This window comes from Gordonia sp. 852002-50395_SCH5434458 (assembly GCF_001665905.1).
Lineage (GTDB): Bacteria > Actinomycetota > Actinomycetes > Mycobacteriales > Mycobacteriaceae > Gordonia > Gordonia jacobaea.
The window spans coordinates 1-57,671 of record NZ_LZTC01000096.1 but is presented as its reverse complement, the minus strand read 5'-3'; the positions used below and the strand labels follow the sequence as shown (position 1 = coordinate 57,671).

Below are 57,671 nucleotides of genomic sequence, written 5' to 3'. Positions count from 1 at the left end.
ATCTTTTTTGCGGTCGTGGATGCCGCCTGTGCAGCCCGGTCAACTTCAACCATGCATGCCTGGGTGGAATCGGCCAGATAGATCGCCGAGAACAGCGAGGCGGGGTTCCACCTGCCGCCGAATCGCCGCGCCCCCTCGCCGGATAAAGGGTCGCGGTGGGCGGTGGTGTAGCGGTAGCACGTTCCTGACCACGCGACGGTGCCGCGCGAATCAATGCGCTGCACCAGGCCCTCGTCGAGCCCGTTGTTCACACGAAGACCCCTTCAGCCATCGCGTCGATGAGCGCCAAGACGCGTTGGTACTCACCGTCGCGGACCAGATCGGCCGGTTTGGCATGGGCCAGAAGCCTGTTCGGGGAGAACATCCATACGTTGGCTTGATCGCGCGGAAGTACTTCGGCCAATGCGTCGGCGACGTAGGACAGCTCTATGAGTCGCTGTTTGTTGAGACGTTGCGGGACGACCTGACCGGAGGTCCAGCGCGCCACCGAACGCGCGGAGGCATCGACGATGCCGCCGACCTCCTCGTAGGTCAATCCCAAGCGCTCGATCGCACTCGACACGGTCGAGGCGAGTGCGTTAACTCCCATATTTGTCCGCCTGTCTTCCTTTTGTCATTCACTATGTCATGTATTCTGTCACGAGACGAGGCCCGCAGGCGAGAGGACGTTCCACACCATGGGGATTCAGTTTCGGCTTGGACCCAACGACCACAAACCGGTCGAAGACTTCCTGTCCCGCGATCACACCGGCACCGCCGCGATCACCCTCGACACCAAGGCTGTGCGTCATCAAAAAGATGCTGCCGCTGCCGCCGTCGAAGCAGGGTTGTCCGTGTACTGGGAACCGGCGGCCGAGCGCCTTGCTGCACGTGGATATGACCTGGAAAAGCTGCCCCTCTGGACAGGTCGGCCCTACGACATCGACTCTCTGTCTGGCAACCTTGCAGAACGCGCCGCCCTGGTCGGGTTGACCATCGACAAGCACCCCGAACTGAGCACCCACATCACCGCGCCCCACTTCTATGTCACCGACGAGCGCACCGCGCGCCTGAATGTCGACCTCGCCGAACGCACCCGGATCGCCGTCGGCCAGGACAAGCCCACCCGGGCTGTCGTCACCCTGGCGACCACGGCCATCACCCGCCTGGGCATTGATCTGGCCGCTGAATACGCAGGCGCCGGGATCGGTGACATCGAGATCCGGTTTTCTCCGCTCGGTGGCGACGAAGAAGGCATCCGCAAGATCCGCACCGCCTTCGGAGTGCTCGATCAGTTCCGGGAACACGGCATGACCGTCACCTTGGGCCTGTCGGGGAACATCGGCCGCGCCGCGCTGGCCATGGGGCATGCCGATGCGTACTCGGTCGGCCTGGGGATGCTCGAAAAGGTCAACCACGCCCAAACGATGTCGCGCTACCGCAAGGCCCCCGACCCGGAGAAAGGCCAGGGCGGCGGTGCTGCTGCCGGAATTTACCTGCCCGCCCTCGGGGCTACCGTGTCGTCCAAAGCTGCTCGACAGTTGTTGAGCCACACCGATATACGCACCCGTGTCGGATGCCGTATCGGATCGTGCCGCAACAGTGTGACCGGGCCCCTTGATGACCGTCGCGCGCACTACCTGCACGCCCGATCGGGCGAGGTAGCCGAGACGCTTCGCCGTCCCGCGCCCTGGCGTGGCGCGATGGAGGTCGACCGCCTCACCGAAGCCATCGCTCTGCGCGATCGTGTCAACGAGCACTACCTCAGTGAGGACGTCCGCAAGCTCGGGACACGCACCCTGCGCAGTCTCATCGACGAGATTGAACACGAACAACAACAAGCCTCATGAGGCAACGGTCGATGTCGTACCGCGATAGTAGCTTGATCAGCAAGAATTATACGAGCGGATAGGTACAGCAACATGGCTGACTCCGACGTGCAATACGACAAGACCTCAAGAGATTGGAGCGCCAAACGCGCAGGCGCCGACCGCGCTGCCGGCCGTTACGAAACCCAAGCCGAAGCCCACGGTGCCGCACGCGGATTCGCACAACGCAGCGGTGGCGGTGAAGTCCGCGATCACCGCAAACACAACAACCAGATCCGCAACACCGGCACGGTGGGCAAAGCGGACCCTAACCCACCTAATGGATAAGAATCCACGGCTAGTGAAGGATCGAATGATGTGGGTGTCAGCGTCGGCGACGCTGGGTGTTGTCACGGCCGTGGCTCTGACTTTTGCTGGTATTTTCCTGACTAGTCCCAACGAAGCGCTCGAACTGCTGATCAGCGCGGTTCGCGCGCGCAATCCGGCCGATGGGCGACTCACTCAGGCTCCGCAGGTCACGCTGCGTCTAGGACCACTTACCGCTCGCGTTGCAGATCGTTGCCGCACTCCTGGCCGATGAAACCGACAGGCCGATCGCCGAGCTGGCCGAGGAGCTAGCCGGCGAGGAGGACAGGCTCAACAGCCTCGACTACGGCACAGACCTCTCCGTGCACGCCGCGTTAGCGTTGTCGGCCATCACCGGCGGCATCTGCTTGGCAGTGACCTTCGCCCCGACGTTGCGAATGAGAAGTGCACTCGGCACCGCTGCCACGCTGTGCCGGTGAACTGCTCTGCGACAGCCCGTTTGAGGCCAGCATGCGCGTCGGAGGTAAACCAGGTGCACCCCGCCCAGGCCGCGGGCCTTGAGCGAGCGGAGGAACTCGGACCAGAACTCATACGATTCGCCGTCGCCGACCGCGGTGCCGAGCACCTCGCGGGTGCCTTCCATCGACACCCCGATCGCGACCACCAGGGCCTGCGAGACGACGTGCGCCGATCCGCACCTTGCAAAAGGTGGCGTCCCAAACACGTACGGGAAGCTGATGTGCGTGTGCGTCCGCTTCCGGAACCGGGCGATCTCGCCGTCGAGCCCCTGGCAGATGCGGGAGACCTCCGATTTGGAGATGCCGGTGTCCACGCCGAGGGCTTTGACCAGTTCATCGACACTGCGGGTGGACACGCCGTGCACGTAAGCCTCCATGATCACCGCGTGCAGTCCTGGTCGATCCGCCGGGGCGTTCGATCAGGCACGGGAAGAACGAACTCGCCCGCAGCTTCGGGATCTGCACCTGCACATCCCCGGCCGGGGTCGACACCGTCTTGCCGCGGTGCCCGTTACGGTGCGTGGTCCGCTCGTCGGTGCGCTGGCGGCGCCCCGCCCTGACGGTGGCGGTCAGCTGCTTCGATCAGCTCCTGCAACCCGGCACGCAGCAGCTCGGTGAACATCGCTTGCGGATCGGCGGCCTTGAGCTCATCGAGACGGGCGCGCACGGCAGAATGATCCTGGGCCATCGTGTGGAGTGTCCTTACTGTGAGTCACGGTGGTAGGTAACTCATTGACCACTACACGATGGCCCGCCCTGGAAGCGACACGCCGGAGCCTCCGGCTACCCCGGCCGCTGCCCGAAACCACACCAGCCCAAGGGACTTACCCAGCGGCGGCGGTTCCAGACCTGCATCCGCCTGCGGGCTGAAGCCCACTCCATTCTCGTGCACCGCTGAGCCACCCGCCTGACTGCGATGAAGTCTCAGGGTGTCGATCCGAGCGAGTTCGATGCCCGTGGTTTCTCATCTGCACGGCGACCACTTCGGCAGGCTGCCGTTCTTGGTACTCGACCGTCAGTTTGCCGTCGGAGCAGACCACTGACCATGTTCGCGTGTATCGGGACGGCCGATCGGGTCACGGCCGCCATGGAGATGCTCTACCCCGGAGCAGCGTGGCCGTCGGTTCGAGGCGGATGTGGTTGAACTCGATCCCCCGAGGGTCCTGTTGGCCGTGGGCTGATGGCCGTGCAGGCATGGGGGGCCGGCCACGCTAGCGGTGCCCCCGACTCGGCCCCTTCGGATTGGGCTGGATGGGTCCAGCTCTGCCTACTCCGGAGACATCGCATGGACGCCTTCGCTAGTGCGTGCCGCGGAAGGCGCAGGCGTGTTCGCCATCAGGTCTTGACGTTGTGGGCGGGGAAGCGTACTTGGGACCGGGCCGGAGTGTCGGCGTCAGTCGAACCAGGGTGGCTCGGGCAGCAGGATGACGTCACTGCCGTTGGCCCGGATCCTCGTGATCGTGCGGCTCACGTAGGTGAGCTGGACGTCGAGCACGCGGCGCGCCCGCGGTCCGCGGAACACCATCAGGGTCGGGTCCGCGACCCGCACGTGTCGTACGAGCTCAGGCAGCAGGAGGTCCTCGTCGCCGAGGAGCAGGGCCGCTCCCTCTCCCGAGCCACAGGCCATCCGCACCGCCGCGGCCACCCGACGTCCCTCGCTGCCGGCGCCGAACTCGAGCTGGCGCAGCATCGGCTCGATGGTCGCCTCGGTGTTAGGCATGAGGGGCTCACCGGCAACGCGGACGATCAGCTCCCACTGCCGCCACGCGAAACCCTCGTGGGCATGGCGCTGCTCCAGCCAGTAGCGCATTAGCGCCTCGACGTGCAGGCTCCGCAGCGCCCGGCGGCCCAGCGACGCAAGCACCTCGGACGCGAGGTTCTCCCACCGCTGTTGCGACGAGCGCAGCACCTCCTCGTCCTCGGTGCCGCTGTCGTCCAGGAGGGCGGCGGTGGGTGCCGTGGCAGCGGACAGGAGCAGGTGCACGGCGAGGAGCGCCGGCAGCAGGTCGACCTCGTCGTCCGGCGTCAGACCGCGCCACCAGTCGGCGGCATAGGATGCCGCGACCGCCGAGACGCGACCACCGTCGACCGCGGTATACGACCGCGCGACCCGCTCCTCCACCGCGACAGACCCGAGGGTGGTGAGGTCGGTCGGCGCCGGCTCGTCGAGGAGGTCGAGCAGCCGCGCGAAGGCCGCGCGGCGCTCCCCCACGGGTGGGACGTGGGCGACCAGCCGTCGCGGCAGGACCAGCGTCAACCGGCGCTCGCCGACCGGCACGGCGACGACGGACCGACCGCCCTGCTCGATCGAGAGCACCTCTACGTTGAGCTGCTGGCCCACCTCGATAGTGTCGGGCTCGAGGCAGCGCAACTCGATCAGGGTGCCTTCTCGGGTCGCGGCGACGATCCGCCGACCACTCTCACGGTCGGTCACGCTGCGCACCGTCACCCCGAGGCCGAGCCCCCGGCGGAGCCCCGACCGCTCCGTGACCACCGCCGGCACGTCGAGGAGCGACGCGACCGGGGTCTGCGTCACGGACGGGTCGCTCGCCACCATGGCCGCGGTGAACGGGATCGCGTCCTCGGTGAGCCACAGGGCGCGTCGGTCCTCCCGATCGAGCGCCGTGAGGGCCAGCGCCGATCCCGGGACCCACGCCAGGCCGTTCGTCACCACGTCCCGGGCGACGATGCCGGTCACTCCGTCGACGTCGACGTCCGTCTCGGCGAGGAACCGGTCACCGGCCGGCGCTCCCGCCGGCGCCGGGCATGAGAGGTCCCGGCCGTCGCAGGACAGCCAGACCGGGGTGCCCGCGTCGCGGAGCGCGGTGGCCACGGCGACCACCGCGTCGATTGGCACGCCGGAGACAAGCCGGTCCGCCCGGAGCCGGACGATGGCCGAGGCCAAACGGACGAGGAGGAATCGGCTCTCGCTGCCGACGACCTGACCCACCATCGGGCGGCCGTCCGCGAGTGGCGCGAACTGGCGGCGGAAGGAGAACAGCAGTGCGGACCGCTTCTCTTTGAAGTGCTCGACCGTGACCGCCATGGCTCCGCCGGCGCCGAGCACCTCGTTCTTGAGGCGGGGTGCGATGAAGCGCCCGTCCCGGAATAGGTGCCGGTGCCACCGGTCCTCGGTCCAGATGTCCTCCCTGGTGTACGGCTGGACGCCCGGCAGCCCCGCTACCGCGAGCTTGCCGTCCTCGACGACCAGCAGCATCGAGTCACCAGTCACCGGAGGGCCAGTCACCTCGTCGATCGCGTTGTCCGCGGTGAGGCCGACAGACGCGGCGGTCGGCTGCCGCCATGTCGGGAGGTGCACGTGCACTTGGCCGGCTCCGAGCCGTAGCAACCCGGTCTCGTCGTCAAAGTGCTCGACCGGAAGCAGCAGCCGCGGGCACTCGGTGCCCGCCAGCCCGCGACCGCTCGTCACCCAACGCACGACGTGCACGCTGTCGACGGACCGGCCGGCGTCGCGGCGCACGACTACGTCGAGCTGGTCACCCACCCCGAACGAGCCCATCGAGACCTCGTCGAGCGCGGCGACCCGCCCCCCGGCGAGTCGGATGCCCAGCAGCGCACCGAGGACGAGGCAGACCACTCCCGGCGCGACCTCGAGGTAGAGCCCGTCCGGACGGCCGTCGACGGCCCGGCTGATTCCCGCCACCGCCGCCCGAACGGCTGCATCCTCGCTGCGCACGCCCTGGCTCAGGAAGGCACTCGAATAGGCCCACCGGTCGAGGTCGGTCGTGTAGCGCAGCCGCTCCCCGCGCTCGAAGAACACCGGGCCACCGTCGACGACCGAGTGCGCCTCGAGGGGCTGCCGCAGGACGGTGCCGTCCGGCTCCCAGGACCCGGTGCTGTCGTCGTGGAACCGCCACGAGATCGCTCGCGCCCGCTCCCGGAGGTCGGTGGCCGCGATGTCGGCAAAGGTGAGCACGGCCGGGTCGACCGCGACGTGCGTGCCGTCGACGACGGCGGTGACTCGACCGTCGCGGCCGAAGGAGAGCGCGCCGGCACCGGTGGTGCGACCGGCCGGTGCCGCACTGAGCCGGCCGCCCCGGAGGCCGAACAGCGCGACCTTCGGGTGCGGTGCCCCCATCAGGGCGGTGAGCTCCCGGGGCTTGCCGCCACCCCAGCCCGTCGGCTCGGCGTACGACGCGGGTGCGGCCATCTCACCGGGCAGACCACCGGCGATGAAGGCGATCCCGGCCCGTCCGTGGCCCCAGTAGCCGTCGGCGCGCGAGTCGGCGGGCGCGGTCTTCGCGAGCAGCCGGTTGGCCGGGAGCGCCACCATCGGGCGGGGGGTGGTCTCGAAGAACCGCCGGTCACTGGGGCTGCAGCGCGTTAGCGTGAACAGCCCCGACTCCCGCGACACGGTCAGCCGGACGACGTCCTGCCGGACCAGGTTGCCGGGCTCGGACTCGATCTCGCCGAACCGTACGCTGAAGTAGATGCCGTGGCGGTACTCCAGCCGAATCGTCCTCTCGTCTCGGTCGCGGCCCAGCTCGTCGACGAGGAGGAATGCGCCGTCCTGCGCGAGCGCTAGGTCGCGCAGCGACCGGGTCGACCGAGACGGGATGGTCGGGCCACAGAGCCGCACCTCGACGCCGGCCCGCTGCGCCGCCTCCTCGCGCACCCACCCGACGAGGAGGGAGCCCGCCAAGGCCCGCTCCCCCTCAAAGTCCTGGAGCCGAGGCAGCTGGTTGACGTCGACCGAGAAGTTGCGGCGAATGACCCGTGCCGAGCCGTCGAGGTCGCTCGCCCGGTCGCTGGCCGAGCGGACCGCGAGCAGCACCTCGTTGCCGAACCGCTTGATCCGGCCGCCCTTGACGAAAGTGACGACACCGTGGCCGATCGCCGCGAGCCCCTCCGCCGTGAGCGTGCGGTGGTGGAAGACCACCTGCAGCCCGGCCGAGTCGAGAAACCGCTTGGTGTCGAGCTCGCCATAGATCAGCCGGCTTGCGCCGTCGGTGACATCGAGGTCCTCCGCGCCCGTGTCCAGGACGGCGAGCGCGACCTGCGGGCCGAGGAACGATCTGCTCTCGTCAGTCCTCGCGCGGCTGAACCCCTCGATCTGCCGGACCCGCAGGGCGCCGCCCTCGCGTTCCACGCGGAGCAGGTGCAGGAACTTGAGCTCGGCGGCCTGGCGGTAGAGCGTCGTACCAGCGGACGCGGTGATCCAGGCCTCGCGGATCACCATCACCGTCTCCCCCTCGACGCGGGTGAACACGACGCCGCCGACCTGGTCGCCGTGGAAGAGCACCCGCTTGACCTCGTCGAAGGGCTGGTCGTCGAAGCGTAGCTGTGCGCCCTCCGCGCTGGCCCGAAGGCCGAAGCCGAACTCGAACACGTGCCGGCCGTTGTGCTCCATCGCGTACAGCAGCCGACGCGGGCGCACCTCCTCTCCGTACGGCGCGCCGAGGTGGGCCGCCAGCGCCTCGAGGTCGAGGTCGGGAACCTCCCGGAATGAGATCCCGTAGCTGTCGGCGCCGGTCGCGACGAGCCGCCCCAGCCCCGCCGTCTCGTAGTCCACAGCCGAGATCAGCACGGGCTCGGCGTCGACGACCGCCAGCGCCGCCTCGCTGCGCCGGCAACCCAGTTGGACGAGCTCGGTGACGTGCGCGCGATCGAGGTCCTGGGGCTCGACCTCGACCTCGACGGGCTCGCCGCGGGAGGCGAGCCGGTCGAGCTCGGCGGCGATGTCCGGGACCGACGCGACATCGACCGGCGTCCTGGGCCGGCGCAACGGCGAGCTCGTGGTCCGCTGCATGCGCACGTTGACCACGTCGAGCTCCCGCCCGAGGACCACCTGACCCAGCCGGCGGCGCACGACGATCCGGGCCCGGCGCACGGCGGCGGGTCCCACGGCCAGCTCGCGGGTGACGACTCCGCCGATGGCGCCTGCGTCGCCGGAGATCAGCACCCACTGCGTGCGCCCGCCGTCCGCTCCCCGCTCCACTCGGCACGAAGACTCCCACTGCCGGCGCGGCGGGCGCCACTGCCCCCCTTGGCGGACCGAGAACAGCGGAACGTCGCTCGGTACGTCCGCGGTCAGGACGGCGCCGCCGGAAGTCTGGACCACGCCTGTGGTCGTGCCGGCGGCGGCCGTGTGGCCGACGTACACGCAGCCGTCGACGGGCTCGCCGGGGGCTAGGTCGGGGAAGAGCAGGTCACCGATCCGGAATGTGCTGGCCACCGACACCTCGACGCCCCCGAACTCCGACGCGGCCCGAACCGCGACGATGGAGCCGGCGCGCACGCTCCGGACGCCGAGGTCGATGGCGACGTTGGGGTACCCAGGCACGTCGAACTTGACCGCGACCGGCCCGGCCGTTCGAGCTCCTCGGCGAACCGACCACACCAGGCCGACGAGCGGACCCGTCGCCCGCTCGAGAACGTCACGCAGCAGTCCGGCCGCGGCGCCGGTGACGGCTGTCCACGTCTCGTGCCGGGCGGGACGCAGACCGCCCAGCCGGGCTTGGCGGCCGCGCACGTCGAGGGTCCTGATGACGTCTGGGTCCAGCGGGACCAGGGACATCGACTCCGGCCTCAGCATCACCACGATCCCGTTGGTGGTCGCGCACATCACCCAGCCGTCGGGGGTGTACCTGATGACATTGCGGAGCTCGACCGTGACGTCCTCGTGGGCGAAGAACTCGGCGAACACGGCCGCGGGGTCCTCTCCCAGGCTGTTCGCGGGCTCGACCCGTGCGCGCAGATGCCCGGTCCGCTGCGCGTGTGGGTCGAACTCGTTCGGCGCGATGAACTGGGCCTCGTCGCGGGCCGCGCGCCGCCCGGTCGCCGGCCGCTCGACGGTCAACGAGATCGCGCTCGGGAACGGCGCGGCCGGGGCCGTCACGCGCAGCTGCCACACGCCCTCCTCCGGAGCGAGCAGCACTCCGTCCAGGTGCTCGTCGACCGCTCTTCGCCACCGCAGGTTGCGGTCGTCCACAGGACAGGTGAGGGCGCCGTGCACGTCCGTGCTGTGGTCGCCGTCCCAGAGCTCGAGCGTCAGGCCGGCCCCGAGAACGAAGGTGACCAGCAGGCCGTTCGGGTCGTCGTGTGCGCCGAGCAGCCGCTCGAACGCGGCCACGGTCTCGAGACCGATGTCGGAGCGGCGCAACCCGTAGACCTCGCCCGGCGCGGTCGAGAAGACCCAGCCGTCGGCCGACTCGGAGTTGAGGACCAACGTCGTCGGCGCCCCGGTGGTGACCATCTGGACGACTAGCGCCAGCCCGTCCCGCACGAACGGGAGCCAGTCGAGCTCGGCGTCGTACACCGCCACGACATCCGCGGTCTCGTCGTCGCGGCCCGAGAATGCCCGTGCGGTGTCGGCGTCCCAGAGGCGGTGGTCGACGGCCTGCGCACCCTGACCTCTGACCCGGAGCTGGAGGATTCGACCGGACAGCTCCGCACTCTCCCGGTAGGCCTCGAGGCGCACGGCGGTAGGCCGTCCCGTTCCCGGCTGGTCGAGGAGCATCCGGAACGAGCGCCTGTCGTTTTTGAGCACCGCTGCTACCGGGTCGCCGATACTCAGGGTCTCGGAGGCGGGGACCCGCCCGCGCAGCAGCACCGACCACAGGTCGGACTCGCCCACGTTGAGGATCGCGGTGGACACGCCGTCCTGCTCGGTGAGCGAGACCACGGTGCCCAGCGAGTTGCGCGGGCGCCGGCGCGGCGGGAACTGGGAGCTCACCCCCCGGGTGTCGCGACCGTCAACGAACGCCACGTGCGCGTCGTCCACCGGGTCGAGGACCAGCCCCCGGGTCAGCCACGCCGCACCCGCGACGCCGGTCTCGACGGCGCGCAGCCGGCGGCGGTCGAGTCCGGTCTGCGCCACCGGCTGGGCGACGGCCCGGAACCCGGCGGCCCCGGCGCCGTGGAGATCGGCGGCCTCGATGAGGAGGTCGCGCAGCTCGGTGCGCTCCGCCTCGGGCGTGCGCTGGACCGCCCGGTCGAGGGCATCGCGCCAAATCGTGCGCAGCCGCTCGGTGGTCGCGTCGCTCGGCTTCATCGACAGGAGGCGCCGCAGCGCCCCGGCCAGGAGCCGTCGGATCGTGCCCTCCTCGTCACCGAGCGGGGCCTCCTGCTCGAGCGCCCGGTCGAACACGTAGCGCCAGATCGTCGGCTCGTCGGACACGATTCCGACCCCGGCGACCTGCTCGACCCGCGCCGTCGACTCTCGGACCGCAGGATGGTCCAGCAGAGCGACGGCACGCACCAGCACGTGGAAGTGGTCGCGGGCGCGGTCGCGCTGGCGCAGCACCACGGCCATCTCGTCGGTCAGCTCGGCGAAAGTGGCCGCGATCCGGGGCTGGTCATCGGTGCCGAGAGCCTCGAGCCGGCGGATCGCGAGCGCGGCGGCGGCCGCGGCCGTCGGCTTCTTGCGCCGCTCCAGCAGCCACTCTTCGAGCGACGTCGTGGGTGAGAGGAGGACTTTGTGGTGGTCGAGTGTCGGCTGGCGGTACATCTTCTGCCAGACGGGCTGGACCGGCATCGGCCGGTGGCTGTACGGCCGACCGAACCTCCGTAGGACGTCGTTGAGGACCAGGGCCCGGACGTCGACAGGGCCCGGGCCCTTGTCGTCGAGCTCGAACTCCACCAGATCGACCATTTCGGGAGCCCACCGGCTCGGCCCCGCCTCGTCGAGGTGCGGCAGGATCGCGTGCGCCCAGGCCAGCGGCCGCGCCACGACCTGCGCGCCCATCAGCTCACCGATCTGGCCCGGCCGACCAGCTTGGAGCTTGTCGTTGACGGCGTCGATCCAGTCGTAGAGCCGCTCCGGCGACACCGAACCCACGTGACCGGTCGTCAGCTCCTCCAGCGTGAGCCGAGCCGCGACGACCAGCGGCGCCCACACGCGGTACAGCTCGGGCTCGAGCATCGCGTCGGCGACGAGGACGAGGCCGGCGAGGGCCGTCCGGGTGACGTCGGCCTGCTCGTCGTCCGCGACCTCGGGCGAGCTCAGCTCGCGGGCGGCAGCCAGGGACGGGAGGGCGAGCCGCAGCACCCCGCTCAGCCGACGGATCGCCGTGTAGTGCAATGACCCCTTCTCCTTGTGGGCCCTGAGCCACGGCGAGGCGACCACGGTGGCCGCCGCTCTCGTCGACACCTTCTTGTCCCTCGGCCCGGCCGTGGTCAACAGCCATCGGCCACCGCTCACCTCGGCCAGCGCGCTCGCGAGCGGGGCCCAGTCCCGGTCGCCCTGCCCCGGCGGGGCGACCACCATGTGGTCGGGGCTGCGCCGAATCTCGAGGAGCGCCGCGAGGTCGCCGGCGTACCGCTCCGGCTGGGCGATCGCCCGACCGAGAGTCGCCGTCTGCCAGATCTGGGCGCGCAGCACGATCGTGTCGTTCACGTGGATGCCGAGCCGGCGCACGACGGCCGCCGTGGGGCGGGTCCCGGCGGGCTCGCCGCGCAGGAAGGTCGTTAGGCCGCGCAAGTAAAGCACCTCGTCGAGGAGCGAGTCCGGGTCCGGCTGGAGCACGGCCGCGGTCTGGAGGAGGTCGGGCTCGAAGCTGTTCACCCCGTCGTCGGCGTTGTGGGCCGACGCGAGGAGCCGACGTCCGGCCTCGGGGTCGACGGCAAGTACCACGAGCTCGACCCCCAGCCGCAGGGGCAGCCGGCCCGCCGCACCGGTCGCGGCGGCGAGGACCACCTCGGCGAGTACTCCCTCCGGCTGCTCGTCGACGACCGAGGCCAGCCGCGGGGCGAGTGCTGCGGCGACCCCTGGGTCGCCCGCGAGGCAGGAGGCGAGCGCGAGCAGCGCGACGTGCAGCTGCTGGCTGGTCAAGCCGAAGTACGGCGTGTGCTCCTCGACGAGGACCTGATGTGCCGCCGCCGCGGCGAGGACGTCGAGGCCGGCAACGGCGTCCTGCACCTCGCGGCCGCCCATGGCGAGGCCGGACCCGATCGAGCGGACCAGGTCGACGAGGTCGGCGACCGCCGCACCCACGGCCCGCTCGGTGCCGTCCGAGGCGATGGTCGCCACCGCCTGCGCCGCGGCACCGGCGGCCTCGATCGAGACGTCGCGCACCATCACATCGAGCAGGGCCGGGAGCGCATACACGCCGACCTGGTGGTCGGCCGCGAGGATGCGCTGCACCGCGGAGACGTGCCGTGCCGGCTGGAGGGTGTCGAGCCGCAGCCGCTGCAGATCTATGAGCAGGTCCGAGGCCTGCTCCTTCAGCAGGTTGACGCACCGGGTGAAGTACCAGTCGGTCAGCAGATCGTTCATCGTGTCCCCTTCGTGGTACGCGCGCTCAGGTTCCGTTCGTCAAGCCTTGGTTGTCGACGAGACCCAGCGACTTTCGCACAGACTCGGGCAGTTCGAGAAGCAGTCTGTAGAGCGTGTGCCCCGGCCCCAACCGGAACAGCTCGTCGTGGAGGTACGTCTCCCGGAGCAGGTTCATCGGCAGGCTGGCCAGCGGGATCTCGCCACCGCCGCGCACCACTAGCGCGACGAACTCCCGCGTCGGCGACGTCCAGGCGGAGGGGTCCGCCGTCCGGCCGGACTCGAGCACCTCCCAGGCGGTGCGCACCGACGCCGACGAGCGCTCCAGCAGCGCTGCGACCACGAGGTCCAGCCGACCCGTGCCGCGCTCACCCGACCGCGCGATCGCGGCCAGCGCCGAGAGCGGAGGTACCTCGGGATCGTCCACCAGCTCCGCCCACCGGCGCTTTGTGGCCGCAATGTCGAGCCGCCGCTCGAGCGCCGCCGACATCGTGCCGGAAGGACCGGACGCGCAGCCACACCACCGACGGGTCCGTCGCGGCCCGCCACCTCGCCCCGACGACGACGGTCGGACCGACAGCCACACCCAGCGTTGCCCCCGCCCGGCGGTGGAGCTCTCGCACAACCTTCGCGTCGCCCCCCCCCGCCGTGGACGACCAGGGCGAGGTGTGCGCCGCCGATCTGCTCGCGGACTGCTGCGAGCCGCTGGTCGAGGCGCGCGACCGCGCCGGCGTCGACCGGGAACCAGTAGCGCGGCGTCCAGCGGATCGCGGTCACGTCTAGCACCTTCTCCGCCTCGTCCAGCCGGCTCCGGGTCACGCCCGCGGCCTCAACGACCGCCACCTCGAAGGTCCGGTCGAGCGTCAGCCGCTGGGTCGCGTTGACGACCCGCTCACGGACGCCCCGCACGTCGACGGCCCACTCGGACCGCTTCTCGGCCTTGGCCTCTGCGACCGCGACCCTGGAGCCGGCGGGGTCGTAATCCTCGTCTGACCGCGGGGCAGCTTTACCTACAAACGTCCGGTCGATCGCATTACCGTCGAGGCCCTCGACGACGAGGGTGACGGGAATGGGTGAGTCGCCGCTCGCAGCCTCGAACGCGGCATTAACTTGCGCGCTCAGGGCATGCACGTTCGGCGGAAACGGCTGCCCAGGCTGGCTCTCCATCCAGCCGATGACCTGGGTGGAAAAGGCTGCCTGTCTGGCGGAGCGGTCGTACAGCGCGACCCGGCCGATTTCGGTAGCGAAGTAAAAGAACTGCTTGGCCCCGCGCGGAGTCAAGCCCTCGGGAAACGGCGTCGACGGGAGCCCACCCTTGTAGCCGAGATGCTCGAAGTGGTTGGCGCATGCGTCGAAGAAGAGCAGTTGCTGTGGGAATCCCACGCCAAGCGACGAGCCCAACAGTTGGCGGATCTTGTCGACCGCCAAGTTGGTAGGGAGTTCGTCGTCGGCGTCGGCGGTGAAGAGGGCGCGCGCACCGTGGGCGGACACACCGTGCCCGCACCAGTAGACCAGGAGCAAGTCACCGCCCTCGGTGAGCAGGTCGCGCATCGCCTGCACGAGTGCAGGTCCGTTCGGGGCGACATCAGTCACGCCGGGCAGAGCGTTGGGTTCGCTGTCCCACGAGCAACTCAGCCGCACCCGCTCAACCGGCACTCCTTGCGAGATCGCCCACCTCGCGAAGCGGATTGCGTGGTCGGCTACACCAGGAAGGCTGCGGTTCTGCCCGAACTTGTACTTCTCGAGGCCGACCGCGAGCACGCTTGTCCGGCTCGGGTCAACCACCGCTGCCCCAGGGGACAACGAACTGCTCCACTGCCTTCCACAGGGCGGGGTTGGTCCAGTAGGCGCTGTGCGAGTAGTGGAAGGGCTGGCCATTATCGACCTCAACGTCACGCGTCCGGTTGCCGAACACGCCCTCTGCGCGGTAGCTGAGGATGTCGCGCGGGTCGTAGACGTTCAGCCACGGCGGCATGTGATCGGGCAGCGGGCTTGGGTAGCTGAGTGCCGGGAATGCTCCTATTTCGTAAAGGAATGGCGTTTGCGAACCGACCGTGATCAGACCCGCGACGCTCGGCATCTTCTCGCGCGCGAGAAGGTCAGCACACATGATTCCTCCGAGAGAGTGGCCCAAGAGGTGGACCGGGCCCCGGCCGATGTCGTGGATCGCAGCCCGGAGAAATCGACGGAGTCCGCTGCCGTGGGCCAGGAACCGCAGCACGTCCCCGGCCATCGGGGCCGCCGCGTCGGTAATGCTGCCCCTGTCGCCGGTGAGCTTGCGCGTGACCATTCGCGCCGCCAGGCCCTTGACCGGGCTCAACAAGAAGTCGCCGATCCCCAGACCATCGCCCTGCAGTTGTGTGGTGAGGTCGAGAACCAGCCGGTCACGTGTCATGCCGTTCACAGCGGGTCGGCCCTCGTCGTGGGCCGCGAGCAGGGTCCAGGCGACGAGGGCCCGGGCGATGGCCCGACGGTGGTCCACCGACTCGGGTGGTGCGGTTGCTAGGGCCTGGTCCAGCTCCGGAGCCTGGCGCAGCGAAGCGACCGCGCGTGCGAGGAAGTCTTCGAGTCCGGCTTGTGCGAAGTGCTCAAGGGCGTCTATTGACGGCTCGAATTGGTCGACCGCGTGGCGGAGCGCGACTGCGGGCGGCTCTTGCCCGAACGGCAGCGGACCAGCCATCGGCCTGTGGCGCAGGAGTCGCAACTCGTACCACGGGTCGAGCTCGAGCACGCTCCACATCGTGAGCTCCTGATCCGCCTCGCTGGGCACCGAACCCCCGTGCTCGTCGTACCCAGGGATGGACGCGCCGTGGGCAGCTAGAGCCGCACCCTCGGCGTCGCCCCAATAGCAGCCTCGCACCGCGAGGTCGAGCCCGTGTCGGGCAATCTCCCGACAGATCGTCTCCATGGTGGCGGCGTACCGCGACTCGCGAACCCCCGTGCCGTGCACGAACAAGATGGTCGAGCGCACGTCGGACCCCCTAAGCTTCGGCCGCGCCGAGCGGCGGAAGCCTCCATTCTGCCCGTTTCGACACATGAGCGGAAGCCCGCAACGCGGAGTCTCTCTTCCGTTCAAGTCTACGCAAAACCGGCTCTTCCGTATTTAGAGTGCGTAGGTCCGGTTCGCCGGTTGTGACGGCGTGGCACAAGATGTAAGGGGGTCCTGGGGTGTTTCGATGACGGTTCCTACACACGTCGTCGACCAGTAGCGCAGCAGATAACAGTAGTGGCCATACGCAAGCAAACGGCTATTACCCTCTCGTAGAGTACCTAGAAAAGAGAACCCATTGACTGATGGATACATCTATTTCCATAGAGACGTAGAAGGATACGCATACTTCTATAGTGAACCGTTTTTATTGTTTAGAACCAGCGCTCCGGGGGAAGAATTGCCGTTTGTCAGCGCGGAAGCGTACGTAGGCTCTGGCAAATGGAACAACATTTCTGAAGATAGCTTCAGTAGGGCAATGATCTCAGGTGAATATCAACCTGTCGATGCGGCTGATGTTGACTCTCTTATCGTCGAAATAAACCAACGACGAAGCGGTTGACACACCCTGTTCTAGCGAAACATTCATGCGCAATTTAGGCCGCGAAAAGAATAAATCAATTGAAGCTTGCGGACGATAAACACGTAGAGCGCGTCGAGCACGATTGTGACCTCGTTCATCGAGTAGCGCGTGTTGTGGAGATCGGTCTTAAACGCCGCTAACTCATCAGTGGTGTGCGCGTCCCGATGTGCTCGATACTGCGGGGCCTGCGCCAGTTGGAATCACAATCTGCGCCGCGCTCGAACAAGCGGTTGTCTTCATAGCGCCCCTACGCCACGACAGCAGCCTGCGACCCCGCCCGTAGCGCACAGACTTCGACCATCCAGATATCTCCACTGCAGGTTACGGGGCTAGCCGTGAGCGCGAAGTACGAAGATCATCTGAGTCAGTTTTCAGCAGTTGAGGTACTGGATCGGATTTGCCTGCCCCGGTTTGAATAGGTGTTTAACGCTGCTGTTTGCGTATCGACCAGAGAGTTCGGGGTCGATTTGCCCGTTGAAACGCCAGCGTTGAGGGCCGCTTTCCGGTGCTGGCTGCCAGTCGTCGATTCTGTAAACGGCGCGAACTACGCCGTGCGAGACTGCAAACGCATACTTGGCGTCTTCTCGACGTTTGCCGATTCGCCAGGATTGGCGCGTGGCGTCGTAGAGGGCTTGTGGTGTGATGGTTGGTGTCCAGAGACCGGGGATCTTAATGAGAATTGCCGGGACCGTGATGTCGGGGGCACGAGGAGCGTTGTATCGACTCGCGATTACGTTGACACTGGCGAGTCCCCTTGAGGCGACGTCGTGCCCAAGGACCTTGTTGGTCAGCCCGAACAGTTTGTTGTCGAGGGTGGGATCGATGAGCCGCAGCGCGTCGATGACGCTAGCTTCGATCTCGTAAGCGAGGCCCTCGGTAGCCAGACCATGCCGGATGATAAAAGCCTCGACCTGCCGGTTGGCGGCATGGATCGCATTGATGAGTTCGATCTTCGAGCCTACTACATCCTCGCCGGGGGCCATCTGTGCTTGCACTGCATGCGCAAAGACTCTGTTGCCCTTGCCTTTACCTATATAGAAGACTCTGCCGTCGATCGGGTTACGGAGGGCGTAGACATACCATCCGATCTGTTCAGCCACATGCGAGCTGAAGACGTGGGGGTGGGCGACTGTTTGGTCTGACGCTGTTTGGGGCGGCTGGGGAGGTGGCTCGATGTGAGTATCGGTGTTCGAGCCAATGTCCCAACTCACGCCTGCGCGCACCTCTTCGCCGTACGCGTACGGAACGGCGTGGTGCTGGTGTACCAGCCGCATAAGCTGGGAATACCAGGAAACATACGTCGGGTCTGAACCTAACCCAGTACTCGGAATGTCTTCGAGGATGAGATCCGCGATTCGCTCCACAGTGGTGGCCTTAGTGACAGGCGTGCGTGCGATCATGAACTCATCGCCGGACGTGTAGCGAAAACTATTATCCCAATCGCGTAACTCCAGGTACCCGTCCTCGTCGATCAGGTTGTCTGCAGTGGTGACGTTGACTCGCCAATGCAGGCCGGAAGGGGAATCCCCCGGTAGGACACGCACCAGTTCGTGCCCGTTAGAGTGCAGCAAGGTGACGGCGTCCAGGATCAATATGGCGACATCGACAAGTGTGAACGAGTCATTATCTAGTTCTCGGTTTCGAGCTTCCACCTATGCGATTTTGCCCCGGTAGCGACTACTCTGCGATCCCGCGCCGAAGCGTTACGCTCTACCCGTAGCGGACGCCCGATCCGCATCGCTAACCGGATAGGCTAACCACGAATGAACGCAGCGAGGCCTCCGTCGGCTGCGCAAGCTTCTCGGCGCGCCGACGCCGAGCGAAACCGCGACAAAATCCTCGCCGCTGCCCGCTCGGCGTTCGAGGAATCCGGCAGCGACGTGTCCATGGCTGAGATCTCCCGCCGCGCCGGCGTGGGCATGGCGACCGTCTACCGCAACTTCGCCGACCGCCGCGCCCTGCTCGAGGCGCTGTACCAGGGCGAGGTCCAGGTCATCTGCGACGCAGGCGAGGACGCGCAGGGCGACACGCCTGCCGCAAGGCTCGAGTACTGGCTGCGGAGTTTCATGACGTTCGCGCTGAATAAGCGCCCATTCGCTGCGGACCTGCTGGCCCATGTCGACGGCGACGAGACGATGTTCGACACCAGCCGAGCGCGAGTGGTCGCTTCCGGCCGGCCACTGCTCATCGCTGCGCAGCACGCGCAGGAAGTCCGCGGCGACCTGTCACTGGAACAGATTCTCGATTCCGTCGTCGCGATCGCGGCCATCCCCGGAGACGCGCGCTACCGTCGGCCGATTCTCGAGACCTTCCTGGACGGCGTTCGCATCCCGACGTAGCTCCGGGGTGCAATCAAAACCTTGTCAACCGGATAGGCTATCCGCTACTTTAAGTGGAGTACCGCTCCGGTTAGCAAGTGCCTGGAAGCGGCGCCGTGAACGTCGAACGCAGGAGAACCGATGAGTGACAAGCAGATCGCAGTGGTAACCGGCGCAAACAAGGGGATCGGCCGCGAGATCGCCAAGCAGCTCGCCGAACTGGGCAACGCGGTGGTGGTCGGGGCGCGCAACGAGCAAGCCGGGGAGCAGGTCGTCGCGGAGATTTGCGCTAGTGGCGGCGAGGCGGTCGCCGTCGCCCTCGACGTCACCGATCCCGGGTCGGCTGCGGCTGCCGCCGAGACGGTGGAGAGCCTCTTCGGGCGGGTCGACGCTCTGGTCAACAACGCTGGTATCAGCCACCGGCCGGGTTCGGACTTCTCCGGTCAGCTACCTCGCTCCGCCAACGTCGACGACATCCGATTCGTGTTCGAGACCAACGTATTCGGCGTCATCAACGTGACGAGCGCCTTCCTGCCGCTGCTGCGGAAGTCGAGGGCCGCGCGCATCGTCAATGTGTCCAGCAGTGCGGGGTCGTTCGCGATGATGACGGATCCGCAGAGCTTCGAGTCGGCCCCGGTCGCACTGGGTTACGTCCCGTCCAAGACGGCGCTGACCGCGATCACCCTCCAGTACGCCAGGGATCTCGCCGCCGACAACATCCTCGTCAACGCGGTGTGCCCCGGCTTCGTCGCCACCGACCTCAACGGACACAGGGGAGTCCTGACTCCCGCTGAAGGCGCCGTCTCCGCCGTGCGAATGGCGTCGATAACGGCGGACGGACCCACCGGTACGTTCACCGATGTCAACGGTCCGGTGGCGTGGTAGGCACCCGGGCCGAGGGAGACGTGTGATGCCATCGTTCGGGATTCTGACTGCGCCGCAACAGGTTGACTACTCCGACCTACTCCAGGTGTGGCAAGAAGCCGACGGCGTACCGGCGATCGAACACATGTGGCTTTTCGACCATCTCCTGCCGATTGGGGGACCGCTCGAGGGACCCATCTTCGAAGGATGGACGCTACTCTCGGCGCTGGCCGCGGTCACCGAGAGAGTACGAATCGGAATGCTGGTGACGAGCAACCGCTTTCGTCCGCCGGCGATGCTGGCGAAGATCGCGGCGACCGTCGACGTCGTGTCCGACGGTCGGCTGGACTTCGGCATCGGCGCGGGCTCCAACCCGCGCATTCCGATAGCCCGCCGTGAGTACGAGGCAAACGGGTTGCCGTACAACAGTTTCGGTCAATCAGTGGAAGCGCTCGCCGAGGCGTGTGAAGTGATCAAACGGCTCTGGACGGAGGACAATCCGTTCGACTTCACTGGCGAGCACGTCATGTTGACCGGGGCGGTGGGCAATCCCAAGCCGCTGCAGCGTCCGCACCCACCCCTGCTGATCGGTGGGCGATCGCGGGCAACCCTGCGGGTGGTCGCACAGCATGCGGACATCTGGAACATGCCGGGCGGCGACATCGCAGAGTTGGTCGAGCGCAATGCGCTGCTCAATCGACTGTGCGACGAGGTCGGTCGCGACCCGGCGTCGATCGTACGATCGGTCGCGTTGCCGACGTCCTACGAGCATCCCGCTCAGACGCGGGCGGCTATCGCTGAGGTCGTCGACGCGGGCTTCACGCACATAGTTCTCATCCTGCCGCCGCCCTTTCCGGCGCACACAGCACTCTGGGTGGCGGACAACATCATTGGCTGAACACTAGGACAGACGCAAGTGTCAATTCAATGGCGCTCGCGTTCGCCGAGGACGTCTCGGATCTGGTTCCGGCTACTGATCCCGAGTTTGGGAAAGACCTTGTAGAGGTGTGCCGCAACGGTTCGGTGTGACACGTAGATCTGATCAGCGATCTGACGGTTGCTGAGCCCCGACGCGGCCAGGCGTGCGATTTGCATTTCCTGTGGGGTCAACTCCGCTTCTACGTCGTTCGTGGGGGTCAAATCTCCGGGCGATTGCACCCCGGCTGCCCGAAGTTCGGTGCGGGTCCGTTGCACCCACGGCTCGGCGTCGCGCGATTGGAATTCCCTGAGGGCCGCCGAAAGTTGAACCCGTGAATCGACGATCCGACGTTGCCGACGCAGCCACTGTCCGTAATTCAGTTGGGTGCGAGCGTATTCCAGCGATGCTTCGGCGCGGGCACCGTCGTGCAGTGCTGTCCGGAAGTGTTCTTCGGCGTCGATATCGTTGCCGGCCAACAATGCTCGGCTCCGATGCACCAGGGCGAGCAGATACGGGGACCCCAATGTTGCTGCCTCGGAGCCGATTTCGTCCACCAGCGTGCCAATGCTGTCGACGTTGTGGCTCGCCACTGCTGCCTCCGTCAGATCTGCAATGGCCCACCGGCGGGAGCTACGGTCCCGCGCCATCTTCGACAATTCCGTGAACGCCTCGTCGTAATCGTGTCGGATGAGAGCGAGAAGGCCGCTGGCCCAAGCCAAATCGTCGATCCAGAGCAGTGACGTGTCGACAGGGATGTGCTGACGAGCGATTGCCAGTGCGCTCTGTGCGTCGGCGGAGCGCCCGCGCCACGCATGAGCGCGCGCAAGTAGTGCTGCGGCGCTCCCCATGCTGAGAGACATGTCGCAGTCAGTTGCGATGCGCAACGCGGTTTGCGCGCTCATCGCTGCCTCGGGGAGCCTGCCTGAGATGATCTGTGCGCGCGCTGATCCGCGCAGTGCCTCGCATTCGATGCTCGGCGCCCCGCTGGTGCGTGCAACTCGAATAGCTCTGTCCCAACATTGCTGAGCCGTCGACAGATCAGAGACCGATTCGGCGGCCAAGCCCATCGACATCAGCAGCATGGTGTCGTCGTTGGCAGCGGCGTGAAGAGACGTTGCGTGCGAACGGAACTGGTGCGCGTATTTGGTGTCTTCTACGGTCGCCAACGCGACCTCAATCGCGGGTTCTTCAAGGACTTCCAGACGGTGCAGACTGTCTGCCACGAGGTGGCGATCGCCCTCGTCGAGACCGTGCATCCGACACTGTGCCGCGGCAGCGGCCACCAAGTTGACGCGTGCAAGATGCTGCTCCGGTGTGTCGGCGTCGGCGAGCCGATCTGCCAACGCCAGCAAGTCGGCGATCGCGGGCACCGCCACACCGGCGGTGACGCCGAGAGTGAAACGGGCGGTGGCGAGTTCGACGAGATCATCCAGGCCGGTGGCCAACGGTTCGGCCTCGTCGACAATGTTGATCGCCTCCGTGGTCAACCCCGCTCGACAAGCCGGTTCGATCGCGCGCACCAGGCGGCGCACGCGCCCACCCGGTGTGGTCGACAGCATCGCCGCGCGCCGCCACGCCGCGGCGGCTTCGGCGTTGGCGCCCCGCTGTCCTGCGGCGCGCGCGACGTACTCGAGTTCTGTAGCGATGACCTCGTCTCGCCCGTAAGAGGCGGCGGCCCGCTGCCAGGTGGCCTGCGCTGGGTCGCTGGTGGCTTCAGCGAGCGCGCGATGGAACGTCGAACGCTGCGATAACGTCGCTGCGCTGTACGCCACCGATCGGATCAGAGGGTGTCGCACCTTGATGACGCCGTCATCGACAGTGATCAAGCCCGTGCGTTCCAACGGGTCCAAGCAGGTCTCGGGTAGGTCGACGCGCCGTGCGGCGTCCAACACTTCTGTCAACGACGTCGCGTCGCTCGCCGAGACGAGTGCGAGCATCTGCCTGCTGGGTTCGGGTAGTACGCCGAGTTGTTCGAGGAAGATCCTTTCGATACGTCGGGTGGTTGGCAGTGGCGGCGTTCCACCCCAGAGATGGTGGTCGTCCGTCGCGGCGACGGCTTTCGCGAGCTCGGCAATGGCCAACGGGTTGCCAGCCGCCTCGTGGAGCACCCGACGCTGGGCCAGTTCACTCAACGTCGGTCCGGCTGCGAGTGCGTCGGCGAGCAGGGCCCGTGAGGCCGATTCGTCGACAGGACCCAACGTCAGACGAGGCAGAGACACGAGCCGGGCCGATTCACCGTCGAGCCCCGGGCGAGCCGCGCACAGCAAGACCGCTGCTGCCGATGAGATTCGGCGCCCGACGAACGTCAACACATGCAGAGACGAGCCGTCGAGCCAGTGCGCGTCGTCGACGATGAGCATCAGCGGACGCCGCGCCGATGCCTCCTCGATCAGCCCGAGCACCGCGACGCCGATCAGGAGCGGGTCTGACTCGACAGGTTCGCCCAGTCCGAGCGCACCGAGAAGTGCGCGCTTCTGGTGTGGCGGAAGGGATTCGGCATACCCGAGAATCGGGCGTACCAACTCGTGTACTGCGGCGTAGCCCACCTTGGTCTGGCACTGGACTCCGGCGCAGCACAGAACCGTGAACCCGTTGTCCTTGCCCCATCGTGCCGACGAGGTGAGCAGCGTCGTCTTACCGATTCCGGGATGTCCCTCGACGACGAGGGCACATCCCTGCTCTCGGGCGCAGGAAGCGGCAGTGACAATGGCCTCGAACTCTTCGACGCGACCGATCATTGATCCGGCTCGGGTAACCCCCGCCGGACCGCTCGAGCGATCAGTTCGCCGGCGTGCGTCGGTGCTGTTTCCTGTCCGCATATCCGACTGCAGGAGAGTCACAATTGGACCCTAGCATCCTGAATAGGCTATTCCAACCCAGAGGGATTGCCTCTCTACACCTACCGAAGGCGTCGACGTGTAACCGGTGTCGTCACTCGCCGAGGAACTCCACGATGTCGCGCCCCAGCGCCGCTTGGTAGGCGCCGTGGATACCGTGCGATGCACCGGGGTAGATGCGAAGAGTGCCGTGTTTGACCAGGTCGATTGCCTTGGCCGCGGAATCGTGTATGGGCACGATCTGATCGTCGTCCCCATGAGCGATCAGGATTGGTACCTGAAGGTTCTGGAGATCCTCGGTGAAGTCGGTTTCGGAGAACTGGGCAACGCAGTCGTAGGCGGCAGAGAGTCCCGCCTGCATGCCCAGACGCCAGAATTCGTCGATGAGTCCCTTGGAGACGTCCGCCCCTTCGCGATTGAAGCCATAGAACGGCAGAGCAAGGTCTTGCCAGAAGGCTGAGCGGTCGGCGAGAACGTTGGCGCGGATGTCGTCGAATGCCTCGATCGGAGTGCCCTCGGGGTTCCGTTCGGAACGCACCATGACCGGCGGTACCGCTCCGACCGTGACAATCTTGCTGACCCGACCCTGACCGTGGCGGGCTGCATAACGCACGACCTCGCCCCCTCCGGTGGAATGCCCGACGAGTGAAATATCGGTCAGGTCCAGGGCATCGACGAGTCCGGCGAGGTCTGCGGCGTAGGTATCCATGTCGTTGCCGGTCCACGTCTGCTCGGATCTGCCGTGTCCGCGACGGTCATGAGCGATTGCGCAATAGCCATGGTCGGCAAGGAGTTTCATCTCGACGTCCCACGCGTCAGCGCTCAATGGCCATCCGTGGCTGAAGATCACCGGGCGGCCCGACCCCCATTTCTTGTAGAAGATCTGGGCGCCGTCGGCAGCGGTTATGAATGGCATCTGAGTCTCCCTCACGGATGGCGGCTTTGGGAGCGAACACGATTGGTGACGCCCCAAGACCGATTCTGTTCGGGCCTTCCTGCCTGCGGTATACGTTTGTTGACTGCACAGGGGTGTAATCGCGCTGATTTACCTAACCGAAAATGTGTTATCGACCGGTGAGCAGACCGAGCGCGCAGTACCAGACGGGTCCTGCGTTGACGCGCTTCGGATATCGCCGAAGCATCCGCTTGTAATACTCGTCAGGCCGGTCGACAGTTGCGAGCAGTTCGCGGGCAAAGACCAGGTAGTCGCGGGTCTCGTCGATGCATCGCGGATTGTCGTCGCTCCCTGGGGCCTTGTGGCCGGCGACGACGAAGGCCGGCTCGAGAGCGGCGATGGTGTCAAGTGCGGCGAGCCAGGAATCGAAGCCGCCGTCAGGTGTCTCCAGGACATACTGGTGGACGCCGTTGTAGACGGAGTCTCCGGCGAGTAACAGTCGCAGATCGGGCACCCAGAGCGCGGTCGTGTCTGCAGTGTCGGTGTGGCCGAGGTCGACCGGAATCAGGTCGTGACCTTCGAGTTGCAGTCCGTCGGTAGGGAACAACTGCGCGATGACGGGAGACGGCGGAATCAGACCACCGAACACGCGGTCCCACAACTGATCTCGCCCCTCTGTTGCTTCGCCGGGCATCCGCGATAAGGGGCCGGCAGTGGTGTACACCGGCACGTCGCCGAATTCGCGGAGAAGTTCGTGCACTCCGAGCCAGTGGTCGCCGTGCGCGTGGGTGATATAGACGGCGATGAGGTTTCGTCCCGAATCACGGATCCAGTCGCGAACCCGCTCAACTTGACCATAGGTGTACGGCGCGTCGACGAGAACTGCATCCGAACTGCCTTGCACGAGTGTGACTGAGAGTGGCGAGGAGACGATGGACTCCCCGCTCGGGAGGCGCATGTCCCCGGAACGTGGCGTGCCGTCGAGAACCAAAACGTCGTATGTCAGCTCTGGCATCGCTAACACTCCTTCTGTACTGCAATTCGTCGGTATTAGGAACTGTGTAGTCGGTCAGTCAGTCTGCGTACCAGGCTCTTTCGGAATATCGCGCGCCGGGATCACGAGATTGCCCACTGATACCTGTACCGGCTGATCATTCTGATTCAGCGTGACGGTACGAACCTTGGCGATGCCGATGAGTGGATTCGATCTCGATCGGCGGACCTCGAGGACTTCACTCGTGACTCGCAGTTCGTCGCCCGGACGCACCGGTAGCGGCCACTGCAGATCATCGAATCCGGCTCCGACGACTCCTCCGGAGGGCCGGAACTCGCTGTCGACGAGCAACCGCATGGTGACTGCGGCAGTGTGCCAGCCGCTGGCGGCCAGCGTCCCGAAGACGGAATCGGTCGCACCCGCGTTGCTGAGATGGAACGGTTGAGGATCGAACTCGGCAGCGAACCGCTGGATGTCCTCCGCGGTTATCTGGATCGTCGTTGTGCCGGAAAAGCTCTGGCCCGGCGTCAGGTCTTCGAGGAACAACGTTGGCATCGAGGATCCTTCCGTGTGTCGTTTCGTCGGTCATGCGTTGCAACTCATCGCGCAGACGTCAGCGAAAGACGGAACTGCGGGCGGCGCGGGTGACGTCGTCGGCAATCACTTCGGGTGCGCCGGATTCGATGGCGTCGACGATCTGACGGGCGACATCTGCAGGATCGTTCTTCGGGACGTCGAGGCCCGACACCATGTCTGTGTCGGTGTAGCCGAGATACACCCCCACGACGTTGATGTTCTGCGGTTCGAGCTCCAAGCGCAGTGAATTCGTCGCCGACCACAGTGCGGCTTTGGAGCAGCCGTACGCCCCGGAGCCGGGTATCCACGCGAGCACCGAGGCGACATTGACAATCGTGGCGGCTTCGTCGGCCGCTACGAGTTTCGGCACAAACCCACGAGTCACACGCAGCGGGCCGAAAAAGTTGGTCTCCATGGTGGCTTCGATGTCGTCGATCGGTGACCTCAGCAGCGACTGCCCGGCGAGTAGACCTGCATTGTTGACGATGATCGTGGCATCGGCCGCCGTGTCTGCCAGGGCCGATACCGACGATTCAACTGTGACGTCGAGTGCGACGTTGGCGATCCGTGCGTCGTCGCTTGCTTCCGGTGTCCGGCTGGTTGCGTACACCTTGGCCGCTCCGCGGGCGAGCAGTTCGTCGACGATGGCCTTACCCAATCCGCGTCGTCCACCTGTCACTACGGCAGTTGCTCCGCTCACCGTTGTTGTTGTCGCCACTTCAGTCTCGCTATCGCTCGGGGGTCTCCACGGACGAGCTTGATCCAAAGTACGTCGCGACAGGTATCCGTCAGATGACTGTGCGTCGGTCCGCCACAGTCATCTGACGGATACCCGTCGCCGCCAGTATGAGCAAGGGTGGGCACAGAGTCGTTGCAGACCTCGACCAGCTCTTGGGACCAACTGTTCGACCTGACACCTCGATGAAAGGACTCCGATTCTCATGCGCGCTATCAGCCAGGACAGGCTCGGCGGACCAGAAGTGCTTACCGAGGTCGATATCGACACCCCTACTCCAGGGCTCGGCCAGATCCTCGTTCGGGTGCACGCTGCGGGCGTGAACCCCGTCGATGCGATGAACCGCGAAACCGGCATGTTCGTCGGAAACCCGCCATTCGTCCTCGGCTGGGATGTGTCGGGGACGGTCGAAAAGGTCGGACTCGGGTCGACACTGTTTGCGCCCGGAGACGAAGTGGTCGGGCTATTGCCATTTCCGCAGGGGCACGGCGCGTACGCCGAGTACGTCGTCGCGCCCACCCGTGTCTTCGTGCCGAAGCCCGCGGCACTCGACCACGTGCACGCGGCGGCATTGCCACTGGCAGGACTCACCGCGTGGCAAGCGCTGGTCGAGACGGCACACGTGGGGCAGGGGAGCAGAGTCCTGATCACCGGCGCCGCAGGTGGAGTCGGGCACTTGGCAGTCCAGATCGCCAAGGCCCGCGGCGCCTACGTCTACGCAGTGGCAGGCGCGGCAAGCGCCGACTTTCTCACCGGGTTGGGCGTCGACGAGGTGATCGATTACACGACAACAGATTTCGTTGATGTCGTCACCGATCTGGATGTGGTTTTCGACGTCATCGGACACGACTATCCGAGCAAGGCTGTGCAGGCACTCAAGCCCGGCGGCATCCTCGTATCCACTCTTCCCCAGTCATTGCCCGACGTCGCGGAATCGGCTACCGGCAAGGGAATTCGATTGGCAGGCCTGTTCGTGGAGGCCGACCGGCTCGGTATGACCGAGTTGGCGAAACTGGTATCGGAAGCGCGGTTGCAGCCTGTGGTGGCAGCCACTTTCCCGTTGGCGGACGCCGGGCAGGCACAGGCCAGTAAGGCCGGACCCGGCAAGACCGTCCTCACCGTGGTCGAGGACGATTCCTGATCAATCCCAGGCCGCCATGTGAAGCGGTAAGAGAACACCTGGGTTGCATAAGCCAAGTTAGGGTGTGTGACAATCGACGCGTGCCAAGAACAGCGTGGACGGACGATGCGTGCCCGATAGCTCGCGCCATGGGGGTGTTGGGCGAGCGGTGGTCGGTGCTCATCATCCGAGAGGCCTTGCGGGGTAGAACGCGGTTCTCGGAGTTCCGATCAGAACTCGGGATCGCGCCCGACGTCCTCAGTGCGCGGTTGGCGTCGTTGGTTGCTGCAGGGGTATTCGAGCAGGTGGAGTATCAGGAAGTCGGTGACCGTCGTCGGCAGGCCTACGAGCTGACCGAGGCCGGCCACGCGCTGAGTACTGTCATGGCCTCGCTCGCGCAGTGGGGATACAGCTATCTACCTCGGGCCGCAGACAACGGGTACCGCTTTGTCGACTCGGCAACGCAGGAACCGGTGCTGGCCAGCTTGCGTCGTCGGGGCGGAGAAATTGCCGACCCCGCAGCTGTGGCTCTGGTGCGCAAGGGGCAGTAATTCGGGCTCCTTGGTTCCGCGTCAGCGAGGCGTGGGGCATACCGCTCTGAACTAACGGGAATAGATCGACGCCTACTGGGTTTTACCTGACATGTCAGCTAATCACCTATCGGCTCGCCAGCTCGACGTCTGGCAGCGCTTACAGACCGTGACCGAGACCCTGCGACGCGAGGTTGGTCGGGGACTGAAAGACGCTGGCCTCTCCGAGCAGGAATTCACCGTGTTGGCTCATCTCGTCGAGGCCGGCGGATCTGCGCGGCCGTCGGATTGCGCACGGGAGATGGGTTGGGACTCCAGCCGACTTGCACACCAACTCGGTCGGATGGAGAAACGGGGCCTGCTCGAGCGCGGACCGGAGATCGATGGTGATGGTCGCGCGTCGACGATCTCGCTGACCGATGACGGTCGCCGCGCCCACCGAAGGGCCGTCGGACCACATCTGCGGGCGGCCAAACAGTGGTTCGGTGATGCACTCACCGACGCGCAGCTGGCCGCGCTCGGAGACGCCCTGACCGCACTGGAAACCAACGCGGCGCGAGTCGCCGCCAACACGCAAGGAGCGCAAGCATGACCACTGCAGTACACCCGGCCTGGGAATTGACCACACCGGACCTTCAGGGAAAGACAGTCGTTGTCGTCGGCGGCTCCGGGGGCGTGGGCGAAGGCGTCGTTCGGACACTGCTCGACGATGGCGCGACGGTCATCGCGACCGGCCGTGATCGCGCCCGACTCGATGAGCTGCGGGCGAACGTCGTCGACGCGGAGACCGATCAGCGGCTGCACACCGAGATTCTGGACGCGTCAGCGCCCGATCTCGACGCGCAGATCGAGGCACTCGCCACAACCTATGGAACGTTCGACGGAGTCGTCGTCGCGGTCGCGTCGTGGGGGAATCAGGGGCGCAGACCCGCACTGTCCCTCAACGACGACGAGTGGCAACACCTGCTCGATGCCAATCTGACGACCGTCTTCCGGCTCTTTCGCGGCTTTCTGCCGCACACAGCGCGCACCGGAATGATCTTGCAGCTCAACGGAATGAGTGCCGACATCCCGTTCCCCGGAGCGGCCGGTGTCGCATTGAGTGCGGCGGCGTCGAAGTCGCTGACGCGGACGATCGCCGCGGAACTGGATGGTCGTGGCCCGCGGTTCTATCAGGTGATCTTGGGCGTCGTACGGACGCGTGCGCGGCAGCGTGCAGGCGTCGACGATCCGACGTGGCTCGAGGGCGAGGAGGTCGGCGCACATGTCGCGGCGTTGGTCGTCGGGACCAGCCCCCTCTCCGACACCACGGTGCACTACCTCACGGACAAGCGTGTCGGACCGGAGGCGCACTGATGGGCACGACCGATGAGCTTCGCATCATTACTCCCGGCGACCCCGGCTACGAAGATGTTCGGCACGTCTACTCGGCCACGGGCAGTCCGGCCCGTGTGCTTCTGCCGGTCGACGCAGACCAAACGGCTCGTGCATTGGAAATCGCTGTGGGGCGGGGTGATCCGTTCGCGATCCGCAGCGGTGGGCACGGGATCAGCAGCATCGCCACCAATGACGGAGGGACCGTCATCGATCTGCGGCACCTCGATCATGTGGAGCATGTGGGTTCGGCGACGGTGGCCATCGGAGCAGGTGCGCGGTGGGGCGCTGTCGCTCGCAGCCTCTACGGCTGGGGGCTGGCCCTGACTTCCGGAGACTCAGGCGATGTCGGTGTTGGTGGCCTGGCGACCACCGGCGGAATCGGACTGCTCGGACGAGCACAAGGGTTGACGATCGACCGCATACGCGCGGCCGAGATCGTCACCGCCGACGGGCGCATCATGCGGGTGTCGCACGACGAGCAGCCCGACCTGTTCTGGGCGATCCGCGGCGCAGGCGCCAACGTCGGGATCGTCACCCGATTCGAGTTCGAGGCCGGCACCACGCCCACGGTGGCGCGGGCGGCGCTGGCGTACGACATCTCCGACGTGGCAACGTTTCTCGCCGATTGGGGACGTGAGGTCGAGACCGCTCCTCGCGAAATCTCGGCGTTCCTGTACATCGGTGCCGGTGCGCGACCATTCGCGCAAGCGACGGTCGTCTACGCCGGCGACGACGCGGCGGCGGCGACCCGCGCGCTCACACCGTTCACGGAGTTGCCCGACATCGTCGGCGCACGAGCCGAATTGGTTCCCTACCCGGCCGTCCCGCTCACCTCCGGTGCGCCGCATGTCGGCCAGCAACCCGCTGTCATGCACACGGCACTCGTCGATCATCTCGACGATGATCTCGCTGCCGACATCGGCGAACTCCTCGCATCCAACGGTGCGCAGATGATCCAGATCCGTTCTGCGGGAGGGGCGATCAACGACGTGCCTGCAGATGCCACCGCGTATGCCCACCGCCACCAGAGCTTCTCGGTCACCGCTGTCGCCGACCACGCCACCCAGGCGTTCGACGACGCGTGGGAACCGATCCGCGCTCGCCGAGACGGCATCTACCTCAGTTTCGAGTCAAACCACCGGCCAGAAGACATCGACGCTGCGTTCCCCGCGCCGACCCTCGCGCGGCTGCGCACGATCAAGCATGAGTGGGATCCCGATGGCGTGTTCACCCAGAACTTCGACGCCACGGTTCGCTGAGAAGCCTTCTCGCGCAACAGGGACGCGCGGCGGTAACGGATCGGCGAGTCCGTTGAGCGGTTCGCCTGAGCGGTGGTCGAGGTGGACAGCCGTGCAGAAGTTTGGATTCGAGATGCGCAGGCCAACAGTAGGTTTTACCGCGACCGTCGAGTTTTACGCGCCTTCGCTTTTCCGCGTGTCGGTATCGTTCCGGCCGCTTCGCGAGATGCTCGCTTGGCGGCCGCCTTCTCTTTCGCCGACCGCCTCGGTGGCGGTTCGGACGTGCCACGCGACGATGTGGCCTTGCGTCCACGCACAATCCCGATGAACTCCGCCGCCAGATCCGAAGTGGGCTGCGGCCACAGCAGTCCGACGGTGCTTGTCGGGACGTCGGTGACCGGGCGATAGTCGAGGTCGCGGCGGTGGTGCAAACGCGCCAGCGATTGCGGCACCAGCACCACCCCCATCCCGCTGGCCACGAGTTCGATCGCGTCGGCGGTCGTCTCTGGCCGATGGTCCACGGCGTTACCGGGACGTTCGGTGACGACGAGCGGTTCATCGAGGGGCCAGAGCACGTTCTCGTCGGCAAGGTCGGCCCGCGACAACTCGTCACCTGCGGTGAGCACGTTGTCCTTGCCCATCACCGCCACCGTTGTTTCTTCGTACAGCGCGATGATGTGGTGCGGACCCAGTTCGGCATGGGAGAGCGCGTCGGGCAGCCTGGTGATCGCAATGTCGACGCTGCGGTCGATAAGCGCTGCGGCGGTGTCGGCGACCGCAATCGGTACAAGGTCGAGTCGAACGTCCGGGTGGCGCTCCCCGAAAATGCGGATCCACTTCCCCGGTGTGGCACCCGGCACAAATGCGAGCCGGAAGACCACAGCACTGGACTCATCGGGATCGACGGTCGAATTCACGCCCCGAGGCTACCGGGGATACGCTGCGAGTATGAGCTCGCAGTCCATGAAGCCGGCCACCGCCGCCAAGAAGCTCGACATCTACCTTCCCGCGACACCCGACGAGTTTCGCTCCGGAACGATAACCCGGGAACAGGTGTCGGCCTGGCAGGCCGATCCGCCGCAGTGGTTGCGCGATCTGCGTGCCAACGGACCGCACCCGAAGAATCTGGTAGCCGCCAAACTCGGGATCTCCAACTCCGGGCTGGTCCGGGGCGAGGTGACCGAGGCGTTGACGACCGAGCAGATCAACGCGTTGCTCGAAGAGATGCCAGACTGGCTTGCCGCCGAGCGCACCAAGCACGTCGAGGCCCTACGCGAGGAGCGTCGGATCAAATCCTTGCAAGCCGACCGTCGGCGCGAGCGTGAGGAGCCCAGCAGCGAGGTGTGAGCCTCCGCCGGTCCGGCCGACATACACCTGGTGGTTCTCCCGCAGATGCAACCGCGCGCAGGAATAGCCGCCGATACTCACGAGACGAAGCTAGGTACCTCTTGCCTTCAGCGCAGGGCCGAACGCACCGTTTGAGTATTCAGAGGTTCCCCGAATCGTGAGGGGTGGAACCCGCACGCTCACGTTAACTCGATCCGGGCGCCAATTTTTCCATCAGTAACCATCACGTAATAAATCGGGCGTGAACTGTCATCAGTCGGAACGTCAAGTATCCCAAGCCATCCGACCATCACTTCTTCGCCAGTGGGCAGTGTCGCCCGCACACCCCCATCACACGACGGCGGTCTCGCCCGTCTCATCGAGGAGTAACCCCATGGCCATGTTCGACGACACCATCACCGAGAACATTGCGAAGTCTCTTGCCGAGATTCCGCATCCCTCCCTGCCCAAGGGTTCGAATATCTACGGCGGCACCAAGATCTTCCCCGACTACCAGGCGGAGGAGGGCGAAACCTACTTCACGCTCGTCCACGGCATCGCGCACGAGTCCTCGGTATCGTTCGTCGCAGTGCTGCAGGCCACCCGCGCGCTACGCAAGGGCTTCGAGTCGGCTATCTACTTCTACGGTCCCGGAGCAATCAATTGCCTTGCCACACGCGGGTTTCCAAAGACCGGTGACTCCGGTTTCCCCGGCGAGCAGAACATCAACGACGCGTTGGAGACCTTCATCAAGGAGGGTGGAACCGTCTTTGCGTGTCGCTTCGGTCTCGCGCTGCACGGTGGTCGGGAAGAAGATCTGATCGAGGGCGTCATTCCGGCACATCCGCTCGACGTGCAGGACGCGCTGATTCACTACGCCCGCAAGGGTGCGATCATCAACTCCACCTACATGGTCTGATCGTCGAGATCCCCACTCCCCGAGAGATATTCACGTGACCACTATTGGTACAGTCGCCGCGAACTTCACGCGCGACCTTGAACAGAACTATCAGACAATCGCCGACTATGTGGCGCAGGCCCGCGCACGAGGTGTCGAGTTCCTGGTGTTTCCCGAGGCCGCGATCGGGGGATACCTCTCATCGCTCGGTAACCACGGCGACACCGTCAAGAACACCAAGCGATCGTTGCCGCCGGCCATCCGCCTCGACGGTCCCGAAATCGCACGCGTGCAGGAGATTGTCGGCGACATGGTGATCGCCATAGGCTTCTGCGAACTCGCTGAGGACGGCGTGACACGCTACAACGCGGCCGCAGTCCTCGACGGCGACCAGATCTACGGCAACTATCGCAAGGTGCACCAACCGCTTGGCGAAAACATGTCCTACTCGTCGGGTTCGGAGTACGGAGTCTTCGACACCCCTGTGGGGCGCGTCGGACTTCAAATCTGTTATGACAAAGCATTTCCCGAAGCCGCGCGCATCATGGCACTCAACGGTGCCGAGATCATCGCAAGTCTCTCGGCGTGGCCGGCGGCGCGTACCGCGACCGCGGAGAATCTGCAGGACGATCGTTGGACTTACCGGTTCAATCTCTTCGATACAGCCCGTGCCCTCGATAACCAGGTGTTCTGGGTTGCCGCAAACCAATCGGGAACGTTCGGTTCGTTGCGGTACGTCGGCAACGCCAAGATCGTCGATCCGGGCGGCAACATCCTCGACACCACGCTGCTCGAAAGCGGACTCGCCGTAGCCGACGTCGACATCGCCGGGACCTTCAGAGCGATGCGAGGCGGGATGTTCCACCTGCGAGATCGTCGTCCGGACGTCTACGGTGAACTCGTCGAGGTGGACCCGACCGGAACCGCGGGATGGCGGGACCTCGCTCATGCCTGAGATGACGTTCACCGTGAGGTGGCCCGATGGTGCTGTGCAGCAGTGCTATTCGCCGAGTCTCGTCATGCGCGACCACCTCAATGTCGGCAGTAGTTACACGGTGGCTGAATTCCGAACCCGTACCGAAGCCGCCCTCGGCGAAGCCGCTGAGCGCGTCCGCGCCAAGTATGGATTCGCTTGTACGTCTGCCGCTGCAACCGCTGAGGACATCAACAACACAGCCCGCCGATACGACGATGAGTCGACCGTCGAGGTTCTCGACATGCATCCGGCACTACCCACTTCCTGACCACATTCTGGAGACATCATGAGCGCACCAGCTCATTCCACACCCCACACCACCCACATCCCGGTGGCGATCATCGGCGGCGGACAAGCAGGCCTGTCGGTCAGCTGGTATCTCGGCCGCGCGGGTATCGAGCACACCGTGATCGAATCTCGGACCGCCGTCCATGCATGGCAGTCCAAGCGGTGGGACAACTTCACCCTCGTCACTCCGAACTGGCATTGCCGGCTTCCCGGCTACGCCTACGACGGCCCGGACCCCGACGGCTTCATGACCCGCGACGAAGTTGTCGAATGGCTGGCCGGATGGCGTGAAACCTTCACTGCCCCACTGCGAGAACACACCACGGTAACTCGCCTGCGAACTATCGGGGATACAGGCTTCGAGCTCACCCTCACCACCGAGGAATCTGTCGAATTGCTGACCTGTGACCAGGTCGTCGTCGCGACTGGCGGCTACCCGCTGCCGGTGGTGCCGTCGTTCGCGCCGTCGTTGGACGCTTCTGTAAAGCAGATCCACTCAGAGCAGTACTGCACACCTGATCAGCTGCCACCCGGCGCCGTTCTCGTCGTCGGTTCCGGACAATCCGGCGCACAAATCGCCGAAGACCTCCACCTCGCAGGCCGGCAGGTGCATCTAGCCATCGGCAACGCGCCGAGGGTTGCGCGCACGTACCGCGGCCGTGACTGCATGACCTGGTTGGCGGACATGGGCATCTATGACACACCGACCGAACAGTTCCCCGGAGGCAAAGCGGCACAGGAGAAGACAAATCACTACGTCACCGGCCGCGACGGCGGACGAGACGTCGATCTGCGGCAGTTCGCCGTCGAAGGGATGAAGCTCTACGGGCATCTGACCGACGGCAAGGACACTGTCTTGCGGTTCGCGCCGACGCTGACCGAATCACTCGATCAGGCCGACTCGGTGTACAACTCGATCTGCGCCGACATCGACCGCTACATCGAGAAAGCCGGAATCGACGCGCCTCCCGCCTCGCGCTACGAGCCCGTCTGGGAACCCGAAACCGAACCCTCCGCGGTCGACCTGGCTGCCGAGGGCATCACCAGCATCGTGTGGGCGATCGGGTACCGACCGGACTACCGCTGGATCGAGGCAAGCGCATTCGACGGTGCGGGCCGGCCGATGCAGACCCGCGGCATCACCCAGGTACCGGGACTGAGCTTCATCGGCCTCCCGTGGATGCATACCTGGGGCTCGGGACGGTTCCTCGGGATCGACCGCGACGCACGCCACATCGCTGAATCCGTCACCGGCACACTCGGTTTGCCCGGGCTCAGACTCGCCGTCGGCTAACCGGGACCACAGGTAACCGACATGACTGTGCAGTCGATCTCCTCGGTATTCGCTGATCGCGCCCGTACCTCGCCGGGCGAAGTCATGGTCATCGACGCCCACGGGCCTGTGACCGCCGGTGAGATTGACGTGCGGGCCAACCGGCTGGCCCACCTCTTGCAGCGCCATCACGTCGCCCACGACGATCTCGTTGAAGTGGCCTTACCCAACGGTGCCGCCTTCGTGGTTGCGTGCGTCGCGGTGTGGCGTGCGGGCGCCACGCCGATGCCGCTCGACCCGGCGATGCCCGCAGAAGAGCGGGAGATACTCGAACAGATCGCCCAGCCTCGAGTTGTCATCGGCGACAACGTATCTCCGCATACAGTCACGGTCGACGAGAACGATGCCCGCGAGCTGCCTGCAGACGCGATTCCCGATGTCTGGGCAAGTTCGTGGAAGGCGCCCGCATCCTCCGGGAGCACAGGACTCCCGAAGATCGTTCGTTCTATGACTCCCGCACTGGTTGACCCTGGTGCTCGAGTGGCGCCGTTCTTCCCCTGCGCGGCAACACAGTTGGTCACCTCTCCGCTGTGGCATTCGACCGCCTTCACCTACGCGTTCCGGGGCTTGACCGCCGGCCATCGCCTGATCATCGAACCGGACTTCGACGAGCGCCGATTCCTCGAACTGGTCGACAGACATTCGGTGACCTGGACAGTCCTCTCGCCTCCGTCGATCCGGCGGCTGGTCCGCCTACCGGAGGAGATACGTGCGGAACACGACATCACTTCGTTGGCATCGATTCTGCACATCGGCGGACGGTGTCCTGTGCCCGACAAGCGCGCACTGATCAAGTGGCTGGGCGCGCACCGCGTGATCGAGGTGTACGCGGGGAGCGAATCCAACGGCGTCACAATGGCGACAGGTCGCGAGTGGCTTGCGCACCCCGGCACTGTCGGTCGGCCGATCGGGGGCACCGAGATCGCTATCCGACGCGACGACGGCACCCGTGCGAACACCGGCGAAACGGGATTGATCTGGATGCGCCGCGGAGACAGACCGTCCTACAGCTACCTGGGTGCGCAGTCGCGCCGCGGCACAGATGGTTGGGATACCCTCGGCGACATCGGCTTTCTCGACGCCGACGACTATCTCTACGTGCTGGACCGAGCAGCCGACGTCATTCGTAGTGGAGACGCCGCGGTGTACCTGGCCGATATCGAGCAAGTCGTCGAACAATTGCCTTTCGTGCGCGGCGCGGTTGCGTTCGCCGATGTGGATTCGGCTGGCAGGCAACATCTCTCGGTCAGCGTCGACATCGCCGACAACGATGCGTTCCCAGCACTCATCGCAGATCATGTCCAACACCACTTTGGCTCCGACTGGCGTCCTGTGCGCGTCATCCTCACCACATCGCCACTCCGCAACGACGCGGGCAAGATTCGACGACGCGCGCTGACCGGCTGCGGCCAGCGCGCGTCGGCCTGACCCCTCGACACGAACGGAACCCACGATGACCGCATCCACCACAACATCCACCCGCGTCGACCTGGCGCTCCTCGGCATCCGGGGCACCCCACCGGTGAACCGCTCAGGCGGAGCCGGACCGACTGACGATGGTCACCTCGTCATCGACGGACTGCATGCGGCAATACCCCGAAATCCCAACAGCCCGTTCGTCTTCGACGGCGATCAAATCCTCTACGACGGAGTCGATTCCGGGCTAGACGTCGCAGTCATCGTCCGACCACGCTTCTATGACCTGCAGACCGAGGACGGCGTCGCCTACGACAAGATCGCCAAACTGCACGGACGTAACGTCTTGGCGACCACCGTGCTGCAGACCTGCATTCGTTACGGCGAAGACCAGCGGTGCCGCTTCTGCTCGATCGAGGAGTCGCTGCGATCCGGCGACACCGTCGCCGTCAAGAAGCCAGAGGACCTCGCCCGAGTGGCGCGAGCAGCAGTCGACCTCGATGGTGTGACGAACATGGTGATGACCACCGGAACATCGGCTGGCCGGGATCGCGGCGCACGGCACCTGGCGCGATGTGTCCGAGCGGTCAAAGCAGCGGTCCCCGAGCTACCAATTCAAGTGCAATGCGAGCCGCCGGCCGATCTGTCGACCATTAGTGACCTGCGTGCGGCCGGGGCCGACGCCATCGGCATCCACGTAGAGTCACTCGACGACGACGTCCGACGGCGCTGGATGCCGGGCAAGTCAACCGTGCCGCTCAGCGAGTACTGGGATGCCTGGCGTGAGGCCGTACGCGTCTTTGGACGCAACCAGGTCTCGACGTACCTGCTCGTCGGGCTCGGCGAAGATGTGGACGAGATGATCTCGGGGGCAAAGGAACTCGCCGACGCCGGAATCTATCCCTTCATCGTCCCGTTCCGCCCCCATCAGGGGACACTTGCCGTCGACATCGACGGAGCGACCGCCCCCGAGCCGCGTATCGTCGAGCAGGTCAGCCGAGAAGTCGCTGCGCACCTGCAACTGATCGGGATGGCCGGGGCTGACCAACGAGCGGGCTGCGCGGCATGCGGTGCCTGCAGCATTCTGCAGAGCGTAGGGGCATGAGATGCTCGACGGCCGCACCACGCCCACCCAGTCCGTACGCCCAGCCGCAACAGAATTGTCGATTCTTGCCGGCTCTCCCCGAGTCTCAGCACCACCGTTTCTCATCCGGGTCGCCGAGACGAACTCCGAGATCGGCGACTATCGACGATTGCGCCACTCCGAGTTCGTCGAGCAGCAGGGGCTGTTCACGCACTCCGATCACGATGACTGCGACGACGATCCACGCACCACGATCCTGATCGCAGTCTCCGCAGACAACGCTGTCCTGGGCGGTGTCCGGGTGTCGCCGTGTACCTCGATCGACATCGGCTGGTGGTCGGGGAGTCGGCTGGTTGTCGCGGACAGCGCACACGCGGCCGGCATCGGTGCCGCACTGATCACGGCCGCCTGTGCCTTGGTCGAGAGCCGCGACGTTCTGCGTTTCGATGCCACCGTCCAGGACCGCTACAGCCGGCTGTTTGCCTCGCTGGGTTGGGAGGACCACGGTGCCGGTCCCACCATCAACGGCCGGGCACACCGCCACAAGTCGTGGCCGATCGGCCGAATCCAAGGCCAGGTCGATTCCACCAAAGCGGTTCTCGCCCAATCACTTCGTCCCTTCGTTGAGCAGGAAGGCGGTCTCGGCCCCGCGGGATTCCGTGGCGACGACGCAGTCCCCGTACCGGACAGCGACATACTTGCCGCCTGCGACGCGATCGTCCCGTCGATGGTCGAGCGTGACCCCGAATGGGCGGGGTGGTGCTCGGTCCTGGTCAACATCAACGACCTTTCGGCCATGGGTGCTCATGCTGTCGGCATGCTCGACGCGGTCGGCGCGCCAACCGTTGCGCATCTGAATCGGATCGTGCGAGGCATCTCGGCAGCGGCACACGCCTGGCGAACCCCGATTCTGGGCGGCCACACTCAGGTCGGTGTACCCGCGGCGCTCTCGCTGACTGCGATGGGTCGCACAGAATCCCCGGTCGCCGCTGGCGGTGGACGGGTCGGCGACCACGTGTCGCTGCTCGCCGATCTCGGAGGCTCTTGGCGCCCAAGCTATTTCGGGCAACAGTGGGATTCGACGAGCTCGCGAACAGCACATGAGCTCGGTGAGATGGCATCCGCCGTGGCTCAGCTGCGACCCGCCGCCGCCAAGGACGTCAGCATGGCCGGACTGGTCGGAACGTTGGGAATGCTGGCCGAGGCGTCGGGCACCGGGGCCGAACTCGACGTGGCCGCGATCCCGCGACCGGCCGACGCCGCAATGGGTGCCTGGCTCACCTGCTTCCCGGGTTACGCGATGCTGATGGCCGACCGCAGTCCGATCACTCGGGCGCACGGGCCTGCCGTCGCGGCCGGCTGCGGTCGCCTCACCGAAACGACAGGAATCCGGCTGAAATGGCCCGACGGTCGTCGCACCGAAGCGATCGCCTCTGCTGTGACGGGACTGGGTCGAGCATGAGAAAGCCGTCGAATGTGCACCGGCGCACCTCGTGTGACGTGAGTAAAGTGCGCTGACATGGGAACCGTCACGATCGGCGCGCTCGCGGGCCACTTCGGCCGCGACGTTGATCGAGGTGTGTCCAAGGCAGTCGGCATTATCGAGGCGGCCGCGCGTGACGGAGTCGATCTGCTCGTCTTTCCCGACGCTGCACTCGGCGGCTATATCGGCGATCTGCGATCCCCGGATCTCGACGACCTACCGCCGGCACTGGACCCTGACGGACCGGAGCTGGCTGCCATCGCCGAGGCCGCCCGCGACATGACCGTGTGTATCGGGTACACCGAGCGCGATGGCGACGTCCACTACAACGCGGCGGCGTGCTTGACCGGTGACGGCGTGCTGGGCTGGCATCGCAAAGTGCATCAGCCCGCCGGTGAATCGAAGGCGTATGCGGCTGGTGACAGGTTCTCCACTTTCTCCACACCGGTCGGACGCATCGGCATGTTGATCGACTACGACAAGACATTCCCCGAGTCGGCCCGAAAGCTCGCGCTCGACGGCGCCGGGATCATCGCGTCTCTCTCGGCGTGGCCGGCCAGCGTCACCGACCGCGCAGCTCGGCTGCCCGCTGACCGGCAGTCTCGGCTGTTCGATCTCTACGACTGCGCTCGCGCCGCGGAGAACCAGGTATTCATGGTGTCCTCCAACCTCACCGGGGTGACCGGGTCGCTGCAATTCCTCGGACAGGCCAAGGTCGTCGGTCCCGGTGGCGACATCCTGGCGACCACGCGATCCAAGGGTGGACTGGCCAAGGTCGAGGTCGACGTGGAGGCCGACATCGCTCGTGCCCGCAGAGTCCTCAACCATCTGTCCGAACTCCGGCCGGACATCTATTCCGCGTCGAGTGCGGAGTCTCGCTGAATGCGCATCGCACTGTTGACCTACTCGACCAAACCGCGCGGTGGAGTCGTGCATACCCTCAACCTCGCGGAATCTCTGGTCGAGCAAGGTGTCGAAGTCGATGTGTGGAGTCTTGCGCGAGGGGGCGACTCGGGGTTCTTCCGCAGCGTCGACGCCGCAGTCACCCAACACCTGGTCCCGTTCGACGACATTCCCGACGAGACGGTCACCGATCGCATCCTGCGATCGATCGATGCGATCCGAAATGCGTTCGACCCCAGCGACTATGACATTGTGCATGCTCAGGACTGCATCAGCGCGAACGCGGTCGGAACATGCATCCGCACGATTCACCACCTCGACCAATTCACCACGCCGGTGCTCGTCGAATGCCACGAGAAGGCTGTGGTGAACCCCTACGCCCGCATCTGCGTGTCGCAGGCCGTCGCCAAGGAGGTCAACGACGGATGGGGTTTCACTCCAACCGTCATTCCCAACGGCGTCGACTATGAACGCTTCGCAGCGGCCGCCGAGCACAGCCGCTCGGCCGTTGTCGCACGAGAGCAGTGGCAAACGAAATTGGGTAGCTACATCCTGGCGGTCGGGGGCATCGAACCGCGCAAGGGGAGTATCGATCTTCTCGAGGCGTACGCGCTGCTCCGTCACGACCACCCCGACCTATCGCTGGTATTCGCCGGTGGCGAAACGCTTTTCGACTATCGCGGCTATCGTGCCGAGTTCGACCGCCGCCAAGCCGAGCTCGGCGTGACACCGATAGTCCTCGGGGCCGTCGACGAGCACGTGCTCCCCTCACTCGTCGCGGCATGTGACGCTTTCGCGTTTCCGTCCGTGAAGGAGGGCTTTGGTCTCGCAGCGATGGAGGCCTTGGCAGCCGGCCGACCGGTGACCGTGCGTGAACTACCCATCCTGCGTGAGGTTTTCGGTGACGTCGTCACCTATGCGACCGATCCGAGGTCATTGGCCATGCACCTTGGCGCCGCGCTCAACGGACATCATCCCGACGTCGACGCGGGTCGGCGCCTCGCGCGCGGATTGACGTGGGACGCCGCGGCGCGCGCCCACCTTCGGTTCTACGAGAAACACCCCTACCCCCGGGCCGCTGCCTGACCGATACGTGCGGAGCCCACCCCTGATGGCTGGAGCTATTCACTCCCGATCCGACCCCTCGCCAAGCTTCGACGCCGAGTTCGCGTACCCGACAAGCGCTTCGGTGGTGCGCTCGATATGTGCGACGAGCGCGGCGGCGGCGCCGTCGGCGTCGCGGGCGAGGGTCAGATCGGCGATCTGCTGGTGCTCGGCGGCGGCGTCGCGATGATCGTCGTGGGCGAGCGCCCTCGACCAGTGGATGTAAAGATCCGAGCAGTCCCGCAATCCGTCGGCTATTGCGGTGAGACGTGTACTGGTTCCTCCGGCGAGCAACGCGTGATGGAATTGCCGATGGGCAACTGACCACTGCGGGTTGATGATTCCGTCCGCATCGGTCAACGGCGTGCGCTGAAGTCGGTGATGTCCGCCCAGCACGTCGGTTTCCCAGTTCAGGTCGCCGTCGGCGATAGATTCCCGCAACGCCATCGCCTCGATGAGGGTGCGCGCACGAGTCAGATCGAGCAGTGCATCGACAGAAAGGTCGGCGACGGTGAACCCGCGCTGCGGCATCGCGACGACGAGCCCCCGCTCGGCAAGTCGAGTCAACGCCTCGCGCAGCACGCTCGGACTCACGCCATAGCGCGTGGCGGTCTCACTGATGTGCACCTTCGATCCCGGCGGCAGGTCGCCGCGCAGCAACTCGTCGCGAAGTCTGTCGTGGACTGTCGCGGCGAGCGTCGCCTTCTCGGGACTCAGGGTCATGAACCGAGGGTATCCGACAAACCGACACTCAGCCGATGTTCGGCATGAATATCTTTTTTTACTTGCTTTGCCGACGGAGATGCCTGCATACTGGCATCGAGCTAGTGAGCCAGCTCACGTTTGAAACCAAGAATGGCGTGGGCTGCAGTACACGAGACCTGACTAAGGACGAAGCGAATGAGAATCAGCAATCTCGGCGGGCGGTTGGCGCTGCTCACCGATACGGGTGCGGTCGACGTCGAGAAGGCCAGCGCAGGACAGTTCGGCGCCGACCCGACGGCCGTCTACGCGAAGTGGGACGAGTTCGTGGCGTGGGCTCGAAGTGCCGACCTGCCGGCAGGCACGTCATATGACGACGCCGATCTGGGGGCGCCGGTGCCCGAGCCCGCGCAGATCTTCGCGATCGGCCTCAACTATCGAGACCACGCCGTCGAATCCGGGCTGGACTTCCCCGCCGAACCACCCGTCTTCACCAAGTTCCGCACCTCGCTGGCCGGCCCGGTCGGCGACCTGGAGTTGCCCACCGACACCGTCGACTGGGAAGCCGAACTGGTCGTCGTCATCGGTCGCGCCGCACGCGATGTGTCTGCGGAGAACGCGTGGGACCACGTCGCCGGACTCACCGTCGGACAAGACTTTTCCGAACGGACCCGCCAATTGGTCCCTCCGGCACCGCAGTTCAGCCTCGGCAAGTCATTCCCCGGCTTCTCGCCGATCGGCCCGGCCGTGGTCACACTCGACGAGTTCGCCGATCCCGCCGACCTCGAGATCAGTTGCACCGTCGACGGAGAGACGATGCAGCACGGTCGAACGAGTGAACTGATCTTCTCGATTCCCGTTCTGATCGAACGACTCTCGGCGGTTCTGCCGCTCCTGCCCGGCGACCTGATCTTCACCGGAACGCCCAGCGGCGTCGGCGGTGGACGCAGCCCGAAACGGTTCCTTCGCGTAGGCGAGGAAATCGTCACGCGCATAGAGGGAATCGGGGAGCTGCGCCAGAAATGCGTCCCCGGCAAGCGACACACGACGGCGTTCGCGTAGCCAGCGGAGAAAGGAAAGCACATGCCTCTGCACAGACTGACCACCATTACGATCGGCGTCCCGGACGTCGACGCCGCCGCGGCGTACTACACCGAGTTCGGCCTCACCCCGCTGGGCGACAACGCCTTTGCCACCTCGGACGGCGGCGAACAGTTCCGTCTCACACATTCGACGCAGCGTCGACTCGTCGAAATCGGTGTTGGCGTCGACGATCCCGACGACCTCGACCGCGTTCAACGGCAACTCGACGCGCTGAGTCTGGACACCGAGCGGTCCGACGGCTCACTCACCGCAACCGAGCCCATCGCCGGGTTCAGGGCCGTCGTGTCCATCGCGCCGCGCATCGAGCAGAAGATCGTCGACCCGACGCCCTACAACGGTCCCGGCCGTGTCGACCGACCCGACAGTCGCGCACCCGGAATCGAGCGGCAGGGCCAGGTGGTCCCGCACAAGCTCGGACACGTCGTCATCGGGTCCACCGATCAGGCAGCCACCCAGAAGTTCTTCACCGACGGCCTCGGCTTCAAGATCAGCGACACCGTGCCCTCGATGGCCGCATTCATGCGATGCTCGACAGACCACCACAACGTGCTCGTCCAGCAGGCGCCGCTGAACTTCTTGCATCATACCTCGTGGCAGGTCGACGACATCGACGAAATCGGCCGTGGCGCAATGGCAATGCTCGAAGGCAATCCGGAACGCCACGTCTGGGGACTCGGCCGCCACCACATCGGGTCGAACTTCTTCTGGTATTTGAAAGACCCGGCAGGGAACTTCTCCGAGTACTACTCCGACATCGACTGCATCGTCGACGACGCGCTCTGGAAGCCAGGCGTGTGGGAGGGCGCCAGAAGCCTGTTCAACTGGGGTCCGCCGCCACCGCCGTCGTTCCTCATGCCAGAAGACCTCGCCGCCCTGATGACCGGCTCCCACAGCTCCGAGTAGGCGCTCTACCACTGCGTTCACGGCGCTGAGCCGAAAGAAGAAGCGCCGGCCGAGAAGACTGATCCGAGAAGGAAATCCGCACATGTTCACCATCGACCGGTTCGCCAAGACCGTTGGTGTCGCCCCCGGCGACTACGACGCCCTGCACCGATTCTCCGTCGACGAGCCAGACCGGTTCTGGGGTGCGGTGTGGGACTTCTTCGACCTCGGCGAGCGCACGGGACCCGTGTTGGCTTCCCGCACGATGCCTGGTGCGCAATGGTTTCCGGAAGTGCACCTGAACTATGTCGACCGGGTGATGCGGTGGTCGTCGTTGCCAGGAGACGCCATCGTCGGAGTGTCCGACGACGGCAATCGGGTGGCCATCCCCTGGTCGGAGCTTCCGGCGCGGGTCTCTGCAACGGCAGAACTACTGCGGGAGAACGGCGTTGGCGTCGGCGATACCGTTGCCGCCTACCTTCCCGACGAACCGGTCGCGGTGATCGCGTTTCTGGCCACCGCATCGCTCGGCGCGATCTGGTCGGGCTGCGGTCAGGACTACGCACCCGAGGGCGCGGCAAGTCGCCTGGCACAGTTGAAGCCCAAGGTTCTGTTTGCGAGCGACGGATACCACTTCGGTGACAAGCAGGTGGATAAGCGCGCCGACACTGCCGAACTGGCTGGGTTGCTTGATATTCCGTTTAGCCACGTGATCACGGAGCTACCCGAACCCACCAATGACACTCCCGCGCTGGCACCGGTGCAAGTGCCGTTCGATCACCCGCTGTGGGTGCTGTTCAGTTCGGGCACAACGGGAAAGCCCAAGGGGATCGTGCACGGACACGGGGGCATCGTCGTCGAGCACGTCAAAGTACTGGGACTGCACAACGAGATCGGTCCGAGTGACGTGTTCTTCTGGCACACCGCACTCTCGTGGATGATGTGGAACTTCCAGGGCGCTGGCCTTCTTATGGGAGCTACGATCGTCACGTTCTCCGGACATCCGTTGGCGCCCAACGCCGATAGGCTCTGGCAGATCTGCGACGACAACCAGGTCACGTTCTTCGGTACCAGTCCCGGGCAACTTCAGGCGTCGCGCAAGGCCGGACTCGAGCCGGGGCGTGATCACGACTTATCGCTCCGCGCGATCGGCAGCACGGGATCACCACTGGCCCCCGACCTGTTCACCTGGGTCGACGAGCACGTGGCCGCCGGCCTGCCCGTGAGCTCGACCTCCGGCGGTACCGACGTGTGCAGCGCGTTCTGCGGTGGCACGCCATCGGTGCCGTACGTACCCGGCGAGTTGACGGTGCGCTACCTCGGATGCGCTCTCGAATCGTGGGCTCCCGACCGCACGCCCCTGATCGGCGAGGTCGGCGAGATGGTCATCACCGAGCCCATGCCGTCGATGCCGATCTCCTTCTGGAACGACCCCGACGACGCAAAGTATCGAGCCGCCTACTTTGACCACGAGTGGGCAGATGGCGTCGCCCCAAACGCGTGGCGGCACGGAGACTGGCTCGAGGTCACCGACCGCGGCTCGGTCATCATCCACGGACGCAGCGACGCGACGTTGAACCGCAACGGTATTCGTATGGGGTCGGCCGACATCTACGAGGTGGTCGAAGCCATCCCCGACGTCGCCGAGGCGATGGTCGTCGGCGTCGACGGACCGAACGCGACGTACTGGATGCCCATGTTCCTCACACTGATGCCGGGTGTAAGCCTGACCGACGAGTTGGTGACAACCATCCGCGACTCGGTGCGAGTTCGGTTGTCGCCACGGCATGTTCCCGACGAGGTGATCGAAGCTCCCGGCATCCCACACACCCGCACCGGAAAGAAGCTCGAGGTTCCGGTGACCGCGATGCTCGCCGGACGGCAGGTCAGCATCGACGCCAAGTCCGTCGACAACCCCGACCTTCTGGCCTGGTACCAGCGAGTCGGCGATCAGCACACCTGGTGATCCAAGCCCACCTCAGCAAGCCCACATAAACCACGACAGTTTCAGTAGCAAGGAAATGAAATGTCAGACAACAGTTCAGAGCGGAACCACGTCGGACGAACAAGCGACGTCCTCATCGTCGGAGCAGGTCCGGTGGGACTCACCACGGCGCTGTACCTGGCCCAATATGGTTGGCAGGTAACCGTTCTGGAACGTTGGCCAGCACCGTACGCACAGCCTCGTGCTGTCCACTACGACGACGAGATCGCGCGCCTACTTGCACGCGCAGGACTCCGGGACCGCCTCGGCGAGTTCTCCGAGGCGGCCGATACCTACGAGTGGCAGAACGCCGACCGCAACACCCTGCTGTGCTTCGACTGGAGCGGCACGGGTGAGTCGGGATGGCCACGCGCCTCGATGTTCAACCAGCCGTCGCTCGAGGCTGAACTCGTCGCAGCGGCAGAGGCGTCGGAGAACATCACCATTCGACGCGGGCACGAGGCCGTCGAGCTGACGCAATCCGACGACTCGGTGGTTGTCACCGCCCACGGACCGACCCTCAAACTGGCCAAATTCACCGCCTCCTACGTGATCGGCTGCGATGGTGCCAATAGCTTTGTGCGCGCACACATGCCGACGCAGATGACCGATCTCGGCTTCTTCTTCGACTGGCTGATCGTCGACGTCCTACCCCACGACGAGCGCGAGTGGAATCCGATCAATCTCCAGATCTGCGATCCAGCGCGACCGACAACCGCGGTATCGGGCGGTCCCGGTCGTCGTCGTTGGGAGTTCATGCGCATGCCCGGCGAGACCATTGAGGACCTCAACACCGAGGAAACGGCGTGGGAGTTGCTCACGCCGTGGGGTCTGAACCGCGGCAACTCCACCCTCGAGCGACACGCCGTCTACACCTTCCAGGCGCGCTGGGCAGACGAATGGCGCTCCGGGCGAATGCTTCTCGCCGGCGATGCGGCCCATCAGATGCCTCCCTTCGCAGGGCAGGGCATGTGCTCCGGCATCCGCGACGCCGCGAACCTCAGCTTCAAGCTCGACCTCGTCCTGCGCGGACTCGCCGACGACGCGCTTCTCGACACCTACGGCGTCGAACGCTCGCGACACGTCCGTCACGCGATCGACCTCTCCATCGAGTTGGGCAAGGTCATCTGCGTCACCGACCCGGCCGCGGTTGCCGAACGCGACACCTTCATGCTCAGCCAGGGCGGCGACCCCGACAAGATCCTGCCGCCGCTACCACCGGCGACGCTGACCGACGGCCTGCTGTACCGGCTGCCGGACGGAACGCCCGGACCTGGAGCAGGCAACCTCTCACCGCAGGGCCGCCTGACCTACCGCGGTGCCACCGGACTGCTCGACGACGTCGTCGGAATCGGTTTCGTCCTCGCCTCGACGATCAATGCGCGCGAACTCCTCACCGACGACCAGCGCGCGCTTCTCGACAGGCTCGGCGCGAAGTTCGTGCGGTTCGTCGCGACAGAAGCCGACGTCGAATCCGATGACGACGCAGTCGATCTCGACGGAACATACCTACCGCACATGACGGAGACCGGTCACGTCGCAGCGCTCGTCCGACCCGACCACTACCTCTTCGGAGTCGCGCGCAGCGGAGACGAGATCGGACTCGTCGTCGACGCTCTTCGTGATCAGTTGGGTTCGACGGTCGGTTTGCTGTCGGAGCTATGAGCCCTTCGTCTGCCGCGTACTTTGCCGGTTTTGCCGTGCGGTGCAAACCGCCTCGGTCGACACGTTAGGATTCCTCGTGGATGCGGGTCGGCTGACTCGCGAATCGACTGAACTACTGACGGGCGGCGATCACCATCCCTACACATACGGGTAAGCAGGCCGTCCAAGAAGCGACGGATTCAGGTTGGTTTGAGGCGCTTGCGCGCGGCGGGCATGTGGTGAGCGGTCTGCTGCACCTGCTGATCGCGTACATCGTGCTGAGGCTGGCGTTCGGCGATGCGGGCAATGCAGACCAGTCGGGGGCGCTCGGAATCTTTGCGTCGTCAACCGGCGGTCGAATTGCCTTGTGGCTCGCGGTGATCGCCTTCGTGGCGATGGCTCTGTGGCGTATCGCCGAAGTCATCATCGGTCCGCACCCGGCCAATCCGAAGGCCGACGACGATGACGGCTGGCTCGATCGCGCCAAGGCGGGTGCGCTCGCTGTCGTCTATTTCGCATTCGCCTGGACGGCAGCACAATTCGCGATGGGGCACGGGCAGTCGAGTGGCCAGCAGAACGCCGGCATGAGCGCGAAATTGATGGGCTCGGGCTTCGGGAAGTTCGTGCTCGTCGTAGCAGGCATCGTCATCATTGCTGTTGGCGCCTACCACATCTACAAGGGCGTCACGAGGTCGTTCTTCGACGATCTGACCATCGACAGCAATCCTGTCGTGAATGCCACTGGCATCGTGGGTTATACGGCGAAAGGCCTTGTCCTTGTCGGAGCGGGAGTTCTGGTGATCGTCGCGGCGATCACGGCCGACCCGTCGAAAGCCACTGGCGTCGATGGTGCGGTGAAAACCGTTGCGGGATGGCCTGCCGGGCAGTTCTTCCTCGTGCTGGCGGCGATAGGCCTTGCGGCGTATGGCATCTACTGCTTCGTCATGGCGCGGTACGCGCGCATGTAGCTGGGCGGTACGCGCGCATGTGACTTGCGGTACGCGCGTATGTCATGGCCCAGCCCCGACCTCCCGCAGGGGAGGCCGGGGCTCGGCGTCGGCGGTGCTATCGCGGAGTGTTGGCGCGAATGCTGTTGATGATCTTGAGGAGTTCGCCGCGCTTGGACGGCGGACCGTCGAACTGGGCGAAGGCGACGCCGTGCTCGCCGTCTGCGGTGTGGAACACGTGGGCAACTGCGACGCGGACCTTGCGAACGCCGTTGAGGGTGCCGGATTGCTCTGCGTACCAGGTGGTTTCGTCGACAGCTCGCCACGCTTCACGGTCGACACGCAGCTGCGAGGTGGCGCGCTTGACGTCGGTTGTGGTGCACCGCGACTCCGCGCACTTCTGGTAGGCGACCAAGCCTCCGGCCGCGGTCGTCTTCGTGGTGCCCTCCTCGAAACATGTTGCTTCGCCGTTGGCCGAGACAACTGACGATCCTGCGCCGCACGACCAGTCGCCGGGAATGCCGAAGGTGTACTCGATGCCTGCGAAGTCGTTGGAGATGACGTACGGACGATCCGACGGGCTGAAGTTGCTGCCCTTGACCGGGCCCGCACCGCCGTCGACGCCGCGCATCGGCGCTGACGGGTAACGCCCACCGGTATCGGCGTGGGCGGTTGCCGCGACCCCGGCGGTGGCGAGGAGTGCCGCGATACCTGCGAGCAGGGCAAGAATGGTGCGTCGGATGGCTGTTGTGTGGGGCGGGGTGGTCTTCACGTCTGGGGTCCTCTCGGGTGGCTTCTCGTAAGCAAGTACCGATTGGATGCGGCCGGACCCGGAGAATGTTCCGGCCGGGTTTGCGACACCTGACTGCGAAACCTGACTGCGACACCGAACTGCCACAATGGACCACGATGTCCACCACGATTCCGCCCGTACCCGCTGACCTGCGCCTCGTCGTCACCGACCTCGACGGCACTCTGCTCGACGACGCCAAGCACATCCCCGACGACCTCTGGCCGCTGCTCGACGAGCTGACCAGCCGCGACATCGTGTTCAGTCCCGCGAGCGGACGCCAGGCAGCGACCCTGCTGCACCAGTTCGGTGAAGCAGTGCCCGGGCTCGTCGTGATCGCCGAGAACGGTGCGGTGGTGGCGCGACAGAACGAGATCCTGCGGACACAACCGCTCGCCGCGAGCAGCGCCGCCGCGGTCCTCGCCCGCGCACGGTCGCTGCAGTCCGACGGCGCCGACATCGGCGTCGTGCTGTGCAGCCCGGAGGTCGCGTACGTCGAGCGTTCCGATGAGCGGTTCCTCGAACAGATCCGCCCCTACTATTACGCGAACAGAATCGTCGACGACCTCGCCGCCATCGACGCCGAACTGGTCAAGGTGGCGGTCTACGACTTCGACGGAATCGAGGACACCACCGCCCCGGCGATTTCAGCACTGCCGATCGACGCCGAAGTCGTTGTGTCCGGGCAACATTGGCTCGATGTGATGACGAGCGGCGTCGACAAGTCGCAAGCCGTTCGGGCGGTGCAGCGTCGGCTCGGAATCAGCCCGGCGCAGACGATGGTCTTCGGGGACTACCTCAACGACCTCGGGATGCTCGGCACCGCCGACTGGTCGTACGCGGTTGCCAACGCGCACCGAAGTATCCTCGACGCCGCGCGGTACGTCGCGCCGTCGAACACCGACAACGGGGTGGTGCGGACGATCCGCGCCGCACTCGACGCGGCCGGCTCCTGACCGCCCGGAAAACTCAGTCGCCCAGAACACTCAGGGGAACCGCGTAGTCCTACGCATCCGCCGCGCCTGCCGCCGCTGACACCGTTGACGCATGTCTTCCTCCAACGAAGTTCCCCAGACCGCAACCACCGCAGCCTTCTTCCTCCAAGCAGCCATCGCCTTCGCCGTCAGCCTCGCCACCGCGTGTGTCGGCATCCTCTACCTCCCGATCGACCCCTGGCAGCGCGGATTCCTCGCCATCACGCTGTTGTTCCTCACCTCCAGCACCTTCACGCTCGCCAAGGTCGTCCGTGACCGCCAAGAACTCACAACGGTCCGTGCCCGCATCGACGAAGCCCGCGTCGACAAGCTCATCGCCGAACACGACCCCTTCAACCGGGTCGCCGGATAATCCGCACTCCACCCGTCAGCAACCCACCCGTCAACAATCCCCCCGACCGCCCCGGCGTCACTCGACTCCGGGGCGGTCTCATGCGCGCCGCCTGCAATTCGACTGCAAGCACCCCGACTGTCAGCAACTCGTCAAGGCTGTTCGACGCCGCGTCAAAGTCTCGTCAAAGACCCGTCAAGACTCTTCCCGACGTCGAGCGCGCGGCGTAGCACTATCGGAATGACGACGATGAGTTCACACGGCTCCGAAGGATTGGGTACGGGGCGATTGGGCACGGAAACAACGGGTTCCGCGATCATCGACCGGCTCGCCGAGGGGCCTGCGGTGTGGGGATCGTTCAGTGCAGGCGCGGGCCGTTACGGCGTGTGCCGCTACCGCCTGGTTGTCTTCCCGCCCGGGATCAGCTCGATGCAGCGTCGACGTCTGCGCCTGTGGCGCGGGTGGCCGGTCTGGGGCCTCGTCGCGTGGCTGGCCGTGGCCGTCGGTCTCAGTTCCATCGGCGCGTCGGGTACGACGGTTCTCGCGACGGCCACCGCCGTGCTCGTCGTTTCGGGTGTGGCCGCGCGACGTACCGCAGGAACTCTGCCGGGTGCCGTACGCACCGTCGACCTCACCACCATTCCCGGATACGACCTCCCCGCAGGGATGCCGACTCCCAAGTCGATCGCCGATACCCTCGCCGAACTACGTTCCGCTGACCGTCGATTGGAGCGAGGCGTGATCGATCCTGTTGAGCACGAGCTCATCTGGCAGCGCGTCTACGACTCCATTCCGCAGCGGCGCCGTCGACTCCCGCGAATGGTACGCCGATGACCCGGGCGATCCGAAACTCATCCCACATCACGCTGTACCGCAGACCAGGAGGAGATCTCATGACCATCGCGATGGAACGTGCCGCGCGGGTCTCGCGTCACCATGTCGCCGTCCGCACGTTCGGGCCGATCAATCCCGATATCGCCGCGGCGCTGGGCGACATGGGAGTGCGCGTCGACGCCGAGCCGTCGCCCGAAGCACGGATCGGACTGATCCTCGTCGACGGGGGTTCGATCAAGAGATCGACATCGCGCTTCGGACTGGACACGCTGGCACGCCCAACGCGAGCGCTGCGCAACGTCGTGGTCTCCTCACTGACCGACCTCGTGCTCGACACCGACGTCGACCGCGTCCTGGTCGTCTGCACCCCGGGAATCGAGCCGACGGAACCGGTCATCTTCAAGCACTGGTTCGGCCAGGTGTGTGCCGACAGCTGGTATCACCTGACGATGAACGGCGGACTCCCTGCGCCGTCGATCACGTCGAAGTTGTTCTCGAACAGGGCATCATGCGACTACATCGCCAATGCGGTGACGTCGTGGTGTGGCCACGCCGAGCATCGTGCGGAGCCACGGCCGTGGCAGTGACAACGTGGTTGCGCAGTCGGTGGTCGATGAGCTCGACTGCCCGCGATCGGGCTCGGCTGGCAGCGAGTCCGCTGGGAGTGCTCGCACCCGCTGCGGACCCCACGAGCCGGGTCGGCACCCCTCATAAGCACAGTTCTTGATGGGAGAGTAAACCTGAGATCAGGGAGGGGAGTACGCCGATCCGAAAGGCAGTTCACCGATGAAGGCCGTCCAGATGGTCAAAGCCGGAGCCGAACCCGAGCTCCGCGACGTTCCGAAGCCCACGCCGGGTCCGGGGCAGGTGCTCGTCAAGGTCACCGCGGCGGGCGCGTGCCACTCCGACGACTTCGTGTTGAACGCGCCGGAAGGCGCATTCCCGTATCCGCTCCCGATGACGCTCGGCCACGAGGGCGTCGGCGTGATCGCCGAACTGGGACAGGGTGTTTCGACGGTCAGCGAGGGCACGGCGGTCGCCATCTACGGCCCGTGGGGATGCGGAGTCTGCCACTTCTGTTCGCAGGGCCTCGAGAACTACTGCTCGCGGGCCGCCGACCTGCAGATCACGCCGCCCGGACTCGGACACGACGGCGCGATGGCCGAGTACGTCGTCGTCGACGACCCGCGGCACCTCGTCCCCATCGGTGACCTCGATCCCGTCACCACGGTTCCGCTCACCGACGCCGGCCTTACGCCCTACCACGCGATCAAGCCGTCATTGAGCAAGCTTCTCGGCGGCACAACCGCCGTCGTGATCGGCTCGGGCGGCCTGGGGCACGTCGCTATCCAGATGCTGCGGCACCTCACCCCGGCGCGGGTCATCGCACTCGACGTCACGCAGGAGAAGCTCGATTTCGCCAAGCAGGTCGGTGCGCACGAGACAGTGCTCAGCGACGCCGACGCCGTCGAGAACGTCCGCAAGATCACCGGAAAAGACGGCGCGACAGCCGTTTTCGACTTCGTCGGATATCAGCCGACGATCAACACGGCGATGGGTGTCGTCGGCACGATGGGCGACGTCACGATCGTGGGACTCGGCGACGGCAAGGCTGCGGCGACCGTTGGCTTCTGGTCACAGCCCTACGAGGTGTCGGTCCGCACGCCCTACTGGGGCGCCCGTGCGGAGCTGATCGAGGTCCTCGACCTCGCGCGCGACGGCGTCCTCGACGTCGCGGTGGAGCGGTTCAGCCTCGACGACGGCGTCGCTGCGTACCGCAAGCTCGCGGCCAACGACCTGCGCGGACGAGCGGTCGTCGTTCCGTAAAGCCTGAGCCTCACTCCAGAGCGATCGTCTGCCACATCTCGACGGTCGCGCCCGCAGCGACGGTGAGGAGATCCGGACCGGCGTTGGCCGTCTCGACGCACACGAACTCGCGCCAGTGCGGCCCGACGTCGGCCATCCCGGAGGCGACGTCGGGCCCCGGGTTCCACACGACGGCGGTGCGCGCGCGATCGCCGGTCACGCGGATGGTCCGGCCAAGACCAGGGTCGACCAGCCGGTAGGTTTCACCCGCATCGGGGTAGAGCCGATCGCTGCGCGGCACGTCGTCAGGCAGTCGCCAGTCGCCCTCCTGGGTCTTGACCTTCAGGTCGTCGAACTTGTCCTCGTACGACTTACCCGAGAGTCCCTCCACGTGGACGTCGGTGGCATCCGAGACACGCAGGTAGTTGTGCAGCGCCTCGGTGAGCACCGCGAGCTCGTCGGCGAGGTTCGTGGTGCGCACACCGATTTCCAGCGTCGTGCCGACGCGCACGATCAGCTCCAGGCGCAGCGTGAGCTGCTCGAGTCCCTGCGGTGCCAACCGCACCTGCGTCACGTCGTCAGCAAGAACCTCGGTGTCCACGACCTGCCACGTCGCGGTGCGCGCGTAACCGTGCGAGGGCACGTCACCGGTCTGGTTCTCCTTCCCGAAGTACGGCCAGCAGACGGGAATGCCACCACGGATGGGCGTCGGCGGCGTCGCGGCCAGCGGCGATACCCACAGCACGTCGTCGGCTCCGGTCGGCCGGTAGGAGAGCACCTGCCCACCGAAGATCGAGATCGCCGCGGTGGCGTGCGGCGTCGTCACGAGCCACGCGTCGAATCCGAATGCTGTCCCGAGCACGACTCCCTGGCTTTCCGATGCAGTCACATCGACAACCTTGACACAGCAGAAGCGCCTAGGGTGGTCGTCGACACTCGAGGAGGCGCAATGGCGCAGGAGTCATGGCAATTCGGCCCGGCCAACGGGACGCTGACCCTTCACACCGGTGTGACCGGCCCGGCATCGCGAACAGGCCACCGCTTGACCATCGAGATGCAGCAGTGGTCGGCGACGGTCACCCTCAGCGACGGCGTGCCGTCCGACGTGTCCGCCTCGATCGACGTCGACTCGCTGACCGTCGTCTCCGGTGAGGGCGGGGTCACGCCGCTGACCGGGCCGGAAAAGTCGCTTGCCAGAAGCAATGCGCTCAAGTCGCTCAACGCGTCGAAGTCGCCGACGATCACCTACGACGCCGCGTCGATCACGACCATCGAGGCCGGCTATCGCATAGACGGGACGCTCTCGATCAACGGCAAGCAACGTCAGCATCCCCTCGACGTCGAGGTTGCCGATGCGGACGGGAAGCGCACCGCCACAATCGAAACCACAGTTTCCCACCGCGACTTCGGGCTGAAGCCGTACTCGATGATGATGGGGGCGCTCAAGGTCGACGACGAGGTGCGCGTGACCATCAGCGTCGAGCTGCCGTCAGATCACTGAAAGTTATTCAGCGCGACCACAGTTCGGCGACCTGCACGTCGCGCCCGAGAATGTTCGACGCCGCTCTGCGTCCCGACTCGAGCGCAGCGGTGACCGTTGCCGGGTCGTCGGTCCACGTGGCCTCGCCCGCCAGATGCACGACGCCCCCGCCCAGCGGTGTCGCCAGCACGTCGTGGTCGGCTGTCGTCGAGCCGACGGTCATGTATGCGTAGGAACCATGCGCGAAAGGGTCATCCTGCCAACGGGTTACGTCGATGCGAGTCGGCTCGGGGACAGCGTCGCCGTAGATTTCGCGCAGCGATTCGAGGACCGATGCCGCGATGTCCTCGTCGCTCCACTCGCGAACCGCGCGAGCGCAGGGGCCGGCGGCGAAGGTGAGTAGCGTCGGCTCGCCGTGAAGTGCAGAGAGGTCGTACCAGGAGTGCCACCACTGGGCGGCCGGTCCCTGTCGACGAATTGCGTAGACCCCGTCATCCCAGAACTTCGATTCGAATCGCAGGAACACCTTCTCGAACGCATTCATCTCCAGCCGATCCAGCGCTCCGGCAACGGGTTCCGGTAGCGGCGGGTCAAAGGTCAGGGCGTCGGATTTGAGAACTCCGACCGATACGGTCACGACGACCCGTGCGGCCGACGTCTCATCGCCCGCGGCATCGATCACGGTGACGCCGTTCTCATCCCAATGGATGTGGGCGACAGAACGATTGAGTGTCACCGAGAGCCCGTCTGCCAGGTGGGTGGCCAGCTGGTCGTAGCCGTCGGGAAACACGACTTCGTCGCCATCCGTCTCGTCGTCGTCGAGTCCGTGGGCATCGAGCTCGTCGATCCACACGCCGTACTGTTCTTCGGTGCGATGGCGAGCGAACTCTCGAACACGTTGTGCTCGTGCGTCATCCCAATCGAGCGCGGTGAGCGTCGTTTCCGTCGCCTCGCCGTATGACACCCCGGCGCCGATCGTTGCGACGAACTTCGACAGCGCGTCGTCGAAGGCATGCACGTCGGCAGCGAAGGCGGCAACGGCGTCGTCGTCGAGTCGTCTGCCGTCAGGGTCGTAGTAGGCGATCGGCCGACTGTCGGGTTGGTAACTACCAACCGTGAATTCGACGGTGCGCATGCCGAAGGCCTCGGTGACGGTGTGCAGCGGGGCGTCGTTGATCCCGTGAATCCACGAGGCGCCACGATCGGTCACCGTGCCACCCGATCGGTCGCTGTGCACGCGTCCGCCGATCCGGTCACGCGCTTCGAGAACAGTGACCCGCTGGCCGGCGCGGGCGAGTAGTCGGGCGGCGGTCAAGCCCGCGATTCCCGCCCCGACAACGACGGTGTCGTAGTCGAGTGGCGATCCGGCCCGTGAGGTCTCCATGAGATCGGTCTACACCGCGACGAGAGGTGGGGCCACCGCAGCGTCGACCGAGTTATTGACATCCCGCCAACGAGCCTCGATGATTGTTGGCGCGACGCCAATAGAGTGAGGACGACGATGACCGGTACCCCGAAACCAGACACCTTGTGCACGCACTTCCAGCGGCGTGTGGTCGACCATGCGGATCGGGTGGCCATCCGCACCGCTGACGGCACGACGTCATTGACCTGGGCGCAGTACGGGCAACGGGTGCGCGAGGTGGCTGCAGGCCTCGCCGCACTCGGGGTCACACGCGGCGACACCGTCGGCATCATGCTCACCAACCGACCCGAGTTCCACATTGTCGACGCCGCGGCGATGCACCTCGGCGTTGTGACCTTCTCGGTCTACAACACCAACGCCGCCCCGCAGATCGCCTACCTCTTCCACAACGCGGAGCCGTCGGTCGTCATCACCGAGGCACAGTTCCTCGAGAGGATCGTCGAGGCGGGTGACGGCTCCGCCGCCGTCGTGGTCGTCGACGCGCCGGACGGAACCGCGGGCGTCACGACACTCGCCGAACTCATCGCCGCGCCCGCACCAGCTGACTTCGATTTCGACGCCACGTATGAGCAGGTCGAACGCTCGGACGTGCTCACGCTGATCTACACGAGCGGCACCACCGGCAACCCAAAGGGCGTAGAGCTCACGCACGCCAACCTGCTCTACCAACTCGAGGTGATCACCGACGTGGTCGGCGACCTCTCCGACGGCCGCGTCATCTCGTACCTGCCCGACGCACACCTCATCAACCGGTGGATCTGCCAGTACGCACCCATGTACTTCGGCATCACGGTCACCGACCTCCCCGACACCAAACAACTCGTCGGGACGCTTGGTCAGGTCCGCCCGACGTTCTTCGTCGCCGTTCCGATGCTCTGGTACAAGATCAAGGGCAGCATCGAGACGACGCTCGACGCCGAGCCGGGAATCAAAGGCGCACTGGCCACGTGGGCTCTCGCTGCAGGCAAGAAGAAGGCTGCGGCGACGGTCGGCGGACGGCGACTGGGCCTGCGCGACACCGTCGCCGCAGCGATCGCCGACAAGCTGGTGCTGTCGAAGCTACGTGCAAAGCTCGGGATGGATTCGCTCGTCG

At 65.7% G+C, this 57,671-nt stretch carries 52 protein-coding genes and 1 pseudogene (1 of these 53 running past the window's edge); 32 read left to right on the top strand and 21 right to left on the bottom strand.

Annotated elements, in window-relative coordinates; genetic code table 11:
- Both A5785_RS20165 and A5785_RS20160 read right to left on the bottom strand, forming a co-directional pair.
- Positions 1-251: the 5' portion of an RES family NAD+ phosphorylase gene (locus A5785_RS20165; protein WP_064868759.1), read on the bottom strand. 310 nt of this gene lie to the left of the window's left edge; only the first 251 of its 561 coding nucleotides appear in the window; its start codon is at positions 249-251; the stop codon falls past the left edge of the window.
- Positions 248-589 (bottom strand): antitoxin Xre/MbcA/ParS toxin-binding domain-containing protein, encoded by a 342-nt coding sequence (locus tag A5785_RS20160; protein ID WP_064868756.1) that lies wholly within the window; start codon positions 587-589, stop codon positions 248-250. The genes A5785_RS20165 and A5785_RS20160 overlap by 4 nt, the downstream gene beginning before the upstream one ends.
- Positions 590-677: 88 nt before the next feature.
- Here A5785_RS20160 and A5785_RS20155 point away from each other — a divergent pair, with 88 nt between their 5' ends.
- Both A5785_RS20155 and A5785_RS23145 read left to right on the top strand, forming a co-directional pair.
- Positions 678-1,829: a hypothetical protein gene (locus A5785_RS20155; RefSeq protein WP_064868753.1), complete on the top strand. Its 1,152-nt coding sequence runs from the start codon at positions 678-680 to the stop codon at positions 1,827-1,829.
- A gap of 72 nt (positions 1,830-1,901) precedes the next feature.
- On the top strand, positions 1,902-2,135 hold the full coding sequence (locus tag A5785_RS23145; RefSeq protein WP_064870675.1) for a DUF2188 domain-containing protein: 234 nt from the start codon (positions 1,902-1,904) through the stop codon (positions 2,133-2,135).
- A 369-nt stretch (positions 2,136-2,504) separates the two neighbouring features.
- Here the strand turns inward: A5785_RS23145 and A5785_RS23945 are convergent, their stop codons facing one another.
- The 9 genes and pseudogenes from A5785_RS23945 to A5785_RS23140 all read right to left on the bottom strand — a co-directional run bounded on the left by A5785_RS23945 (position 2,505) and on the right by A5785_RS23140 (position 18,090).
- Positions 2,505-2,705: a transposase gene (locus A5785_RS23945; protein ID WP_269449584.1), complete on the bottom strand. Its 201-nt coding sequence runs from the start codon at positions 2,703-2,705 to the stop codon at positions 2,505-2,507.
- Positions 2,704-3,009: pseudogene (locus tag A5785_RS23940) on the bottom strand (transposase); the annotation flags it as partial. The pseudogene A5785_RS23940 and the gene A5785_RS23945, both read right to left, overlap by 2 nt.
- Positions 2,966-3,205: a transposase gene (locus A5785_RS23935; RefSeq protein WP_269449583.1), complete on the bottom strand. Its 240-nt coding sequence runs from the start codon at positions 3,203-3,205 to the stop codon at positions 2,966-2,968. The gene A5785_RS23935 and the pseudogene A5785_RS23940, both read right to left, overlap by 44 nt.
- Positions 3,144-3,320, bottom strand: a complete 177-nt coding sequence (locus tag A5785_RS23845) for a hypothetical protein (protein WP_231894351.1) — start codon at positions 3,318-3,320, stop codon at positions 3,144-3,146. Before A5785_RS23845 ends, A5785_RS23935 begins: the two co-directional genes overlap by 62 nt.
- Before the next feature lie 705 nt (positions 3,321-4,025).
- Positions 4,026-12,869, bottom strand: a complete 8,844-nt coding sequence (locus tag A5785_RS20145) for a hypothetical protein (RefSeq protein WP_064868750.1) — start codon at positions 12,867-12,869, stop codon at positions 4,026-4,028.
- A 25-nt stretch (positions 12,870-12,894) separates the two neighbouring features.
- Entirely contained in the window at positions 12,895-13,086 is a 192-nt protein-coding gene (locus tag A5785_RS20140) for a hypothetical protein (RefSeq protein WP_064868747.1), read from the bottom strand.
- Complete coding sequence (locus A5785_RS20135; RefSeq protein ID WP_156525539.1) at positions 13,086-14,651, bottom strand: caspase family protein; 1,566 nt, start codon at positions 14,649-14,651, stop codon at positions 13,086-13,088. The genes A5785_RS20140 and A5785_RS20135 overlap by 1 nt, the downstream gene beginning before the upstream one ends.
- Entirely contained in the window at positions 14,644-15,837 is a 1,194-nt protein-coding gene (locus A5785_RS20130; RefSeq protein ID WP_082938131.1) for an alpha/beta fold hydrolase, read from the bottom strand. The genes A5785_RS20135 and A5785_RS20130 overlap by 8 nt, the downstream gene beginning before the upstream one ends.
- Positions 15,838-16,809: 972 nt before the next feature.
- Positions 16,810-18,090, bottom strand: coding sequence for an LEM-3-like GIY-YIG domain-containing protein (locus A5785_RS23140; protein ID WP_156525540.1), 1,281 nt, complete (start codon positions 18,088-18,090; stop codon positions 16,810-16,812).
- A gap of 111 nt (positions 18,091-18,201) precedes the next feature.
- Here A5785_RS23140 and A5785_RS20120 point away from each other — a divergent pair, with 111 nt between their 5' ends.
- From A5785_RS20120 to A5785_RS20110, 3 genes are all read left to right on the top strand, one after another.
- Positions 18,202-18,777, top strand: coding sequence for a TetR/AcrR family transcriptional regulator (locus A5785_RS20120; protein ID WP_064868741.1), 576 nt, complete (start codon positions 18,202-18,204; stop codon positions 18,775-18,777).
- Positions 18,778-18,897: 120 nt separating this feature from the next.
- The gene (locus tag A5785_RS20115) at positions 18,898-19,641 is read left to right on the top strand and encodes an SDR family oxidoreductase (protein WP_064868739.1); all 744 of its coding nucleotides are present in this window, start codon (positions 18,898-18,900) and stop codon (positions 19,639-19,641) included.
- Between the two features lie 25 nt (positions 19,642-19,666).
- Positions 19,667-20,518 carry an LLM class flavin-dependent oxidoreductase gene (locus A5785_RS20110; RefSeq protein ID WP_064868736.1) on the top strand — a complete coding sequence of 284 codons (852 nt, stop codon included), beginning with the start codon at positions 19,667-19,669 and terminating at the stop codon, positions 20,516-20,518.
- A 26-nt stretch (positions 20,519-20,544) separates the two neighbouring features.
- On the opposite strand, the gene A5785_RS20105 is transcribed toward A5785_RS20110, so the two are convergent.
- The 5 genes from A5785_RS20105 to A5785_RS20085 all read right to left on the bottom strand — a co-directional run bounded on the left by A5785_RS20105 (position 20,545) and on the right by A5785_RS20085 (position 26,541).
- Positions 20,545-23,277 carry a LuxR C-terminal-related transcriptional regulator gene (locus A5785_RS20105; protein WP_064868733.1) on the bottom strand — a complete coding sequence of 911 codons (2,733 nt, stop codon included), beginning with the start codon at positions 23,275-23,277 and terminating at the stop codon, positions 20,545-20,547.
- 193 nt (positions 23,278-23,470) lie between these two features.
- Complete coding sequence (locus A5785_RS20100; protein WP_064868730.1) at positions 23,471-24,292, bottom strand: alpha/beta fold hydrolase; 822 nt, start codon at positions 24,290-24,292, stop codon at positions 23,471-23,473.
- A 148-nt stretch (positions 24,293-24,440) separates the two neighbouring features.
- Positions 24,441-25,286: an MBL fold metallo-hydrolase gene (locus tag A5785_RS20095; protein ID WP_064868727.1), complete on the bottom strand. Its 846-nt coding sequence runs from the start codon at positions 25,284-25,286 to the stop codon at positions 24,441-24,443.
- 54 nt (positions 25,287-25,340) lie between these two features.
- The gene (locus A5785_RS20090) at positions 25,341-25,820 is read right to left on the bottom strand and encodes a MaoC family dehydratase (RefSeq protein ID WP_064868724.1); all 480 of its coding nucleotides are present in this window, start codon (positions 25,818-25,820) and stop codon (positions 25,341-25,343) included.
- 58 nt (positions 25,821-25,878) lie between these two features.
- Complete coding sequence (locus tag A5785_RS20085) at positions 25,879-26,541, bottom strand: SDR family oxidoreductase (RefSeq protein ID WP_064868721.1); 663 nt, start codon at positions 26,539-26,541, stop codon at positions 25,879-25,881.
- Between the two features lie 241 nt (positions 26,542-26,782).
- Here A5785_RS20085 and A5785_RS20080 point away from each other — a divergent pair, with 241 nt between their 5' ends.
- From A5785_RS20080 to A5785_RS20060, 5 genes are all read left to right on the top strand, one after another.
- A complete protein-coding gene (locus A5785_RS20080; RefSeq protein WP_064868718.1) occupies positions 26,783-27,718 on the top strand; it encodes an NADP-dependent oxidoreductase in 936 nt (311 codons plus the stop codon).
- 80 nt (positions 27,719-27,798) lie between these two features.
- The gene (locus A5785_RS20075) at positions 27,799-28,248 is read left to right on the top strand and encodes a winged helix-turn-helix transcriptional regulator (RefSeq protein ID WP_231894350.1); all 450 of its coding nucleotides are present in this window, start codon (positions 27,799-27,801) and stop codon (positions 28,246-28,248) included.
- Positions 28,249-28,339: 91 nt separating this feature from the next.
- A complete protein-coding gene (locus A5785_RS20070) occupies positions 28,340-28,819 on the top strand; it encodes a MarR family winged helix-turn-helix transcriptional regulator (RefSeq protein ID WP_064868712.1) in 480 nt (159 codons plus the stop codon).
- Positions 28,816-29,583, top strand: coding sequence for an SDR family NAD(P)-dependent oxidoreductase (locus A5785_RS20065; RefSeq protein WP_064868709.1), 768 nt, complete (start codon positions 28,816-28,818; stop codon positions 29,581-29,583). Before A5785_RS20070 ends, A5785_RS20065 begins: the two co-directional genes overlap by 4 nt.
- A complete protein-coding gene (locus tag A5785_RS20060) occupies positions 29,583-30,863 on the top strand; it encodes an FAD-binding oxidoreductase (protein ID WP_064868707.1) in 1,281 nt (426 codons plus the stop codon). Before A5785_RS20065 ends, A5785_RS20060 begins: the two co-directional genes overlap by 1 nt.
- A gap of 134 nt (positions 30,864-30,997) precedes the next feature.
- Here the strand turns inward: A5785_RS20060 and A5785_RS20055 are convergent, their stop codons facing one another.
- Entirely contained in the window at positions 30,998-31,759 is a 762-nt protein-coding gene (locus A5785_RS20055; protein WP_064868704.1) for a LysR substrate-binding domain-containing protein, read from the bottom strand.
- A 46-nt stretch (positions 31,760-31,805) separates the two neighbouring features.
- Here A5785_RS20055 and A5785_RS20050 point away from each other — a divergent pair, with 46 nt between their 5' ends.
- The 10 genes from A5785_RS20050 (at position 31,806) to A5785_RS20005 (ending at position 41,635) form a co-directional block, all read left to right on the top strand.
- The gene (locus tag A5785_RS20050) at positions 31,806-32,189 is read left to right on the top strand and encodes a DUF5997 family protein (RefSeq protein ID WP_064868813.1); all 384 of its coding nucleotides are present in this window, start codon (positions 31,806-31,808) and stop codon (positions 32,187-32,189) included.
- A 373-nt stretch (positions 32,190-32,562) separates the two neighbouring features.
- Entirely contained in the window at positions 32,563-33,087 is a 525-nt protein-coding gene (locus A5785_RS20045) for an MSMEG_0572/Sll0783 family nitrogen starvation response protein (protein WP_005203430.1), read from the top strand.
- Between the two features lie 34 nt (positions 33,088-33,121).
- Positions 33,122-34,021, top strand: a complete 900-nt coding sequence (locus tag A5785_RS20040; protein ID WP_049699300.1) for a carbon-nitrogen hydrolase family protein — start codon at positions 33,122-33,124, stop codon at positions 34,019-34,021.
- Positions 34,014-34,310: an MSMEG_0570 family nitrogen starvation response protein gene (locus A5785_RS20035; protein ID WP_064868701.1), complete on the top strand. Its 297-nt coding sequence runs from the start codon at positions 34,014-34,016 to the stop codon at positions 34,308-34,310. The genes A5785_RS20040 and A5785_RS20035 overlap by 8 nt, the downstream gene beginning before the upstream one ends.
- Before the next feature lie 18 nt (positions 34,311-34,328).
- Positions 34,329-35,624, top strand: a complete 1,296-nt coding sequence (locus A5785_RS20030) for an MSMEG_0569 family flavin-dependent oxidoreductase (protein WP_064868698.1) — start codon at positions 34,329-34,331, stop codon at positions 35,622-35,624.
- Between the two features lie 21 nt (positions 35,625-35,645).
- Positions 35,646-37,091 carry an AMP-binding protein gene (locus A5785_RS20025; RefSeq protein WP_064868695.1) on the top strand — a complete coding sequence of 482 codons (1,446 nt, stop codon included), beginning with the start codon at positions 35,646-35,648 and terminating at the stop codon, positions 37,089-37,091.
- Between the two features lie 25 nt (positions 37,092-37,116).
- Positions 37,117-38,184 (top strand): MSMEG_0568 family radical SAM protein, encoded by a 1,068-nt coding sequence (locus A5785_RS20020; RefSeq protein WP_064868692.1) that lies wholly within the window; start codon positions 37,117-37,119, stop codon positions 38,182-38,184.
- 1 nt (position 38,185) lies between these two features.
- A complete protein-coding gene (locus tag A5785_RS20015; protein ID WP_064868690.1) occupies positions 38,186-39,625 on the top strand; it encodes an MSMEG_0567/sll0787 family protein in 1,440 nt (479 codons plus the stop codon).
- Between the two features lie 57 nt (positions 39,626-39,682).
- The gene (locus A5785_RS20010) at positions 39,683-40,528 is read left to right on the top strand and encodes a carbon-nitrogen hydrolase family protein (protein ID WP_005203415.1); all 846 of its coding nucleotides are present in this window, start codon (positions 39,683-39,685) and stop codon (positions 40,526-40,528) included.
- Positions 40,529-41,635: an MSMEG_0565 family glycosyltransferase gene (locus tag A5785_RS20005; RefSeq protein WP_064868686.1), complete on the top strand. Its 1,107-nt coding sequence runs from the start codon at positions 40,529-40,531 to the stop codon at positions 41,633-41,635.
- Between the two features lie 39 nt (positions 41,636-41,674).
- Here A5785_RS20005 and A5785_RS20000 read toward each other — a convergent pair whose 3' ends face one another.
- Complete coding sequence (locus A5785_RS20000) at positions 41,675-42,376, bottom strand: GntR family transcriptional regulator (protein WP_064868683.1); 702 nt, start codon at positions 42,374-42,376, stop codon at positions 41,675-41,677.
- A 177-nt stretch (positions 42,377-42,553) separates the two neighbouring features.
- Here A5785_RS20000 and A5785_RS19995 point away from each other — a divergent pair, with 177 nt between their 5' ends.
- From A5785_RS19995 to A5785_RS19975, 5 genes are all read left to right on the top strand, one after another.
- Complete coding sequence (locus tag A5785_RS19995; RefSeq protein ID WP_049699474.1) at positions 42,554-43,417, top strand: fumarylacetoacetate hydrolase family protein; 864 nt, start codon at positions 42,554-42,556, stop codon at positions 43,415-43,417.
- Between the two features lie 21 nt (positions 43,418-43,438).
- Positions 43,439-44,362: a VOC family protein gene (locus tag A5785_RS19990; RefSeq protein ID WP_064868680.1), complete on the top strand. Its 924-nt coding sequence runs from the start codon at positions 43,439-43,441 to the stop codon at positions 44,360-44,362.
- Between the two features lie 82 nt (positions 44,363-44,444).
- Positions 44,445-46,307: an acetoacetate--CoA ligase gene (locus A5785_RS19985; RefSeq protein WP_064868676.1), complete on the top strand. Its 1,863-nt coding sequence runs from the start codon at positions 44,445-44,447 to the stop codon at positions 46,305-46,307.
- Positions 46,308-46,367: 60 nt separating this feature from the next.
- Positions 46,368-47,990 (top strand): bifunctional 3-(3-hydroxy-phenyl)propionate/3-hydroxycinnamic acid hydroxylase MhpA, encoded by a 1,623-nt coding sequence (mhpA, locus tag A5785_RS19980; protein ID WP_064868673.1) that lies wholly within the window; start codon positions 46,368-46,370, stop codon positions 47,988-47,990.
- Positions 47,991-48,205: 215 nt separating this feature from the next.
- On the top strand, positions 48,206-48,937 hold the full coding sequence (locus A5785_RS19975; RefSeq protein ID WP_064868670.1) for a DUF1206 domain-containing protein: 732 nt from the start codon (positions 48,206-48,208) through the stop codon (positions 48,935-48,937).
- A gap of 97 nt (positions 48,938-49,034) precedes the next feature.
- Here A5785_RS19975 and A5785_RS19970 read toward each other — a convergent pair whose 3' ends face one another.
- Complete coding sequence (locus A5785_RS19970) at positions 49,035-49,688, bottom strand: hypothetical protein (protein ID WP_064868667.1); 654 nt, start codon at positions 49,686-49,688, stop codon at positions 49,035-49,037.
- A 137-nt stretch (positions 49,689-49,825) separates the two neighbouring features.
- Between A5785_RS19970 and A5785_RS19965 the strand changes: the two genes are divergently transcribed.
- The 5 genes from A5785_RS19965 (at position 49,826) to A5785_RS19945 (ending at position 53,693) form a co-directional block, all read left to right on the top strand.
- Positions 49,826-50,662 (top strand): Cof-type HAD-IIB family hydrolase, encoded by an 837-nt coding sequence (locus A5785_RS19965; protein WP_064868810.1) that lies wholly within the window; start codon positions 49,826-49,828, stop codon positions 50,660-50,662.
- Between the two features lie 91 nt (positions 50,663-50,753).
- Positions 50,754-51,053, top strand: coding sequence for a YiaA/YiaB family inner membrane protein (locus A5785_RS19960; protein ID WP_064868664.1), 300 nt, complete (start codon positions 50,754-50,756; stop codon positions 51,051-51,053).
- Positions 51,054-51,281: 228 nt separating this feature from the next.
- Entirely contained in the window at positions 51,282-51,866 is a 585-nt protein-coding gene (locus A5785_RS19955; protein WP_064868807.1) for a DUF6611 family protein, read from the top strand.
- 59 nt (positions 51,867-51,925) lie between these two features.
- The gene (locus A5785_RS19950) at positions 51,926-52,453 is read left to right on the top strand and encodes a hypothetical protein (protein WP_152930085.1); all 528 of its coding nucleotides are present in this window, start codon (positions 51,926-51,928) and stop codon (positions 52,451-52,453) included.
- A gap of 199 nt (positions 52,454-52,652) precedes the next feature.
- Positions 52,653-53,693, top strand: coding sequence for an NAD(P)-dependent alcohol dehydrogenase (locus A5785_RS19945; protein ID WP_064868661.1), 1,041 nt, complete (start codon positions 52,653-52,655; stop codon positions 53,691-53,693).
- Positions 53,694-53,703: 10 nt separating this feature from the next.
- Here the strand turns inward: A5785_RS19945 and A5785_RS19940 are convergent, their stop codons facing one another.
- Positions 53,704-54,561: a D-hexose-6-phosphate mutarotase gene (locus tag A5785_RS19940; protein WP_064868657.1), complete on the bottom strand. Its 858-nt coding sequence runs from the start codon at positions 54,559-54,561 to the stop codon at positions 53,704-53,706.
- 60 nt (positions 54,562-54,621) lie between these two features.
- Here A5785_RS19940 and A5785_RS19935 point away from each other — a divergent pair, with 60 nt between their 5' ends.
- Positions 54,622-55,173 (top strand): YceI family protein, encoded by a 552-nt coding sequence (locus A5785_RS19935; protein ID WP_064868654.1) that lies wholly within the window; start codon positions 54,622-54,624, stop codon positions 55,171-55,173.
- Positions 55,174-55,180: 7 nt separating this feature from the next.
- On the opposite strand, the gene A5785_RS19930 is transcribed toward A5785_RS19935, so the two are convergent.
- Complete coding sequence (locus A5785_RS19930; protein ID WP_064868651.1) at positions 55,181-56,536, bottom strand: flavin monoamine oxidase family protein; 1,356 nt, start codon at positions 56,534-56,536, stop codon at positions 55,181-55,183.
- 117 nt (positions 56,537-56,653) lie between these two features.
- Here A5785_RS19930 and A5785_RS19925 point away from each other — a divergent pair.
- The coding region (locus A5785_RS19925; RefSeq protein WP_156528166.1) for an AMP-binding protein at positions 56,654-57,671 on the top strand (1,018 nt) is incomplete at its 3' end.

Excerpts from the sequence above, each read along its gene's own strand:
- A5785_RS20025 (WP_064868695.1), top strand. The coding sequence starts at position 35,646 with ATGACTGTGCAGTCGATCTCCTCGGTATTCGCTGATCGCGCCCGTACC.
- A5785_RS20050 (WP_064868813.1), top strand. The coding sequence starts at position 31,806 with ATGAAGCCGGCCACCGCCGCCAAGAAGCTCGACATCTACCTTCCCGCG.
- A5785_RS20090 (WP_064868724.1), bottom strand. The coding sequence starts at position 25,820 with ATGCCAACGTTGTTCCTCGAAGACCTGACGCCGGGCCAGAGCTTTTCC.
- A5785_RS19985 (WP_064868676.1), top strand. The coding sequence starts at position 44,445 with ATGTTCACCATCGACCGGTTCGCCAAGACCGTTGGTGTCGCCCCCGGC.
- A5785_RS19955 (WP_064868807.1), top strand. The coding sequence starts at position 51,282 with ATGAGTTCACACGGCTCCGAAGGATTGGGTACGGGGCGATTGGGCACG.
- A5785_RS20105 (WP_064868733.1), bottom strand. The coding sequence starts at position 23,277 with ATGATCGGTCGCGTCGAAGAGTTCGAGGCCATTGTCACTGCCGCTTCC.
- A5785_RS20115 (WP_064868739.1), top strand. The coding sequence starts at position 18,898 with ATGAGTGACAAGCAGATCGCAGTGGTAACCGGCGCAAACAAGGGGATC.
- mhpA (WP_064868673.1), top strand. The coding sequence starts at position 46,368 with ATGTCAGACAACAGTTCAGAGCGGAACCACGTCGGACGAACAAGCGAC.
- A5785_RS19935 (WP_064868654.1), top strand. The coding sequence starts at position 54,622 with ATGGCGCAGGAGTCATGGCAATTCGGCCCGGCCAACGGGACGCTGACC.
- A5785_RS19960 (WP_064868664.1), top strand. The coding sequence starts at position 50,754 with ATGTCTTCCTCCAACGAAGTTCCCCAGACCGCAACCACCGCAGCCTTC.
- A5785_RS20010 (WP_005203415.1), top strand. The coding sequence starts at position 39,683 with ATGGGAACCGTCACGATCGGCGCGCTCGCGGGCCACTTCGGCCGCGAC.
- A5785_RS23945 (WP_269449584.1), bottom strand. The coding sequence starts at position 2,705 with ATGAGTTCTGGTCCGAGTTCCTCCGCTCGCTCAAGGCCCGCGGCCTGG.
- A5785_RS20045 (WP_005203430.1), top strand. The coding sequence starts at position 32,563 with ATGGCCATGTTCGACGACACCATCACCGAGAACATTGCGAAGTCTCTT.
- A5785_RS20080 (WP_064868718.1), top strand. The coding sequence starts at position 26,783 with ATGCGCGCTATCAGCCAGGACAGGCTCGGCGGACCAGAAGTGCTTACC.
- A5785_RS23845 (WP_231894351.1), bottom strand. The coding sequence starts at position 3,320 with ATGGCCCAGGATCATTCTGCCGTGCGCGCCCGTCTCGATGAGCTCAAG.
- A5785_RS20020 (WP_064868692.1), top strand. The coding sequence starts at position 37,117 with ATGACCGCATCCACCACAACATCCACCCGCGTCGACCTGGCGCTCCTC.
- A5785_RS20015 (WP_064868690.1), top strand. The coding sequence starts at position 38,186 with ATGCTCGACGGCCGCACCACGCCCACCCAGTCCGTACGCCCAGCCGCA.
- A5785_RS23145 (WP_064870675.1), top strand. The coding sequence starts at position 1,902 with ATGGCTGACTCCGACGTGCAATACGACAAGACCTCAAGAGATTGGAGC.
- A5785_RS20100 (WP_064868730.1), bottom strand. The coding sequence starts at position 24,292 with ATGCCATTCATAACCGCTGCCGACGGCGCCCAGATCTTCTACAAGAAA.
- A5785_RS20145 (WP_064868750.1), bottom strand. The coding sequence starts at position 12,869 with ATGAACGATCTGCTGACCGACTGGTACTTCACCCGGTGCGTCAACCTG.
- A5785_RS19995 (WP_049699474.1), top strand. The coding sequence starts at position 42,554 with ATGAGAATCAGCAATCTCGGCGGGCGGTTGGCGCTGCTCACCGATACG.
- A5785_RS19950 (WP_152930085.1), top strand. The coding sequence starts at position 51,926 with ATGACCATCGCGATGGAACGTGCCGCGCGGGTCTCGCGTCACCATGTC.
- A5785_RS19930 (WP_064868651.1), bottom strand. The coding sequence starts at position 56,536 with ATGGAGACCTCACGGGCCGGATCGCCACTCGACTACGACACCGTCGTT.
- A5785_RS20035 (WP_064868701.1), top strand. The coding sequence starts at position 34,014 with ATGCCTGAGATGACGTTCACCGTGAGGTGGCCCGATGGTGCTGTGCAG.
- A5785_RS20095 (WP_064868727.1), bottom strand. The coding sequence starts at position 25,286 with ATGCCAGAGCTGACATACGACGTTTTGGTTCTCGACGGCACGCCACGT.
- A5785_RS20060 (WP_064868707.1), top strand. The coding sequence starts at position 29,583 with ATGGGCACGACCGATGAGCTTCGCATCATTACTCCCGGCGACCCCGGC.
- A5785_RS20110 (WP_064868736.1), top strand. The coding sequence starts at position 19,667 with ATGCCATCGTTCGGGATTCTGACTGCGCCGCAACAGGTTGACTACTCC.
- A5785_RS20120 (WP_064868741.1), top strand. The coding sequence starts at position 18,202 with ATGAACGCAGCGAGGCCTCCGTCGGCTGCGCAAGCTTCTCGGCGCGCC.
- A5785_RS20030 (WP_064868698.1), top strand. The coding sequence starts at position 34,329 with ATGAGCGCACCAGCTCATTCCACACCCCACACCACCCACATCCCGGTG.
- A5785_RS20065 (WP_064868709.1), top strand. The coding sequence starts at position 28,816 with ATGACCACTGCAGTACACCCGGCCTGGGAATTGACCACACCGGACCTT.
- A5785_RS20005 (WP_064868686.1), top strand. The coding sequence starts at position 40,529 with ATGCGCATCGCACTGTTGACCTACTCGACCAAACCGCGCGGTGGAGTC.
- A5785_RS20070 (WP_064868712.1), top strand. The coding sequence starts at position 28,340 with ATGTCAGCTAATCACCTATCGGCTCGCCAGCTCGACGTCTGGCAGCGC.
- A5785_RS19990 (WP_064868680.1), top strand. The coding sequence starts at position 43,439 with ATGCCTCTGCACAGACTGACCACCATTACGATCGGCGTCCCGGACGTC.
- A5785_RS19965 (WP_064868810.1), top strand. The coding sequence starts at position 49,826 with ATGTCCACCACGATTCCGCCCGTACCCGCTGACCTGCGCCTCGTCGTC.
- A5785_RS20155 (WP_064868753.1), top strand. The coding sequence starts at position 678 with ATGGGGATTCAGTTTCGGCTTGGACCCAACGACCACAAACCGGTCGAA.
- A5785_RS20000 (WP_064868683.1), bottom strand. The coding sequence starts at position 42,376 with ATGACCCTGAGTCCCGAGAAGGCGACGCTCGCCGCGACAGTCCACGAC.
- A5785_RS19945 (WP_064868661.1), top strand. The coding sequence starts at position 52,653 with ATGAAGGCCGTCCAGATGGTCAAAGCCGGAGCCGAACCCGAGCTCCGC.
- A5785_RS20160 (WP_064868756.1), bottom strand. The coding sequence starts at position 589 with ATGGGAGTTAACGCACTCGCCTCGACCGTGTCGAGTGCGATCGAGCGC.